Raw genomic sequence first — 55,570 nt, forward strand, 5'->3', positions numbered from 1 at the left:
GAACCGCAAGAGCGGATTGATTACGAGGTCGCGAACTGGTTCACCTCCACTTACGAATCGTCGGTGTTTCGCCATTCCTTGACGGCGCAGCGTGTGCGCCCGGACGAGCGGGTAACACTGCGTAATCGCGACCTTACGGTTATCAGTGCAAATGGTGGGGAGCTTCAGCAGGTCAACTCCGCCGCCGAGGCGCGCCGGATCATGTCGCAAAGGGTCGGACTCGATCTTCCGGCCGACATCGTTCTTCCCGAATCCATCTTCGAGTGAAACTCGCCTGCTGCTGAAGCGGCCCATGAAACATTAACCGGCGCGCACCGCGAAGCATCCCCAAGCGTGGTGCGCGCCACAAAGCATTCGTGAAGCAACTCGCGGCAGACATTCCGCCGTCCCGCCGCGCGTTTTCCGGCCGCCATTTCCCGATCGCAGCCGAGGTCCTGAAAGGAGAGCAAGCATGAAGGCAGCATTTCTGGGCTTGGGCAGCATGGGACGAGGCATGGCGCGCAACCTGCTGAAGGCCGGCCATGAAGTGGTGGTTTTCAATCGCACCCGCTCCAAGGCGGATGAACTCGGGAAAGAGGGAGCGAAGGTCGCCCCGAGTCCCGCCGCCATCGGCGCCGACATTGCCATCACGATGGTCGCCGACGATGCCGCCCTGGAGCAGATCGCCTTCGGTCCGGAAGGGCTGGTTGCCAATCTACCCAAAGGCGCAATCCATATTTCCATGAGCACGATTAGCGCGGCGCTGTCGAAGCGGCTGACGCAAATGCATCGCGAGCACGGCCAGGTCCTGGTTGCAGCGCCGGTCTTTGGGCGGCCTGAAGCCGCCGAAGCGGCCAAGCTGTTCATCGTGGCCGCCGGTCCAGCCGCGGCGGTCGAGCGCTGCCGTCCACTCTTTGACGCCATGGGTCAGAAAACTTTTACCGTCGGCGAAGAGCCGGTAATGGCGAACGTTACCAAGCTCGCCGGAAATTTCATGATTGCATCGGTGATCGAGTGCCTGGGGGAAGCGTTCTCGCTCGGGCGCAAGTACGGCCTCGCCGCTGATAGCATGCTCGACGTCTTCACCAACTCGCTGTTTGCCGCACCGGTCTACCGGACTTACGGCGGCATCATTGCGCAGCAGAAGTGGGAGCCGGCTGGATTTCGCCTGCGGCTTGGGTTGAAAGATGTCCGCCTGGCACTGGCTGCCGCCGATGCAGAAGCCGTTCCCATGCCGGTTGCCAGCTTCATTCACGACAGCTTTCTCTCCGCCGTGGCTCGCGGCATGGGCGAGCAGGACTGGGCTGCGCTGGCCAGGCTTGCTGCCGAACGAGCAGGACTGGATTGACTAGCTGGTAGCTCGTGCCGATAGCTGGTGGTTAGAAACCGCCACCCCCAGCTACCAGCTACCTTTGTGAAATTCCCCGCACCGTCATTTCCTGCGCAGGATCGCCGCCGGCGATTGTTTGCGCGATGATGAGTTGCCGTGCTTCCGCGCGCCATCCCGGCAACCGCGCTGCGAACAGCGCCGAGCCGGCAATGCAGGCAATGCCGCCGAGCGCCACCGTGATCGGCGCGCCCAGATGGTCGGCGAGGGCCCCGGCGAAGAACGACCCGAACGGCGCCATGCCCATGAACATCATCGAGTACAGCGCCATCACGCGCCCGCGCAAGTGGTCGGGCACCATGGACTGGATCAGCGTGTTCGACGATGCCATCTGCACCATCATGGTGAAACCCACCGGCAGCAACAGCAACAGGGAGAGCCACAGCGAGCGCGACAACGCGAACAGGATCAAGCTGAATCCGAATCCGACCGAACAGACTGCTACCCACTTGCCCAATCCCTTCAAGCCTTGTTTTGCGGCCAGCGTTAATGCGCCGAGCAGGGCGCCGACTCCGGTTGCGCCCATTAACAGCCCTAACCCGCGGGCGCCTACATGGAGGATGCGGTCGGCGAAAATCGGCATCAGCACGGCGTAGGGCATGCCCACCAGGCTGACCAATCCGAGCAGCAACAGCAGCGCCTTGATCGGTCCGGTCTGGCGAACGTACTGGAATCCCTCGATGATGTTCTCCAGCGTCGATGCCGTGCGCGCCGCCCGTTCATGAGCGCGGACCTTCATCAGCAATAAGCCGACGATTACCGCGATGTAGCTCACCGCGTTGGCAAAAAAGCACCATCCCTCGCCGACCGCCGCCACCAGGATGCCGGCCACCGCCGGGCCCACGATGCGTGCGCCGTTGAACATCGAGGAATTCAGCGCGATCGCGTTCATCAGGTCTTCGCGGCCCACCATGTCCACCAGGAATGCCTGCCGCCCCGGGATGTCGAACGCGTTCACCACGCCCAGCAGCGCCGCCAGCACGAAAATGTGCCATACCTGCACTCGATGGCTGAGCGTCAGCCATGCCAGGATAAAGGCCAGCAGCATCGACGCCGTTTGCGTCGCGATGATCAAGCGGTGGCGGTTGTGGCGGTCCACGATCGTGCCGCCGATAGGCGCAACCAGGAATACTGGGAGCTGTGACGCAAATCCCACCGAGCCCAGCAGCAGAGACGATCCCGTCATTCGGTAGACCAGCCAGGACTGTGCAACGGACTGCATCCAGGTCCCGATCAGGGAGATCAGTTGGCCGCTGAAGAAGAGCTGAAAATTGCGGTGCCGCAGTGATCGCAGCGCCTGCCACACTCGTCCGTGCGAGTTGGCCTGGTTCGAATCGGCGCTGGAGTTCTCCTGCGGCATGCTTCTTGGATGCTTTCGAAAACAGAATACCAGCACATCCGGTGCCGCTGGCTCCGCGCCGGGTAATACAATCGAAATCATGCCCGTCAACATTTCTCGCCTCAGGGTGTGGTTTGCCACGGCTGCGATTCTGCTCGCCGTGGTGGTGGCGGGGTTCTACTTCTACGGGCGGATGCGCGTACGGCATGCCATCCAGGACATTCCGAAAAAGCTCGGCGTTGACATCCAGCAGAGCACGCAGGGGTTTTCTCTCTCGAAATCCGAGGCTGGGCGCACCCTGTTCACCATCCATGCTTCGCGCGCCGTGCAGTTCAAGGAAACCGGAAAAGCGGAGTTGCGGGATGTCAGCATCATCGTCTATGGCCGCGAGTCCAACCGCTATGACCAGATTTATGGCTCCGACTTCGAGTACGACCCGCAATCCGGAGAGGTGACCGCCAAGGGCGACGTCCACTTCGACCTCGAGGGCAACGCCGAAGGGCCTCTCAATCCCGATCAGGCGGCCCCGGCGGAGCTGAAGAACCCCATTCACCTCAAGACCAGCGGCCTGTTGTTCAACGCGAAAACCGGTTTAGCAAGCACCAAGGAGCGGATTGAATTCCGCGTGCCGCAGGCAAACGGTTTCGCCGTAGGCGCCAGTTACGACTCCAAAGCCGCCACCTTCACGCTGGTATCGGACATCGTGGTCCATTCCTCCGAACCCGGCGCGATGCAGTTCACCGCCCGGCATGCCGTCATTACCAAGGGCCCGAACCGCGCCGTGTTTGAGGGTGTGCTGGTGGCGGGCGAAGCCGACAGCTTTGCTGCCAACCAACTTACGGTGTACCTGCGCGACGACAACACGATCGAGCATTTGCTGGCCACCGGCGACGTGCGCGCCGCCAGCCAGGGGAAGTCTTCCACTGAATTACATTCGCCGCGTGCCGATGCCTGGATCACCGCAACCAACAACCTGAAATCGGCGGTCTTTTCCGGCGGCGTGCAGTTCAGCAGTGCTGGTGACCAGCCGATGCAGGGAACCGCCGGGAAAGTCACCGTCAACTTCGTGTCGAAAAACCAGGCCGACAAACTCGTTGCAACGGACGGCGTAAAGCTGCTGCAGCAGCCCGGCAAATCCGCCACCGCGCGGCCGGTCGAAATCTCGGCCTCAGCGATCGATTTTCGGTTGAAGAACGGTCGCGAACTCGACCAGGCGGTGACCTCTGGTCCGGCGCAGGTGACCGTGTTCGCGGTCGCGGGTGCTGGGGGTCAGGACGCCGCCCAGACCGTCGCCACTGCCGGACGTTTCGAAGCCACCTTCAACCGGCAAAATCGCCTCGATCGTTTGCAAGGAACGCCGGAGGCCAAAGTGGTTTCTTCCGCGTCTGGTCAACCGGACAAAACCAGCACCAGCGATCGCCTCGATGTCGCTTTCAACCCCGCCGGCGGGATCGCGACCCTCATCCAGGAGGGCCATTTTCATTACACCGAGCCCGCCGCGCCCGGAGGCGCCGAGCGCGCCGCTTGGGCCGAGCACGCACGCTACACGCCACGAGACGAAATGTTGAGCCTTATCGGCTCGCCGCGCGTGGTTGATGGCGGCCTGACCACCACCGCCGAAAACATTAGCATCGACCGCCACTCCGGCGATGCCATCGCCACCGGCGATGTCAAAAGCACTTACAGCGAACTGAAGCCCAAGCCCGGCGGCGCTCTGCTCGCCTCCTCCGACCCCATCCATGCCACTGCGCCCACCATGCGTGCCACGCGCAACGGCGGCACTGCGGTTTATTCCGGCGGCGCCAGGTTGTGGCAGGGCTCCAGTATCGTGCAGGCGGCGGTCATCGAGTTCAACCGCGACTCCCGCCAGCTGATCGCCCGATCCTCCACCCCCGGCGCGACTGCCGGTGCCGTGTCCACCACTTTCATCCAGCAGGACAATAAAGGGAAAGTCACTCCCGTCAGCATTCGCTCGGCGCTGCTGACCTATGCCGACAACGAACGGCGCGCTCGTTTTGAAGGAGGAGTGGTGGTGCGAGGTGCGGACAGTACCATGACAGCCGATCAAGCCGAGGTTTACCTGTTGCCCCGCGACCAGGGTCCCAGCTCTGCCAACCAGCCCGGACCCAGTCAAATCGAAAAAATCGTGGCCGCTGGCCATATCAACATCCAGGAACCCAATCGCCGGGCCACCGGAACCAAACTGGTATATACCGCTGCGGACGGCAAATTTGTTCTGACTGGCGGGCCTCCCAGCATTTTTGATGCCGAACGGGGCAAAATCACCGGCGATTCGTTGACTTTCTTCAGTCGCGATGATAGGGTCGTGGTCGAGAGCGGCGGCTCCTCACCGACCGTAACTCGAACACGGATAACGAAATAGATGCAGACCCTGGCGACAGAAGAGATAGGTAAATCTTATCGTGGACGCCGGGTCGTAAACGCCGTAAGCCTCAACGTCAATCAAGCCGAAGTCGTCGGTTTGCTGGGTCCAAACGGCGCCGGCAAGACCACCACCTTTTACATGATTGTCGGCCTCATTCCGCCCGAATCGGGAAGGATTCTGATGGACGGCGAGGACATTACCGCCACCCCGATGTACTTGCGCGCGCGCAACTTCGGCATCAGCTACCTGCCCCAGGAGCCCTCGGTTTTTCGCAAGCTGACCGTAGAGGAGAACATCCTGGCGGTGTTGGAGGCCCAGCCGCTGTCCTGGCACGAGCGTCGCGAGCGCATGGAGAGGCTGATCGGCCAGCTTGGGTTAGGACATATCCGCAAAAACAGGGGGTATGCGCTCTCCGGCGGGGAACGCCGCCGGGTGGAAATCGCCCGCGCCCTTTGCATTCAGCCCAAGTTTATCTTGTTGGACGAGCCCTTTTCGGGAATCGATCCAATTGCAGTCTTGGACCTGCAGAGGATTATCTCCGATCTGAAGGCAAGCGGCATCGGGGTACTGATCACCGACCATAACGTTCGCGAAACCCTGTCTGTGACTGACCGGGCCTACATCATCACCGAAGGCCGCATTTCTTTCGTCGGCACTCCCGAGCAGCTCGGCAGCAACCCGGAAGTCAAGCGCGTCTATTTAGGGGAGAGTTTCTCGTTGGTCTAGTACTTTTTCTTACAACAGTAACTTGCCTCCGGGCAATTTCGGAGAGACACTTTGAGTGTGGCGTGCGGGTTAGCAATTCGATAGCCAAATCGGCAAGCCACTAAACGTCAAGCGAGTTAGGGACCCATGGTACTGCTTTCGCCAAAGCTCAATCTGAGGGTTTCCCAGAAGCAGATCCTGACACCAGGTTTGGTGCAGATGGTCAGCGTTCTGGCACTCAACAAGCTTGAGCTGAAGGACATGATCAACGCGGAAATGGTGGAAAACCCCGTCCTGGAGGAATTGGACGGCACCGTTCCGCTGCTCGATGAAGTGGCCGGCAAGGAGGAGGAGCGCGACCGTCTCGCCGCCGCCGAGGCCGATCCCGCCGCCGCCGTCGAGAAGAAAGATCCTTTCGACGAGATTGATTTCGGCTCTTTTTTCCAGGATTACCTCGATCCCGGCTATCGCAGCCCGGAAGGCGAAGCGGTCGAGAAACCTTCCTTTGAAAACTTCCTCTCCAAGGCGACCACGCTCACCGACCACCTGATGTGGCAGTTGGGCGCGATGAGTTTCAGCCCGGGAGTTCGCGAGGCTGCCGAGTTGATCATCGGGAACCTGAGCGAAGACGGATATCTGACCGCCAGCGAAGAAGAGTTGATGCAGGCCGCGCTGCCGCCGGTCCACGGCGTCCATCCTAATCCCATCGTTCCCGATCCGGAGCCGGAGCCCGAAGCTGCTGCTGAGTCCGACCTCATGCTCGCCGCGGTCGATGACGCTGACGCGCTCGGCGCCGATATGCAGGGAATTCCTGCCTGGCTGGGCGAAGGCGCGCAGCCGGCTCCGGAATTATCCCAAGCCGATACAGCCATCGCCGAGGCGGATGTGGACCTGGCAGAGCCCAAGGTGGCGGTAGCTGAGCCAGAAGCGGCCGCACCCATTGAGGAACCGATTTCCGCCGCAGTGGTGGCTGAGCAAGGCGAACACGCGGCCGAACCACAGACGGGTTTGCACGTCGTGCCGTCGAGCGGTGTCAAGCCGCTGTTCACCCGCGACGAGTTGAAAGAAGCGCTTTCCCTGGTCCAGCAGATGGACCCGGTCGGCGTTGCCGCGCGCGACTTGCGCGAATGCCTGCTGGCGCAACTGAATTTCCTGCAGCAGACGCACAAGCAAGTTGCCAATGGAAATGGCACCGGCGAAGCGTTGGCCGACGCGATCGTGATTGTCAGGGATCATTTGCGCGCGGTGCAGAACAAGCAGCTGAAGGAGATTGCCAAGGCGATCGGCCGGCCGCTGGAGGCCGTGCAAACCGCCCTTGACCTGGTCAAGACCCTCGATCCCCGTCCGGGTCTGCGCTACAACAAGGAATCACCGCGGCTGATCGAGCCCGATGTTGCCTTCATCAAGCATGGCGATGAGTACCTCGCCGTGCTCAACGACGACGATGTCCCGCAGCTCCGTCTCAATACGACATACAAGAAGCTGCTCAGCCGCGAAGCCGCCGAAAAAGATGTTCGCAATTACGTTAAAGAGCGGTATAAGTCCGCCATCCAGCTGATCAAGAACATTGAGCAACGGAAGCAGACTATCTTGAAAGTCTGCTACGCGATCCTGGGGCGGCAAAGAGATTTCCTGGACCACGGCATCGACCAGTTGAAGCCGATGATGATCAAGGAAGTGGCGGAAGAAATCGGCGTGCATCCCTCCACCGTAAGCCGCGCGGTCGCCAACAAGTACGCGCACACCCCGCAAGGCGTGTTTGAGCTGCGCTATTTCTTCAGCGAGAGCGTGAATGGGCCGGAGGGCGGCAATACCTCGCTGCTCATCCTCAAGCGCCGGGTCAAGAAGCTGATTGAGGAAGAAGATTCCACCAGGCCGTTGACGGACGAGCAGATCACCCGCATCCTCCAGTCGCAGGGTATCCAGGTCACTCGCCGTACGGTCGCGAAATACCGGGAGGACATGCGCATCCCGAGTACCCACCAGCGGAGAGTGAAGAACTGATTGGCGTCGTTCCCCGCGCGATGGGGGACAGCGTTTTATCCGTACAGGAAGTTGAACGCACCAGGATGGTCACCGGGACGTTCGGAACACGGACGGCGGACATCCTGGCGTAAAGGGGGCGTTCGATGAACGTGGAATATACCGGCCGGCAGTATGAAGTCACTCCCAAGGTCCGCAAGCAGGTCGAACACGGTCTCTCCAAACTCACTAAAATCCTGGGTGACAATTTTGAGTCCAAGGTAATTCTTGCCGTCGAAAAACACCGTTGCAAGGCTGAAATCACGGTCACGGTGCGCAGCAATCCTATAGTCGGCGCAGCCGAGGCGGGCGACATGGTGGCTGCCGTCGGCGAAGCCCTCGACCGCATTGAGCGCCAGGCCATCAAGCACCGCACCCGCTGGCGCTCCATCAAGCAGAAGGCGCGCAAGAAGCAGCCCGCCAGCACTGCCGAGGTCCAAGGGGAGGGATATCGGATGGCGGTCGGCGCTACCGCTTCAACTGCCGTCCCGGTGGTCGTCCACGCCTTTCCGGTCTCCACTCGCGCCCTGGAAGCCCATGTCGTGCCTTCCACCGATTCGGTTGCGATTCGTCCCATGACGGTGGAGGAAGCGGTGAAAGAAGCCCAGTTCCGCGATCGCGACGTTTTTGTATTCCGCGACCTCAAGGGCAAAGTCAAAGTCCTGCATCGCACCCGCGACGGCAAAATGGAGTTGATCGAAGCGCCCTGACCTGGGCCTTGAAATTCATATTTTCGACGAGAGGGGCACTGCACGTGCCCCTTTTTCGTCGGGCGATCAGGTGATCTGGCGACCAGGTAGGTTACAGACCGAACACTTCCCCTTGGGTGTGGCTTGCGAGCACGTCGGTGAGCCGTGTTAAGCTCAAAAGTTCCTTCACCCGCGGAGTCAGTTTGACGAGCTTGAATTCACAGCCCACGCGCTTGGAAGAAAGATACAGCCCCATAATCGTGCCCAGCGCGCTGCTGTCAAGGTAGTTCACCTCGGACATGTCGATGACTAGGAGCTTGGTAGTCGGCATCAGCTCTCGTACGGTCCTCTGAAACTGTTCGCAGGTGTCCGAGACTAACCGGCCAGAGCAGCGAAGCGTGACTTGGTTGGGGGTCTTGTCCGTTTCGAGCTTCAACACGGACTTACTGACGTTAGCACTGGTCGACATGGGCTTCTCCTTTCCAGCTTCAGCCTGAGGCATACAGCGGTCGGGATAATTGTCCACATTGACCGGTGAAGCACAAGCGCCGAATGTGCAGAGTGCAGAAGCAATTCCGAATTGGGTCAAATTTAAGAGTGATGGGATGGATGACTGGCGCCGACGAACCGTAACTGGCGATAACTCGCCTTCACGTAGCAAGCTTCAGTGCGGCATTTGCGAGGCTGCTGCGGCAACGGAGGTTTCGTTACAGGCTCTAAGACAAATAACAAGTAAGAAGTCAGAGCTAAGAGCAACTGGGAGTCTTCTACTTGTTGGTCGTTTTGACTTCTGACTTTTGACTTCTTACTTCTGACTTCGCAAGGTTCTGGTTTACGATGATTTCGTGCCCTCATCCCACTCCAGGAACGGTCGCCGCGTTACCCCCGCCCACAAAAGTACTCGCAGGCGCGGAAACGGCCGCCGTCCGGAACTGGTCATCATCAGCGGCATGAGCGGTTCCGGGAAGGCCTCGGTGCTCAAGGTCTTCGAGGACCTTGGCTACTACGCCGTTGACAATCTTCCCATGGACTTGCTGGCGCGCTTCGCCGAGCTGGCGCGCTCCTCGGATGTCGAGCGCACCGCGCTGGTAGTGGACGTGCGCGAAGGCGCCAAACTTGACCGCCTGCCCGTCATGCTCAAGCAGATTAAGCGGCAATTGCAAACCACCGTTCTTTTTCTCGAAGCGAAAGACGAAATCCTGCTGCGCCGTTTCAGCGAAACTCGGCGCCCACATCCCCTGGGCACCGCCGCGCCCGTGAAGTCATCCATCACTGCCGAGCGCCGCCGCCTCCGGCCTATCTCCGCCGTTGCCGACATCATCGTGGACACTTCCAAGTTCAATGTTCACGAGCTGCGCGACCACATCATTCGACGTTTCCAACGCGAGCGCACCGACAAGAACATCCTGGTCTCCTGTGTCAGCTTCGGGTACCGGCACGGCGTGCCCGAGGACGCCGACCTCGTCTTCGATGTCCGCTTTCTTCCCAACCCACACTTCGTGCCCGAGTTCCGGCCCTATACCGGGCGTCATCCCAAGGTCGCGAAATACATTCGCTCCTTCCCGCAGACGAAGGAGTTCATCAATCGCATCTCCGATTTGCTGGTGTACCTGCTGCCGCACTACGTCAAGGAAGGGAAGAGCTACCTGACCATTGGCTTCGGCTGCACTGGGGGCCAGCATCGCTCCGTGATGATCGCGGAAGATGTCGCCAAGCGCCTCCGCAAATCCGGCTACCAGGTCAAGGCCCTGCACCGCGACAGCCCACGCTAGAAACGGAGCTGTTGGAGCGCGCACGCCCTCGTGCGCGAACTCACCGACATCACCCTCGAACCAATGTAGAATAACGACTTGTTCCCTCCACTCCACAGCCTTGCACCGCGGGGCGTCGATGCGTAACGCCTGGCGTCTGCTGCGCTACGTCCGCCCTTACGCCCTGCAGTTGTTGGTCTCCGTCGTTCTGCTGGCGTTCGTTGGGCTTCTGGACGCCTTCCGCGTCTTGCTGGTCGGGCCCATTTTCGACCGGGTCCTGCACCCCGCCTCCAATTCCAATCAGATCCAACTGTTCACTGTCCCCTGGTCGCACCGCCACATCTACCTGCAGCAGCTTGTTCCTGAGCACTTTCACAATGCCTGGACCATCGTCGCTTTCGCGCTCGTCGCCTCCACCATTCTCAAAGGCTTGTTCGACTACGCCGGCACCTACCTGGTGAACTATGCCGGGTTCGGTCTCATTACCGACCTGCGGGACGAGCTCTATAACGCCCTGCTCCGCCGCTCGGTCGCATTCTTTCACCGTTTTACGACCGGAACGCTGCTCTCTACCCTGATTAACGACATCGAACGCGTCCAGGTTGCGATGTCGGCCATCCTGGCCGAGTTTTTGCAGCAGTTCTTCACCCTGGTCTTTACCGCCTTCGTGGTGGTGCTGCTCGGCGGAAGACTTGCCTGGGTCCTGCTGCTGTTCATTCCTTTCATCGTTCTCTCGGTCCATCGCATCGGACGCCGCGTGCGCAGCACGACCCGCCGCGGCCAGGATAAACTCGCTGAAATCCATAACATCCTGCACGAAACCATCACCGGCAACCGCATCGTGAAGGCGTTCGGCATGGAAGTGTGGGAGGCGATTCGCTTTCGTGGCGCCGCCAAGCGCCTGTTCCGCGCCAACCTGCGCTCGGTGCGCGCCGCCGCGCTCAGCTCTCCGCTGATGGACACCATCGGCGCCATCGCGATTGCCTTGCTTCTGCTCATGGGCCGCGACCGCATCAAGACCGGCGTCTTCACCGCCGGTAGTTTTCTGGCCTTCATCGTTGCCGTCTTCAAGCTCTACGATCCGGTCCGCAAGTTCGCTCTTTTCTATAACAACTTCCAGCAGGCGATCGGCGCCTCATCGGCGATCTTCACCTTCATCGACGCCGAGGACGACGTCCAGGAGCGGCCCAAGCCGGTTCTGTTGCCGAAATTCGGCGATGCCATTCGCTTCGAGCACGTCAGCTTCGCCTACCAGGACCGGGAAGGCTCGTCGCGCGAGGTGTTGCGGGACATCAATCTCGAAGTCAAAGCCGGCGAAGTGGTCGCCATCGTCGGATCCAGCGGCGCCGGCAAGACCACCATGGTCCACCTGATCCCGCGCTTCTTTGACGTCACCGGCGGACGCCTCACCATTGATGGCCGCGACGTACGCGACCTCAGCCTGCTCTCGCTGCGCTCCCAGATCGGCATCGTCACCCAGGACACCATCCTGTTCAACGATTCCGTGCGCAACAACATCGCCTATGGCCGGCCCGATGTTCCCATGGCGCTGGTGAACGCCGCCGCCGAGGCCGCTCTCGCCGATTCCTTCATTCGACGTCTGCCCGCCGGCTACGACACCACCATCGGAGAGCGTGGTATTCGTCTCTCCGGCGGTGAGCGGCAGCGCATTGCCATCGCCCGCGCCCTGCTGAAGAACGCCCCCATCCTCATCCTTGATGAGGCCACCTCCGCGCTCGATACGGAAAGCGAAGCCCTGGTCGCCTCCGCACTCCAGAACCTTATGTCCGGACGCACCACCGTCGTGATCGCGCACCGGCTCTCGACGGTGCGTCGCGCCGACCGTATCGTGGTTTTGGAAAACGGCGTCATCAGCGACATCGGTTCCCACGAACACTTGATGGCACGCCTGGGAACCTACCGCAGGTTGTATGATTTGCAGTTCGTTGACCTCGAGCCGCCGAAGGTCGCGGCGGGATCGGCGGGAGAGAAATAATTTGTAATTGGCGTTTGTAATTTGCAATTTTGTTGAGAGTGCAACCGGTCTACCGGCCAATTACCAATTACAAATTACCAATTACAAATCATGTCGATTCGCTCCATGACCGGGTACGCGCAGGTGAAAGGTCAGGTCCACGACCGCCTGGGCTTCACCTTGTCGCTGAAATCCGTGAATCACCGCTTTCTGGACCTGCACCTGCGCATGCCGGCGGAAACCGATGCGCTGGAGATGCAGCTGCGCCGCGCCCTTAAAACCAAGCTCGCGCGCGGCCACGTCGAGCTCACGCTCTCTATTGATCGCGCCGAGTCCCAGGGCATTACCGTTAATCGCGAGCTGGTCGGAGGCTACATCAGCGCTTTTCGTAAGGTCGCCGGCGAATTCGGGCTGACCGCTGAACCTGACCTCAACGGCATCTTCAAGATGCCCGGCGCGCTCGATGGCGCCGGCGGAGATTTTGACGAGGAGACCGCCCAAGCCGTTCTCGCCACGCTCGACGATGCGGTCAAGCGTCTCGACGCCATGCGCGCCGAGGAGGGCAAAGGCATCGACCGCCAGCTCCGCGAACACATGCAGCGTCTTTTGGAGGCTACGCACGAAATCGGCAAGCACCGTGCCGCCGTGTCACGCGCCTACCTGGAAAAGGTCCAACTGCGCATGCAGGAACTCATTGGCGCTCACGCCGACCGCGACCGCATCCTCCAGGAGGCTGCACTGCTGGCCGAGCGCAGCGACATCCGCGAAGAACTGGTTCGCATGGAAACGCACGTTCAGCATTTCATCGGATTGCTCGACCAGGGCGGCGAGGTCGGCAAGAAGCTTGATTTTCTCCTGCAGGAGATGGGCCGCGAGGCGAACACGCTAATGTCCAAAACCTCCGGGCTTGCCGGCGAAGCGCTGCGCATCACCGAGGTCGGCCTGGGCATGAAAGCCGAAATCGAAAAATCCCGCGAACAGGTGCAGAACGTCGAATGAGGGGTGCGAACCCATACCGGGAGGCGCAGTGAGCGGCATCCTCTTCATCATCTCGGCGCCCTCCGGATCCGGCAAAACTACGCTCACCAACGAACTGCTTCGGCTGGTCCCCGACCTGGAATTCTCCATCTCCTACACCACCCGCAAGCCGCGCGGCAGCGAGCAGCATGGCCGCGAGTACTACTTCGTCTCCACCCAGGAATTCGAGGAGATGATCAACCGCGGTGAGTTTCTCGAGTACGCCTGCGTCTTCGGCCATTACTACGGCACCGCCAAGCGCTTCCTCGAAGAGGCCAGCAAGACCAACCGCGATCTCGTGCTCGACATCGACGTTCAGGGCGCGGCGCAGGTGAAGGAGAAGTTGCCGCAGGCGGTCAGCATCTTCATTCTGCCGCCTTCCCGGCAGGTCCTGGAGTTCCGACTGCGTAACCGGAGCCATGTGGAACATATGGATTCTGAAGAGGTTATCAACCGCCGCCTGGAAGGTGCACGGAAAGAAATTGAGAATTTCAGGAACTATGATTATATTCTTGTAAACGACCGCCTGGAACAGTCCATCGCCCAGTTGAAGGCAATCGTGGCGGCTGAGCGTCTCCAACGCTCCGGAACCAAGCCTTCGGCCGAAAATGCCGGTGTGCTGGCCTTAGCTGAACAATGTCTGCAGGCCAATGTGTTTTCGCGCGCCGAGCAGATTCTGGCATCGTTCGAGACCGCTGGCATGGATATGAGGTGAAGGGAATGAAGTTGATGGAAGGCTTCGACAGCAACTACCGCTACATTCTGGTCGCCGCACGACGCGCGCGCCAGATTCAATCCGGCGCGCGTCCCATCATCAGCACACAGTCGCGCAAGCCCTGCCGCATTGCCCAGGATGAGATCCGCGCGGGCAAGGTCAAGTGGTTTATCCCCGAGGTACCCAAGTCCCCGGTCGCTGTCGCCGAAGAGTTCTTCGACAAAACTTCACCGTCGGAACCATAAGCGCCTGGTGCTGAAGTAAGAAGATGGAGCGCGCTTGCCCTCGCGCCCATCACCGCATCGACTTTGCTGTTTGGGCATCAAAACATCAGTGCTACGGTGAGTCAGCTTTGCTGACAGCCGATAGCCGAAAGCTGATTGCCTGATGAGAATCGCCCTCGGTGTTAGCGGCGGTATCGCGGCTTACAAGGCGGCGGAGATCCTTCGCCTGCTGCAGGACCGCGGCCTTCAAGTACAGGTCGTCATGACTGGCGCCGCACAGCAGTTCGTGCGCCCTCTCACCTTCGCCGCCCTGTCCGGGGAAAAAGTCATCACCGAAATGTTTGCCGGCGGTTCCGGCGAGCCCAACCTCGAGTCTGCCATCGAACATATTGCGGTCGCGGAGCGCATTGAGGCGCTGCTCGTCGCCCCCGCCACCGCTGACATTCTCGCCAAGTTCGCCAACGGTATTGCCGACGACTTTCTTTCCACCCTTTTCCTTGCCACCACCGCGCCCGTGATCGTTGCCCCGGCCATGAACGTGAACATGTGGAACAACCCGGCTACGCAGGCCAATCTCGAGAAGCTGCGCAGCCGCGGCGTGCGCGTCGTCGAACCCGGCAGCGGCTATCTTGCTTGCGGCATGGTGGGCCCGGGACGACTGGCGGAAAACGAAGCTATTGTCGCCGCCACCCTGGAGCTGCTCGGCATCTCGAATGATTTCGCCGGGCAAAACGTCCTGATTACCGCCGGTCCGACTCGCGAAGCGATTGATCCCGTGCGCTACATCAGCAACCGTTCCAGCGGCAAGATGGGTTATGCCCTGGCCGAGGCCGCCCGGCGACGTGGCGCTCGTGTCGTACTGGTTTCGGGGCCGACAGCGATCAAACTCCCCGATGGCGTCACGATTGTCCGCGTGGAGAGCGCCTCCGAAATGCACGATGCCGTCCTGGCACACGCGGATGAAGCCAACATCATCATCAAGGCGGCTGCTGTCGCCGACTACCGCCCGGCGACTCCCTCGGTGCAGAAGCTCAAGCGCCACGATTTTCTCCGCGAGGGGCTGCAGGGTTATGCGCAGATCGATCTCGAGCCCACCCCTGACATCGCCGCCGAACTTGGCGCGCGCAAGAAAGACCAGATCATTGTCGGCTTTGCCGCCGAGACCCAGAATGTGCTGGAGAACGCGCGCAAGAAGCTGGTCGCTAAAGCACTGGACGCCATCGTCGCCAACGACGTTTCCCAACCCGGCATCGGCATGGACTCCGACCGCAACGCTGTGACCATCATCACCGCCTCCGAGGTCGTGGACGTCCCCGAAGCCGACAAGAGCGAAGTGGCGCAAAAGATTCTCGACGTCATCCACCGCCTGCGGCTGGCGCAGGTGTCATCCTGAGCGAGAATGCGTCAACCCACTGCTGAAAGGCGTTTCCAACGCGAATTTTTACGGTAATCTGAAGCTTCATGCCCCCCAGCTTCTCGCCCGATCAAAAACGTGCTCTTGCCGCCCGTGTGAACTACTATCGCGATCTCGGCATCCATGATCTTTACCGCCGCCAGTCGGATGTGGCACACCCGCCCGCGCGTGTGCAGCCAATTGAAAGCGAAGCCGGCGCCATCATCACCTCGGCCGAACCCACGCTGAATTTGCCTTTAACCGACCCCGCCGCGGCGCTGCGCATGATCCGCGAGGAACTCGGCGAAGATTGCACACGCTGCAAGCTTCACAAGCTCGGCCGCAAGCAGATTGTGTTCGGTGTCGGAAACCCGCGGGCTGAATTGATGTTCATCGGCGAAGGCCCCGGCGCCGACGAGGACCAGCAGGGTGAGCCATTCGTCGGCCGCGCCGGCCAGTTGCTCAACAAGATGATCGAAGCCATGGGCCTGAAGCGCGAAGATGTTTACATCGCCAACGTCGTAAAGTGCCGTCCGCCAGGGAACCGCACCCCCGAGCGCGACGAGTGCGAAACCTGCATGCCGTTCCTCATGCGCCAGGTGGAGGCCATCAGTCCCAGGGTGATTGTCGCTCTGGGCGCGGTGGCGGCAAAGAACCTGCTGCAGATCAATGATTCAATGGCCAACATGCGCTCGCGTTCCTACGACTTCCGGGGCGCGAAATTGTTCGTGACCTATCATCCCGCCTATCTTTTACGCGATCCGCGTCAGAAGACCGAAGCCTGGAAGGACCTGCAGCGGGTGATGAAGTACATGGGCCTGAAAGTTCCGCCCAAGCCGCAGTCCCAATAAAAGCCCGAGCGCAGCGAGGCCGGCACGACTTGTCAGCCAAAGGCGCCAGCCTTGGGTTATCGTGCCGGTATTCGATCGAGCCCGACCTGAGGCGCAGCCGAAGGAGAGGCCGACACGCCGTTCGCGAGGCCGCCAGCCCGAGCAAACCGAAAACCGACAACCGAAAACCGCGCAACCTCCGCTAAACTCAATCCCACGCCATGCCTTCCTTCTGCGACGTCGCGCTGCCTGTGCCGCTGGAGGCGAACTTCACCTACCGGCTGAACGGCGCCGTGCCCGTCATCGGCGGGCGCGTCATCGTTCCTTTCCGCGAGCAGCGCCTGCCGGGCATCGTCGTCGCCCTCCATGACACGCCGCCCAAGGTCACCGCCAAGAACGTTCTCACCGTTCTTGATTCCTCACCGGTTCTCGATCAACAGCTTCTGAAACTCGGCCGATGGATCGCCGACTACTATGTCGCGCCGCTGGGCGAAGTCTTTCGTACCATGCTCCCGCTCGGCGCCGAATTCCGCCGCGCCCGCGGCTATCGCCTTGCCGAGCGAGGAATGGAGGTCTTGCACAACGCCGCCACAAAGGGAGTCCCGCAGCGACGAGAGTTCATAGCCCCGCACCTGAGTGCCGGGGAAGATGCAAATCTTCCGCCCGAGTCCCGCAGGGACGGTACCGACACGGAGATCCAAATTGCCGTCCTCAACCATCTTCTCGACCGCGACGTCGTGCGCGAGGAATCCCTCCGTTCCGCCACTCGCGCCTCGCGCGACACCCTGAACGCGCTGGTCCGCAAGAAATGGATCGAACGCGTGGACTTGTCCGCGGTTCGCGATGCGGTACGCACCGTGCGCATCGCGGTGCTGAACGAATCCCGGGAACCCCGCTGCGCCGAGGCCACTAAGGGCCGCGCCCTCAATGCCAACCAGAACGCGCTGCTCCACGCAATAGGGGCTGCCGGCGGGAAAATCGCCGTCGAACAACTCCACGAACTTCCCATTCCGCGTACCACGCTGGCGTCGTTGGTCAAGCGTGGCCTGGTCATGATCGAAAACCAGCCGGCGGAATTCCGCGTTTCGACGTTGAAGGGGCATGGCATCGACTTCATCTTCAACGCCAAGCAGAAGTCTGCGCTCGAGCACATCAACGCCGCTGCTTCCACGAAGAAGTTTTCTGTAGCCTTGCTGCATGGTGTAACCGGCTCCGGCAAAACGGCGGTCTACCTCGCTGCCATGCAGCAGGTCCTGAAATCGGGCCGCGCGGCGATCCTTTTGGTTCCCGAGATCGGCCTTACGCCCGCCGCCGCCGCGCACTTGCACCAGGTCTTCGGCGAAGAGGTCGCCATTCTGCATTCCGGGTTGAGCGACGCCGAGCGCGCCGAGCAGTGGCACCGCATTCGGCGCGGCGATGCGCGCATCGTTGTCGGCACGCGCTCCGCCGTCTTCGCGCCGGTCGGCGATCTCGCCCTCATCGTCGTGGACGAAGAGCACGACAGCTCCTACAAGCAAGAGGAAACGCCACGCTATCATGCCCGCGACGTGGCCATCATGCGCGCCAAGATGGCCGGCGCCGCCATCGTGCTCGGCTCCGCTACGCCGTCGCTGGAGTCCTACTACAACGCTCGCGAGGGCAAGTACGCGCTCGTCGAACTGCCGGACCGCGTCGAGCGCCGCCCCATGCCGGAAATCGAGATCCTCGACATGCGCGAGGAATTCCGCGAGACCGGCCGCGACCAACTCATCTCGCGCAAGCTCGCGTCCGAGATCGGCCAGCGCCTGAGTCGCAATGAACAGGTCATGCTGCTGCTCAATCGCCGCGGCTACTCGGCCTTCGTACTCTGCCGCGCCTGCGGCGATACGCTGCAGTGCAAAAACTGCGCCATCGCCATGACTCACCACAAGCGCCGCCGCGTGCTCGAGTGTCACTACTGCGGCTACACGCGCGGCGTGCCGCAGACCTGTCCCAAGTGCGGCAGCGAGTACGTGCAGTTTTTCGGTTCCGGATCGGAAAAGCTCGAAGAGCAGCTCCACGGCATGTTCCCGCAGGCGCGCATCGCACGCCTCGACCGCGACACCGTGCGCGGGCGCGACGACTTCGAGCGCGTCCTTTCCGCCCTCGATGCCGGTGAACTCGACATCGTCGTCGGCACGCAGATGATCGCCAAGGGCCACGACATTCACGGCGTCACCCTGGTCGGCGTGGTCGGCGCCGACGCCGCGCTCGCCTTTCCCGATTTCCGCGCCGCCGAGCGCACCTTCCAGTTGCTGGCGCAAGTTGCCGGACGCGCCGGCCGCGGCAGCGCTCCCGGCAAGGTCATTCTCCAAACCTACTTTCCCGATCACTACGCGGTCCAGTTCGCCGCGCAGCATGACTACCTGGCCTTTTATGACAAGGAAGTCCGCTACCGGAACTGGATGCGCTATCCGCCGTTCAGCGCGCTCGCCAACGTGCTGGTGCGCAGCAATCGCTTGGAAGACGCGCTGAAGTGGGCGGGCATGCTGGGGAACTGGCTGGAGAAGACGCCGCCCGAGGGAATTCGCGCGCTCGGTCCGGCCGCGGCGCCGCTCTCACGTTTGAAAACGGAATACCGCTATCACTTCGTGCTGAAATCCTCGAGCCGCGCCAGGATGAACGCTTTGCTGCGGTCGATGCTGGCGCACGCCGTGTCGCAAAAAATCCCGCGCACCAACGTCATCGTTGACGTTGATGCGTTGTCATTGCTTTAGCATTTGTCGGAAGGCTGATTACCGAAACGCCGCTCCCTTCAGCGGCTCCGGTACGAAGGTCAGGATCAGCATCGCCAGCGCCATCAGCGCCAGCAATTTTCGATTGGCGCGCAGTCCCGGCCAGGCCGGTACTACCGGGTGGCGAACTCCGCTGAGGGTCAGCAGCAGCGCCCACACGAACCATCCTGCCCAGAGAAAGAATCCCATGGGCAGCAGAATGCCCACCGTGAGCCGCGACACGTGTTTGTGCAGGCGGGGCGAGAGCGCGTACACCATGTGGCCGCCATCCAGTTGACCGCCGGGCAACAGGTTCAACGCGGTGGCAAACATTCCCACCCAGGCGGCGATCGCGGTGGGATGCAGGTACGCCATCGGCAGCGGAATCTTTCCCGGGCCCACGCCCAGCATTCCCAGCAGCCGGTGCGCCAGGTGGAAGACGAGCGGATAGCCGACGACGATGTCGGAGCTGGGCATACCCGGCGGCAGCGGCTTGGAAAGGCCGAGCGCCGCCACCAGGGTAATGAAAGCGACAACGAATCCGGCAATCGGTCCGGCAACGCCGATATCGAACAGCGCCTCGCGGGAACGGATAGGCGACTTGATGCGGATGAACGCGCCCAGGGTCCCGATCAACGTCGGTGCCGGAATGAAGAAGGGCAGCGTGGCGTTTACGCCGTAACGCATGCAATAGAGATAATGGCCCATCTCATGCGACAGCAGGATCAGCAGCAGCGTGCCCGCGAACGGCACACCGAGCAACAATCGTGATGGCTCGGTAACCACCCAGCGAAGCGGGAACAAGGGCAGCGTGCTGTCATCGAGGGAGAACGCCGGCAGATCGTGGAGGAAGTTGAATTCCAGCCGCGCGCCGACCACCAGCGTGGTGAAGATGGTCGCCAGCAGCAGCAGTCCGTGCAGCCAATACCGCCGCCGCGGGCGCTCCTGCACCATGAACACTTCGAGGGGCCGAAGGTCGTAGGTCGAAGAGGCTGGAGGAATCGGGTCAGACATCAGCTTCGGGTTTCTGGTTTCTAGTGTGCAATTAAATACGCAAGCGGTTCCGGCTCTCTAGAAACTAGAAACCAGAAACTAGGAACTAGTCAGTCAATCGACTGCAGTTCCTTGCCGGGCTTGAAGCGCACCGCCTTGCCGGGAGGAATGTTGACCTCGGCGCCGGTACGCGGGTTGCGGCCAATGCCGGTCTTGCGGGGACGCACGTTGAAGACGCCGAAGCCGCGCAGTTCAATGCGGTCGCCCTGCGACAACGCCTTTTTCATGCTGTCAAAGACGGTTTCCACCGCCAGTTCCGCCTTGGTCTTAGTGATACCCGTCTTGTTGACCACTTCGTTGATGATATCGAGCTTAATCACCGCGCGCTCCAGAATTGCGTTAAGCTGTTGATGCTAAAGACACAAGCGCCGAAAGTCAATGAATACTGAAGTGCCCCGACCCGGGGGGGCCCGTGGCGGGGCGGAAACCCCGGGTCCGGGTGCCGTGTCCCGGCCTCGCGAATCGATTCTCCACAGATTTCGGCGTCTTCCACAGATTCTTCACACCACAAGCCCAACCCCGACTTGTCGGCCGGGGTAATTCTTGCGAATCTTCTTGGAACCAATCGCGAATCCCAAGAGCCCCAGGCAAGCGAAACTGAATCCAATGAGGTGCTGTCCGCATGTCCTCTGCAACGTCGATCGCAACTCACGACCCGGAACTGACCATCAGGAGAAGCATGGCTGGCATCAAGAGCGATCGCTGGATCCGCCGCATGGCGCAGGAACGCGACATGATTAATCCCTTTGCCGAGAAGCAGGTCGCCAGCGGCGTTATCTCCTATGGCCTTTCCAGTTACGGCTATGACCTGCGTGTGGCCGATGAGTTCAAGATCTTCACCAACATCAACGCGGTCATGGTGGATCCCAAGAACTTCGACGAGCGCTCATTCGTGGCGGTGCAGTCGGAATGCGCCATCATTCCGCCGAACTCGTTTGCGCTGGCGCGCTCGGTGGAGTACTTCAAGATTCCCCGCGACGTGCTCACGATTTGCGTGGGAAAGAGCACGTACGCGCGCTGCGGAATCATCGTGAACGTGACTCCCTTTGAGCCCGAGTGGGAAGGCTTCGTGACGCTGGAGATCTCCAATACCACGCCGCTGCCGGCGAAAATCTACGCCAACGAAGGCCTGTGCCAGATCCTGTTTTTCCAGTCCGACGAGCCTTGCGAGACCAGCTATGCCGATCGCAAAGGCAAGTACCAGGCGCAGAAGGGCATCGTGCTTCCTACCGTGAGGAAATAGGTTACCTGGAACCGCCCAATAGCACGCAAGTCACTGCCTCATTTGATCTTGCGCCCTAAGTCGTCGTTGAGGGGGAGGGGTAAACACCGCTGCCGCAAGTTATTACTCCTGCCGATTGTGAAAGTACCGATGCTCAGGCCCCGAGCCGATTGCGGAATGGCAGTCATCCAATGCGCTTTACAAGTAGCGGAGGGACAGCCATGGACCGAGTGAACGAGGAGGTGCTGGACTTGCTGTTTCGGAAGGGGCGAACGCACACCTCCTGGCTTCCGAAACCGGTGCCGGAGAAGCTGCTGCACGAGTTGTACGACGCGGTGAAATTCGGGCCGACAAGCGCGAACAGCAGCCCGGCGCGATTTGTTTTCCTGCGGTCGCAAGCGGCGAAGGAAAGGCTGCGGCCGGCGCTGGCGGCGGGTAACGTGGAGAAGACGATGACCGCGCCGGTGACCGTGATCATCGCCTACGACTTACGGTTTTACGAGAAGCTGGGGAAACTGTTCCCGCATAGTCCGGGCATGCGCGACGTCTTCGCGAAAAACCCGCAGCTGATCGAGACCACCGCCCAGCGCAACTCATCTTTGCAGGGAGCTTACCTGATCATCGCGGCGCGCGCCCTCGGTCTCGACTGCGGTCCCATGTCGGGGTTCGATAACGCGAAGCTGGACGAAGAGTTCTTCGCCGCCGGCAAGTGCGAGGACTGCGGGCAGGAATTTTTCCCCGCCGGTCATGTGAAATCAAACTTCTTGTGCAACCTGGGTTACGGCGATCCTTCGAAGTTGTTCCCGCGCAGCCCGCGGCTGGAGTTCCAGGAAGCCTGCACCATCCTGTGAAGGCCGCAATTTCGGCGGGGTGAAGGTGCAGCGCCGGCGAGGTCGCCGGGGGCCCACGATTTATTTCTGACGATCGACGAAGGAGGCGAAAAGGACGCCTGCCGAAGTTGAACTAGCGCCGTTCCTCACTGGCCTTGAACATGTACTTGATGGCGGCTTTGTAGATCAGGACGTTGGGCTGGCCGTTGCGGACAATCTTGATGCAGCTCTTGTCGTACCACTCGATGATGCCGTGCATGGAGTCGCCGTCCTGGAGCACGATCACCATCGGCGTCTTGGACTGCATTTGCTTCTGATAATAAAAGTTTTCGGCGTGAGTCTGCTCCGCGGGGGGAATTTTCTTGCCGCCCGAAATGCGCTCAGGGCGCTCGGGACGGTCGCGACGGTCGCCGTCGGAGCGGTTTTCATTGCGGCTCAGTGTCGGCCGGATCAGCTTGCGGTTGGCGAAACCCTCAGCGGGTTCCATCGCTCTTCCGACTGCGGCGGAATCCATTTCCTTCATACGATTCGGCTCCCCGACGGCCAAAGCAGCGACTGCTGCAGGGGCCGGATTTGCCCCGGCGCGGCTCTCCCGGCAATACGCCACACAGTAAAAATCGTCGTGAGGCGGGAGTTATTGCGTAATAAACAGGGATGAACTTGGCCCCTAACCTATCACAGGCAGGCCCCAGGCTCAAGGCGCAAGGCAGAAGGCGCAACCAGGCGCAAGGTGCGAGCGCAGGGCTTAACCGCTGGTTCCTGCCTACTTTTCCAAGGAGGCGACCATGGCATCCAGGGAGAGCGAGCGGAGAAGGTTGCGGCGCATGCCGGATTCGACCTCGCCGATCCGCTGCGCGGCGGCCGCGATCCAGGGGAAATCGATGGCTGCGGCCAAGCGCTTGAGTTCGGCGGCGATATCGGTGTTGCGCACCAGCTCGGGCGTGCCGGACTTCACGAACAGCAAGTCTTCAAGCAGGGAATAAAGGGTGCGGAGAAGGTGATCGGTCTTGTCGCGGCCTTCGGCGCCGGCGCGGTAGGTTTCGGTGACGCGGAACAGAGTACTGTGGTCGTCGGCGTTAACCGCCGAGGTGAGCAGCAGCAGGGCGTCCTGGCGCGCGGCGATGTAAGCGGCGAGGTCGAAGGAGCGGGCGCGTCCGACAGCGCCTTCGGACAGCCTGGCGACCAGCGCCCGCTGCGGCGGCTTCCACTCAGGGTGGAAAGAGGCGAGGTCGCGCTCGATTTCCGCAGCGTCGAGCGGGGCGAGTTGGAAGGTGACGCAGCGCGAGCGGATGGTGGGCAAAAGCTGGCCGGGGTTTTCCGCGAGCAGGAACAGCGTGGCGAAATCGGGCGGTTCTTCCAGGACCTTGAGCAGCGAATTGGCGGCCTCTTTCATGAAGGCAGCGCGGGTGAAAATAGAAACGCGGCGGCGTCCTTCGGCCGGGCGGAAATAGATTTCGTGGATGACGTGGCGGACCTGGTCCACCTTGATCATCATCTGCGGTGGGTCCGGCGGGATGATGAGCACGTCGGGATGAGTCTGGACGAAGATGCGCGTGTCCTTCTTGTCGGTCTCGCGGAGAGTTTCGCGGGCTTCGACGGCGGCGGTACAGCGGGCTTCAAGGTCGTCGGCCTCAGCGATGCGGAGGCAGTTCTTGCAGGCGCCGCAGAAGTCCGCGAGTTCGCCGGGGGGAGGCGACAGGCAGTTCATCGCCTTGGCGAGCATCTGCGCGAGAGTGTACTTGCCGGAGCCTTCGGGCCCGGCAAGGATCACGGCATGAGGAAAGCGATCGCGGGCCAGCATGCCGCGGAGGCGGTCAAGCACGTCGCGATTGCCGTGAAAGGAGGAGAAGGGCATGCGCAAGACGATAAAGGTTTCACCTTTCAAGTTTCAAGTTTCACGTTGTGCGGTTGAACGTGAAAGGTCAATCCATTGCGAACGGCGGACCTGGAACTAGGCGCTTTTGGCGGCGCCCAGGAAGCGTTGGCGGACGGCGTCCACGATGTCGCGATGCACGAGGTCAAGCTGGCGGCGGGCATCGACCATGAACACGCGGTTCGGCTCGCGCCTGGCGATGGCGAGATAAGCGTTGTGGACGCGGGTGAAGAAGGCCTGGTTTTCCTGCTCGAAGCGGTTCTCGTCGGCATCGCCACCCTGCGTCGTGGCCACCCTGGCGAGGTTACGGCGGCGCGCGCGGGCGACGCTGGAGGCGACCTCGGAATCCATGAGCACAGTCAAGTCCGGCTGAAGATTGCCGCAGGTTACCCGGTGAAGGGTGAGGACGACTTCGCTGCCGAGTTCTCGTCCGCCGCCCTGGTAGGCTTCGGAAGAATCGGTGAAGCGGTCGCAGAGCACCCACTTTCCGGATTGAATGGCGGGAAGAATGAGTTCATACACGTGCTGCGAGCGGGAGGCGAACAACAGCGCAAGTTCGGCCCTGGGAAAAAGGCCGGAGGTGGCGGAGTCAAGCACGATGGAACGGATGCGCTCGCCGATGGTGGTGCCGCCGGGCTCGCGGGTTTCGATGACCTCGACGCCTTCGGCGCGCAGGACCTCGGCGAGACGGTGAAGCTGCGTGCTCTTACCGCAACCGTCAAGCCCTTCGAAGGTGATGAACCGGCCTCGCGCGCGGGCGCTCACGGGCGACATCATATCATCGGGGCTGCTACACTCTTGCGGCGTGGGGGTCTCGGGAATTTGTCATTTGCAATTGAAAATCGGAAATTTCCCTCACGATCTTCCGCGATTTGATCCTAATCGGGGTGACATGCGCATCGTGCGTCTTCAATTGTTTGCTCTCGTCGTTCTTGTTCTTACACTTTCCCTGGAAACAACAGCACAGAGGCGGGCGGATGCGGCGACGCCCAACCCGCCGGGCACCATCCGAGTGGCGGTGGACGCGAGCCAGGCGGCGCAAAAGCTGTTTCACTCGCGGATGACGATGGCAGTGACCCCGGGTCCGCTGACGCTGCTGTATCCGAAGTGGATTCCCGGGGAGCACATGCCGAGCGGTCCGATCCAGGACAACGTGGGCCTGAGGTTCACCGCCGGGGGGCAGACGCTGACGTGGCGACGCGACGACGTAGACATCTTCGCGTATCACCTGACGATACCGGCAGGGGTGAAACAACTGGAGATCGCCATGGACTACACCTCGCCGACGGCGGGCGAGGGCGCATTCTCGTCGGCGGCGAGCGCGACCGATAAGCTGACGGTGATCAGCTGGAACCAGCTGTTGCTGTATCCGGCGGGGTTCACCAGCGACCAACTCATGTACCAGGCGTCGTTGAAATTGCCGACGGGGTGGAAGTACGGGACGGCACTGCCACAATCCGAGACACCGCCGCGAGCGGCCGGGCCACAAGGGGAAGCGATCTCCTTTCAGCCCGTGGCGTTGACCACGCTGGTGGATTCCCCGGTGATCAGCGGGGAATACTTCCGCGCGATTCCGCTGTCACCGGCCGGAGAAGCGCGTCCGGCGGAGCTGGATGTGGCCGCCGACAGCGCCGCAGCAATCGACATCAGCGGCGACGTGCAGGCCAAGATGCGCAACCTGGTGGTGGAAGCGGGGACACTGTTCGGGGCGCGGCACTACCGGGATTATCACTTCCTGTTGTCGTTGAGCGATCACGTGGCGCACTTCGGGCTGGAACATCATGAGTCGAATGACAGCCGGACGTCGGAGCGGGCGTTGATCGACGATAACCTGCGGCGGGTGGCATTTGGCGATCTGCTGGCGCATGAGTACACGCACTCGTGGAACGGGAAGTACCGGCGGCCGGCGGGGCTGAGCACGCCTGACTACGCGCAGCCCATGAAAGACGATCTGCTGTGGGTGTACGAGGGATTGACGCAGTATTTCGGGAAGCTGCTGGCGGCGCGCAGCGGCATCTGGTCGGCGGACGATTTCCGTGACAACGTGGCAATACTGGCGGCGGAGGAGGCGCATCGTGTGGGACGTCAGTGGCGGCCGCTGTCGGACACGGCGGTGGCGGCGCAGGTGCTTTACGAGTCTCCATCGCAGTGGTCGAATTGGCGGCGCGGAGTCGATTTCTACGATGAAAGCGTGCTCATCTGGATGGAAGTAGACACGACCATCCGGCGACTGACGAACAACCAGAAATCGATCGATGATTTCGCCAAAATATTTTATGGGCCGCCGGACAATCCTCTGAACGTGGCGCCGCACGTTATGCCTTACACGCTGGACGACGTGGTATCCGCGCTCAACCAGGTCGTATCGAACGACTGGCGCAAGTTATTGCTGGAGCGAGTGGACTACGTGGGGCCGAACTTGTCGATGGCCGGCCTGGAGGCGAGCGGGTGGCGATTGGTGTATACCGACACGCCCAACGACCTGCAGCGCACGCAGGAGTCGATCGGGCACGGCGCCGACTTCCGCTATTCGTTGGGAATCATGCTGAACCGAAACGGGCGCGTGGGCGATTCGGTCTTCCTCAGCCCGGCTTACCAGGCAGGCATCATGCCGGGAATGACGGTGGTGGCGGTGAATGGACGCAAGTATTCCGACGAGGTGCTGCATGACGCGATCAAGGCGGCGAAGAATGGTTCAGCGCCGATTAACCTGCTGGTGGAGAACTCGGAATACTACAAGACGTGTGCGGTGAATTATCACGACGGCGACCGCTACCCGCACCTGGTGCGGGACACGTCGAAAACGGATTTGCTGGGAGACATGATCAAGCCGCGGGGGAACAAGTAGCTAGGAGCTAGTAGTTAGCGGTTAGGAGTCGTTGGTGGATCGCTACTAATCCTCTTCGACGCCTTCGAACAAATCCGTTTCGGGGGAGATAACGCTGGGGGTGGAGCGGGCGGCGAGGTGAAAGTGCTCCTCATGGGCGCGCCTGGCGACGTTGCTTTCGAAGAGGGAAAACAGCGGGGCCTGACTGCTGTGGGCCTTGAAAGCAGAGATTTTCCTGGCCAGGCGATCGGGCCCAATCGTGATGGTGGTGGTAACGGGAGCAGGGGCGATCGGCTGGCGACCGGGTAGCGTGAACAGCGCAGTACCGTAATAAAGCTTCTGTGCCTGATGCAGTGTAATGCCGTTGGTGAGTTGTTCCTCGAAACGGTTGCTCCGGCCTGCCCATTCAAAAGCCATGGTCGTAAATATGCCGGCCATCGAATGATCAGGGTGGGCGGTCACCGCACCTTCGGGACCGTAGGTCAGGATTACCTGTGGCCGCATGGTCCGTATGCGAAGCACCAGGTCTTCCACGACGCGGTAGAAGTCGGTGCGGTCAAGGGCGCCATCCGGGTAGTCGAGGACCTCACAACCAGTCACGTTGAGAATGCGGCAGGAGGCAGCGAACTCAAGTCGGCGCTGGGCGGCGAGGTCCGCGTCGGAGCGGGTATTGCCACGGTGGGTGGCGGCCTGGCCCGGGGTCAGGCAAATGACGTGGGTTTCGACGCCGCGCTCGCGGTAGAGCAGCAGGGAGCCACCGAAGCTTCCAGCCTCATCATCAGGATGAGCAGTGACACACAATAATCGGCGCATGGAACCGGCACGCAGGGGCGTTTTTTCGCATCACAGAAAAGCAGCCGCTCCGCTCGGCACCTTAGATGTGGCGTGCCGTTGGCAGTTGCACAGAAAGCGGCTTACCTGGAAAAAGTCGTGCTGCGCAGCCCTGAATTACGCTTCAGCGCGCTGGCCGGGATGGTGTTGTGCCTGGCCGTGGCCGGCGGCGCCTCCGGACCAAGCACACCCGCAAGCCCCGTTGTCTTCGTATATCGCGCGCGGATTCCGTTGGGCAGCGAGACATTCGCGGTGCAGCCGTGGAGGTCGGTGCTGACGGTGATGGCTTCGGCCGAGAACCCGCATTTCGAAGGCTGGCGTCGCGAGACCCACGCCGACAAGGAACTGCTGCTGGACGCGAGCGGGCGGCCGGTCCGGTTTTTCCCCAGGCACATCGATTTCCGCATCAGCGTGGGCACAAGGACGCACGTATCGGACATTGAACCGTTCCCGATACAAGCCGGCCTGGCGCTGAACGATTACCTGCTCGGCCTGCGCTTCCGGTTGAAGATCTTCCACGGGCTGCAGCAGACGGTGGTCGAGCCCGACGAAGTGGCGCTGATCGGTGTTCCCTCCGACGTTCCCTATGACGAGCGCATCTACCGCGCCTCATTCCAGCTGCCCCGGGTGCCGATAGAAGACCGCATCGTGCTGGAAGTGCTGACGCCGCAAGGAGAACGGCTGTGCAAGTTCCACCTTGATCTAGGCTAGCTGACAACGTCCGATTACCCTGAAGCAGATCAGATTGGTTCCCGGTACTGGCGCAAGCGGGCCGCTGCGGCGAGGAATGCTACAGCGATTGCCAGACCGATCCATAGACCCGGGCTGATCAGGAACTGACCGGGAGTGAAGTGCATCAGCGGATCCATTGAAAGGATGCCGGTCAAGATATTATCGCCTCCCCCACCCCCACCGAGCATGCGTTCCTGAAGCAGTGTGAAGAAATGCGAAGTATTGAAGGCAATCCTCTCGACGGCTCCAATCGCGACCAGCGGCAACGCGGCCCATAAGAATGGGGCGCGCCGTGCCCACGCTGACACCAGCAGCAGCCAGGCGTAGAGTGGCGCGTACCAGAGTCCATGAGCCGTCAGGAAGTGGTAGAACAGCATCGGCCACGTCTGGAACAGCGAGGCATGGCTCCACAGAACCGAGACACTCAGACCGCTCCCCGCCAAAACTGCCGTGCTCACGAGCAGCATGATCCACTGCATGACAACCGTGGTCGCGAAGGAGACCAGCGGGAGGATCACGACTGGGGTGATCGCCTTCGAGATCACTGCCGTGAGATCGGAAACCGGCATCGACTTCCAAAACAGGATGCTGCGATCGCGCCGTTCTCCGTAAAGCGCGTCGAGGGAGTAGAACACCCCGACGACAAGCGTGGTCAGCATTAACAGGCCGGCGGCGATCAGGTACGGCTGCGCGATCAACTTGTGCTGCTCCATGGGGCCGAGGGCTGCCGCGGCGCGCATCCTGGACGGCAGAAAAAACATGCTGATCAGGAAGCCGAGCAGAAAAACCGCGGCGACGGCCGGCGGCGCGACGTAGATCGAACGGTTTTCCCACAATTCGCGTCGCACCGACCAGTACAAGGGCCGGGTGGCGGAGATGACCACGGGCGCGACTTGCTGCGAGTCGAAGGACTCGGGCACGGCACTGGATTCGGTATTCATACATGCGCTCCTTGTGTTGCTGCTGCCTGATTGCCCATCACGGCAACGAACAAGTCGGCGATGCTGGGCGTCCGCACATCGCCCAGCGCGGCGAGTTGCTGGTGATCGACAGCGTCGAACAGCAGGATGTTGCGCCCGAGGCTCTGCCGCTCGTGCATGGGTTTGAGCGCCCGCGCCGCGCCCAGCTTTTCGGGATGCACCAGCACTTCCCGGTACCGCGCATCCACCTCGTCCATGCTGCGCGTCAAGACGATGCGCCCGCGATGGATGAACATGACATCGGTAAGGACATGCTGGATCTCTTCCACCTGGTGGGTAGCCACAACGATAGTGCGGGTGCGATCGAAGTAATCGTGCAGCAGGGAATCGTAAAACTGCTTGCGAAACAGGATGTCCAAGCCGAGGGTGGGCTCGTCCAGCACCAGCAACCTGGCGTCGATGGCCATGACGAGAGCGAGGTGCAGCTGGGTCACCATGCCCTTGGACAATTCTCTGACCCTGCTGCCACGCCGAATGTCGGTTCGGTCCAGAAAGGCTGCCGCCTTGCCGCGATCGAACCGCGGATGCACGGAGGCGACGTAATCGAGGGCCTGCGAAACGCTGATCCAGCGCGGCAGCACGGCGACGTCGGAAATGAAGCAGACATCGCGCATGAGCTGATCGCGCGCCGTCCAGGGATTGCGCCCGAGAACCTTCAGTTCTCCCTGGTACGGGATGAGGCCGAGAATCGCGTTGAGCGCGGTGGTCTTGCCGGCGCCGTTGGGACCGATGAGTCCGAGAATGCGGCCCTCTTCCACTCGCAAATCGATGCCGTCCAGTGCGAGGGTCGTGCCGAAAGTCTTGCGCAGGCCGCGCGCTTCGATGCATACCATAGCTTCAGCGCTCCTTCGCCGGCGGATTCGGTTTGAGCGGGCCGGATGCGTCGGTCTGCGAAGCCGACGCATCCGATGACGGCTCAGGGTTTGCGCCGTCGAGCAGTTGTTCCGCTTTCAGGCCGAGCCGCTGAATGGTGGCGAAGATCCTTGGCCATTCTTCGCCAAGAAACCTCTGCCGCTCGCCCGCCAGCAACAGATTGCGCGCGCCGGCATTGATGAACATGCCGCGTCCGCGCCTGGTTTCCACCAACCCCTCGTCCACCAACTGCTGATAGCCTTTCAGGACGGTGAGGGGGTTGACCCGGTATTCGGCAGCGACAGTGCGCACGGAAGGCAGCGGATCGCCTTCCATGAGCACTCCGTCCAGGATCATGGCGACGACACGGTCGCGGAGCTGGCGGTAGATCGGCTGACTGTCGTTCCACTCGCGGTCCATCAGCTCTTCCAGGTCATCTCAGTTGCCAGAGGTACTGCTCCCAAAATTTGTCCGCTGCAGGTCGAAACGCGCGCGGGTCGGTTTTTCGCCGGGTCCCATCCAGGTCCATTCCTCGATGTGGTGGTTGGCGTCAATGAAGGTGAACACGGCATGATGCATATGTCCGTACTGATTGGGGCCGGCGAGATCCAGAAAATCAAATTCCAGCGTCTTGCCGTCCGGCGAAACCTTGCCGACCATGCGCGGGCGGTTGCCGGCGTCACAGTAATGAGTCAGGAGAAGGCGGTCCCCGTCCAGATAAAACATGGTGAGAGGATGGTCGGGTCTTCCGGAGACCGATATCTCGTGCACGAGCGCATTGCCCATGGAAGTCACGCGCAGCGAAAACTGCGCGAACTTGCCTTCTACAGTGGGTTCCTGCGGGAAAGTTGTCAATTGGCCCACCCACGAACCCGCCACTGTTTTCAGCTTGTCGAAAGACTTTTGCGCGTCGGACGGAGCGGGTTTGGCGACGGAGGTGTGCGCGTCAGACTGAGCGAAAGTCATGGTGCAAAGCGACAACAGGATAAGAGACAGCAAGAAGCGAAGGGAATTCATGTTTCTTCTCCCAGCAGGGCTCGCATAATCGGTAAGTCGCTGAAGAAGCGGAGCCAATCTGCTATACTGTTATAGTTAACTATAACACTAGGATGATGTCAAGCACAATCTCCGGGAGTCGGCAATAGCAGTCCACTCAGCATGATTTCTCCTGGTTAGTTGTCTTGTTTCTCGATCGAGCCGGCTTGTTCCGACAGCATGAATTCCAACACTTCCTGCGGATGCTGGGACATCCAAACCGGCGCGAAGGACTGCCGGTGCAGTGGAGACGGTCCGAACTTGCGCAGGCTGGCTACGTGCTTTGGGCTGCGGTAACCCTTGTTGGAGGCGAGATCGTAGGCGGGAAAGACGGGCGCCCAGCGGGAGACGAGCTCGTCGCGATGGACCTTGGCAATGATGGAAGCGGCGGCGATGGAGGCGGAGAGCGCGTCGCCGTGGATGATCTTGGTCTGCGGGCAGTCGTATTGCACGCGGACGGCGTCGAGCAGCAGGTGGTCGGGACGAGGATCCAGTTGCGAAATGGCTTCTACCATGGCCAGCAGCGAAGCGTGGTAGATGTTGATCTGGTCGATGCGGGCGGCATCCACGGCAGCGACCGACCAGGCGATGCTGTGCTCCTTGATGCGCTGGGCGAGCACTTCGCGGCGAGGGGCGGGCAAGAGCTTGGAGTCACGCAGGCCGCGGATGCGGTAGCCGGGATCGAGGATGACCGCGCCGGCGACCACCGGGCCGAAGAAGGCGCCGCGGCCGACCTCGTCCACGCCGGCGACAAGCCTGGCGCCAACGGTCCATGCCTGCTTTTCAAATTTCAGGGTGCACTTCAGGCGTTTGAGCAGGCGCATCTTTGCCGTAGAGGCGGAGATCTGGTCGGCGGGTTTCAGCAGGCGGGGCACAGAAACGAAACTAAACCACGGATCATCACGGATGTCTACGGATCAGAAGCTTGGGTTCTTCCTGATCCGCGTGAATGCGCAGCGATCGGTGGCGGAAAATTATTCGGCTTCGCGCAGGCGGGCAGCTTTGCCGCGACGGGCGCGCAGGAAATACAGCTTGGAGCGGCGCACGCGCGACGAGCGCAGCACCTCAATCTTATCGATGACCTTGGAGTTGAGCGGGAAAATGCGCTCGACGCCGTGACCGAAGCTGATCTTGCGGACAGTGAAGCTGGGATGGGCGCCGCGGCTACGCGAAATGACCACGCCTTCAAAGGCCTGCAAACGCTCTTTGTCGCCTTCCTTGATTTTAACGTGAACGCGGATGGTGTCGCCGGGAGCGAAGGCCGGCAGGTCGGTGCGCTGCGCCTTGGCAATCAGCTTCTGCAATACAGGTGAGGTGGACATGACACTTTTCCTTCGTAGAATCGAATTTTAAATATAGCAGGCACAAGGGAATGAGGCTAGTACGGGCGCCCTTGAGCGGGGGATTAGTCATTCAGGAATCGGGTAATTTGGTAATTTGCAAGCCCATCACGCCGAGTCTAGCTCCTTGAACCTTGCGCCTTCAGCCCTTCGAGAATCTTGCGGTCTTCCTTGCTGAGTTCGGCCTGGTCGAGCAATTCGGGGCGGTTGCGCAAGGTTTTCTCCAGGGCCTTGGTTCGCCGCCAGCGGCGGATGGCTTCGTGGTCGCCGGAGGCCAGCGGCTCGGGAACCGCCATGCCGCGAAAATCGGCAGGGCGAGTGTAGTGCGGGTAGTCGAGCAGGCCGCCGGCGCTGATGGTGGAATCGGGAATGCGCTTGCCCTCGGCATCGAGGGGCAGGCGAAAGCTGACTTGTTCCGTGCCGAACGATTCAGTCCGCGCGGAGGCTTCGTTGCCCAGGGCGCCCGGAATGAGGCGAGTGATGGCGTCAACGATGAGCGCGGCCGGAAGCTCTCCACCGCTGAGGATGAAATCGCCTACGGAAATTTCGCGGTCGGCGAGGAATTCGCTGACACGCTCGTCAACGCCTTCGTAGCGACCGCAGATGAGGAAGAGGCGGTCGAGTTGCGACATCTCGGCGGCGATGCGCTGGTTGAAGAGCTCGCCCTGAGCGGAGAGCAGCACGACGGACTCGCGCGGGACGGGGACACTGGTCGAAGAGCCGTGCCACACACGTTCCGCCCGCGGTGAGACGCGCAGGAAATCGAGGCAGTCGAAGATCGGTTCCGGCTTGAGGACCATGCCCTCACCGCCGCCGAAGGGCCGGTCGTCCACGCTGCGGTGCTTGTCCTTGGTGAAGGTGCGCAAGTCGTGGATGTTGATCTCCACCAGGCCGGACTCGCGCGCCCGCCGCACGATGCCATAGTCGAGCGGGCCGCGGAAGAAGTCCGGGAAGATGGTGATGAGGTCGAAAATCATAAGCAACTTTTGGCCATTAGCGATTAGAAATTATCTTTCCCTCAGGGGCTGAAGCCCTCACTAATGCGACGGCTCCGGGCGGCACGGCTGAAGCCGTGCCCTACCCATTTGTTTTTTTCTGCGCGTTTTTTTCTTCCTGCGATAGCGGAGCGTCCAGGTCGAGCATGCCCTCGGGCAGCTCCATCTCGATTCGCCGGGCCTCCGGCGCAAGCTTACGGAGATATTCCTGCGCCAGGGGGATCAAGAACTCGCGCTGGTCCTGACGAACGACGAGAAGCGGCGCTTCACCGGCCCCGAACTGAACGTCAGCAACGGCGCCGATAAGACGCGCTTGCCCGCCCACTGCGGCGCCGCTGACGAAGACTTCGCAGCCAACGAGGTCGCCGACATAGGCCGAGCCCGCTTCGAGCGCCGTGCGCTCGGCACGGGGAACCTGAATTTCGCAGCCGACCAGCGCCTCGGCATCGTCGATGGAATCGACACCCTTGAACTTGAGCACCAGCCGCTGCTTGTGCGGCCAGAAGGCCTCGACCTGCAGTTCCCGCCGCGCGCCGCTGTCGTCGAGAGCAAAGACGTGCGTGCGCTCGGCGAAGCGTTCAGGAAAATCGGTGAGAATATCGGCGGCGACTTCGCCAAGCCGGCCTTGCGGCTTGATGAGGCGGGCGATGGTGATGAACTCGTCCGCTATTCCAGGATCTCCAGCTCGAAACGGCGGTCCAGTTTGCTGCCGGCGGCGCCCAGGATGTTGCGAAAAGCGCGCGCCGTGCGGCCCTGTTTGCCGATCACTTTGCCGAGGTCGCCGGGGGCGACGCGCAGCTCAAGCACGGTGGCGCCGTCTTCATCGAAGGATTCGACGGAGACCTCGCCGGGAGTATCCACGAGCGACTTGGCGATTTCCTCGATCAGCGCACGCAGATCGGGTGCGGGCTGCTCAGTGCCGGCGGTGGATGGATCGCTCGCCATAATCACTAACTCAGTAGCTCAGTACATCGATCACGCTGCCGGGGAAGTCGCGGCGGCGGGGTACTTGGCGACCAAACGGGCGACCGTCTCCGACATCTTGGCGCCCTTGCTGACCCAGTGGTCAATGCGTTCACGCTTAAGATTGACGCTGGCCGGAGCGGTCCGCGGGTTGTAAGTGCCGACCACTTCCACCGAGCGCCCATTGCGCGCCCGCTCTTTCTCGATCACCACCACGCGATAGTAAGGTTGCTTACGCGCGCCCACGCGCGCCAGTCGGATCATTAACACAGAGAAACATCCTTTCCTGCTGGTTGGGTTCCTGCGGATTACCGAAGGAGCAAGACAAACCCTTATTATTGCGGAAGGTGTGAGGATTGGCAACGATAAACAGAAACCGGGCTCAAGGCGCGCGGCGCAAGGCGGACAAAACATCTGCCGGTTCGATTCGGATCGTATAGTCCGGATCCGCGGCGGCAAAAACTACTTCATGATCCCGCAAAACGAAGGTGGCGGGCAGGGGCAATTCCCAGCTTGGCTCACCGTTGATGAACGGCAGGTTGACGAAGGTCTTGCTGTACATCTCCTGCTGGTAATCGGGAACTCGATACGCCAGTCCGAATTGCCGGGCGACCGCGTTGCCGGCATCGCTGAGCAGGGGAAAGGCAAGCTTGTGCTGGTCGCGCATGAGGTAGGACTGGTGCACGGTTTGCGGCGAGATGGCGACCACGGCCGCTCCGGCGGCGAGCACCTGGGGCAGGGCTTCATTCCAGGCTTCCGCAGTGGCAACACAGAACGGGCACCAACGCCCGCGCAGAAAGACGATGACCAGGGGACCGGAGCCGGAGGCGAAGAGTTTGCCGTCGTGGTCCGGCAGTTCGAAGCCGGGAGCTGCGGACCCGACCGGCAGGATGCGGTCCGCGATTCCGGAGGCGCGCAGTTCGTCCACGGAGCGGCGATTGACGGCGAGCGAAGCGGCAGGAACGTATTTCTCCATCAGTTCGCGGCGCTCGTCGAGCGCTGCTTTCAGGGTCGCGTGACCGAGTCCGGATTGGGCTTCTTCAAGGCTGCGCCACTTCATGGCTTGTTGGCGTCGCGGTCTTCGAGTTTTTTCATCAGTTCCCGGTAGGTCGGAGGCATGTGCACGGTTTCGCGCATGGCGACGGTGATGGGGAAACGGATGCCGCCCTTGTGCGTGCCTTCCAGGCCTTCCATGATCTCTTCCGACCAGGCGAAAGGAAAGGCGAACACCATCTCGGTGTCCTGGGCCATGCCGAAGACGCGGTCCCCGGTGCAGGGGAGGATGACCTTGGGCTCGTTGGTGGTCATGGTCTGGATGACGATTTCGGCGCAATCGAGGCGGCCCCCCGAAGTGCTTGCGACGCGACCGCCGCGCTTGTACAGGGTGGCGTGAACCAGGCGCAGCACCTGCGCGCTGTTGGCGTAGATGGCGATGACATGGGGCTCGAATTTCGCCCGGTTCAGGGGCGCGACGCAGAGGTGCTCGTAGTCGCCGGGCTGGAATTTCCACGCGCTCGCTTCGAGGTTGGTGGCCGCCTGTTCGTCCTTGCAATACATCCCAACCGCCGCGAAGCCTTTCAGGTACTCGTCATTGGGTTTGCGAAACCCGAAGGCGATAGCAGCGAGCGGGCAGATGACGTCTTTCTTGCCGACGGCGATGCCCCAGCCATAGCGGCGCGCGACGCCAATGGACTGGCAGACGATCCATTGCTCACCGAGGTCGCGGCTGGGGACCTTGATGTCCGGCGGAAGTTCTTCGCCGGGCTTGATCATGCGAATGGCGAGCGGAAAGGTGTCGGGACGGACGTAGCGGGAGATGGCATCGTCCAGTTTCTTCAGGGTTGCAGCGGGAGCGGCGGTATTAGTAGGCATGACGGCACCGTTGTCGATGAAATGAGCGGGCCAGTATGAATCAGCGGCGGGGCAGGCGCAAGGCAACAGCAGATTTCTCGCGGGCCAAGGCTTGCTCGGAATGACAATATTAAGAGGGCTTGTACGGCACGGCTAAAGCCGTGCCCCTTCCCAAGTATCGCCGCCAGAGCGCTCCAACCTCGATTCACATTCCCGGGAACTTCATGCCGGCCAGCTTGCGGCCAAAGCTGGCCTTGCCCATGTCCTTAAACATTTTTCGCATCTGGGCATACTGGCGCAAAAGCTGGTTTACTTCCTGCACCGAGGTGCCGCTGCCGCGTGCGATGCGCTTGCGGCGGCTGCCGTTGATGACGTCGTGGTGCTCGCGCTCGTGCGGGGTCATGGAGTTGATGATGGCTTCGACGCGCGTGATCTGGCCCTCGTCAACATTGTCCACGGCCTTCTGCATGTTGGCGAAGGGACCGACCGAGGGCAGCATCTTCATGATGCTGGAGATGGAACCCATCTTCTTGACCTGGCGAAGCTGGTCGCGGAAATCTTCCAGGGAGAAGCCATCGCCGCCGAGAGCTTTCTTGGTGAAGTCCTCGGCCTTCTTGCGGTCCAGGGTCTGCTCGGCTTTTTCGATGAGCGAGAGGATATCGCCCATGCCGAGAATGCGGCCGACGATGCGGTCGGGATGAAAGGGCTCGAGGGCATCGAATTTTTCGCCCACGCCGATGAACTTGATCGGTTGCCCGGTGACCTTGCGGATAGAAAGCGCAGCGCCGCCGCGGGCGTCGCCATCCATCTTGGTAAGCACAACGCCGGTGAGGGTGAGCTTCTTGTGGAATTCGTCGGCGGACTTGACCGCGTCCTGGCCGGTCATGGCGTCGGCAACGAACAGGATCTCCTGCGGGTTGAGCAGCTTCTTTAGCGACTGCATTTCTTCCATGAGCTGCTCGTCGATGTGCAGGCGGCCGGCGGTGTCGACGATGAGTATGTCGCTGCCGGTCACGACGGCTTCCTTGCGCGCTTCCTTGGCCAGGCGCTCCACGGTGGCGGTGTTGGCTTCCTCGACCTGGCCTTCGTAGAGGTTGGCGCCCACTTGCTTGGCCACGACCTTCAACTGCTCGCGGGCGGCGGGACGATAGACGTCAACCGAGACCAGCAGCGGACGATGGCCGCCCTTCTTGAGCCAGTGCGCCAGCTTGCCCGAGGTGGTGGTCTTGCCGGAACCTTGCAGGCCGGCCATCAGGATGACGCTGGGCGGTTGCGAGGCGAACTTCACTTTGGCGGTATCGTGGCCGAGGAGCTCGACGAGTTCGTCTCGAACGATCTTGATGACCTGCTCGGCGGGAGAAAGCGCGGTCATGACCTCCTGGCCGACCGCCTTGGCCTGGATGTGGTCGATCAATTCCTTGACGACTTTGAAGTTGACGTCAGCTTCCAGCAGGGCCAAGCGGATTTCTCGCAGCGCCTCCTGGATGTTCTCTTCGGTGAGCTTGCCTTGGCCGCGCAGGTTTTTGAAGGCGCGCTGCAGCTTGTCGGTAAGGTTCTCAAACATATCTGAGCTTTGATTCTATCAAGGAGTGGAAAGTAGCTTCTCCAGAACAGGCTACACGAGTCATAGACCCAACACGTGGGGTAACATGACCGAGCGCCCCATGCTGATTTCGAGACAGCCCGGCCTCTACCGGTTCGGCATCTTCGAAGCCGACTGCGCGACCGGCGAACTGCGCAAGGCCGGCGCCCGCGTACGCCTCCAAGACCAGCCCTTTGCCGTACTCATGGTCCTGCTGGAACGGCCCGGCGAACTGGTGACACGCGAAGATCTGCGCCAGAAATTGTGGAGCGGCGACACCTTCGTGGATTTCGATCACAGTCTCAACACCGCCATCACCAAGTTGCGCGAGGCGCTGGGCGATGCGGCGACCAATCCTCGATTTATCGAGACCCTGGCGCGCCGCGGCTATCGTTTCATCGCCCCTGTCCAGCGGTTCGACAACAAACTTGCCAGTGTCCCTGCAAGCCCGACGGAACCCGCCGCGGCATCCAGCGAAGGTGGGTCGGGCTTTGCGATTCTTACTCGTCCTGCCGACGTTCCTCCCGTTCCGCGGGGATATGTGAGAGCGCTGTTCGCGCTCATCCAGATCATGTACCTGGTGTTTTATGTCGTCGCGCTTACGCGCTTGCACGCCGTGGATCGAGCCCTCGACCAGGCATTCGGACAATCCCCCTGGCTCCTCGTCGTGGTGGTGGTTACGGCGGTGATTGGCGTGCCCATTCGCCTGTTCCTGTTGAGCGCGGCGGCATTCAATGTCTGGCAGGTCAGCCGGAAGTTTACGCGCCTTTTTCCCGTGGTCATTGTGCTGGATGGGATATGGGCGCTCGCGCCGTTCTTGCTGGTGTCCAAGATTGGCTGGGGCGGCGCACTAGCAGCAACCGCGGCGCTGCTCTACGTGCCTTTTTCCCAACGGACCTTGCTGCTGATGGGCGAGCGCGCGTCGACATCCGGGAATTGAGCTTTCGGGACCAGGAACACCCAGCGGTCGCTGACCAGGAAATTCGCCGCATAACAAGCGGATATGCTGATCAGGTTGGCGGGCAGGACGGGAAGCCCCGCTTGCCCGACCAGCCACCACATCAGCAGCAGGTTTCCGACAATCGAAATGGCGGCATTGGCCAGGCAAAATCGCAGCAGCCGAACCAGTATCTCTGCCGGCCCCGTGCCTTGCGCGCGATCGGCCCAAGTGAAGCGCTCATGCCAGATGAAATTGTGAAGCACGGCGCATGCCACCGCCAGGGCGGTCGCCGGCAGGTACGGGAGACGCAGTCGGATAAAGAGGGACAGCGCGCCCAGTTGCACCCCAATCCCAATGGCTCCGACAAAAGAAAACTTCAGCCAGCGTACGTGCTGTGGTGTCGAAGCGTTCAAGGCATTCGCTCCTCGCGATAAAGGCGCAGAGAGTGTGTGATGCTCGACACCACTAGCATGACCGTCATCGCGGCGATGGCCACCGTACCGCCCACGTCGAAAAGCCGGAACTGAATGCCGTGCAGCTTCACCACCGGCCGGTACAGCAGCGCAATGTTTCCGATCACCAGCAGAATCCGGATTTCAGTCGGTCCCAGCTTGCCGTAGGAGAGGCGAAAAGTTCCCAACGTGTAGGAGGCAAGGTAGACCTCAATGGACAGCATCAGAAACGCGACCAGCATGCCGGCGGCGATGGCGGGGTGAACGTAGCCGGAAAGTGCCATGCCGCCCATGAGGAAAAAGGCGGCGAAGGTGTCGATGATGTGGTCCACGTAGAAGCCGTAGCGTGGCCGCTGCCGGCCGCGAACACGCGCGAGAGTGCCGTCCATGCTATCGCCGAGCCAGTTCACCGCCAGGCAGAGGATCACAACCAGCAGCGCTCGGCGGTCCCAGCGCGCGGCGGCGTAGAAAACTCCTGCCAGCGCCTGACCGGCAAAGCCGAGCGCAGTGAGGTGATCGGAATTGATCCACTGCGGAGTGCGCTCCGCCATCCAGATCAGGGCACGCTTTTCCAGGGAGGCGGACACGCTGTCCTGAATTCGCGTGGCAGGGACAAATGGTAAGCAATCGTTTCGCGTGACCATGGCTGGCCTCCTATGGTGAGAAAGATGCCAGACCGCCGGCCCCAAATCCAATGCACCGGAGGTAAAACGTCACGCAACCGGAGGTCACTGTCCAAGTATCAGAGAAGGCGATATTTACGCAAGAAAGACACCACAGAACTCTTAGAGTTCGCTGTGCAGCACACGCGAGGGCACAGCGTGCCCTTTCAAATCGATGCTCGGACCCAGCCATACTGGGTATTGCTGGGCTCTGCCATGCCGGAGGCTTTGTACATTTTGCGCAGACGCTGCAGGTAATCGGCCGGCAGCGGGTTGATTTTTTCGTTGGGATCGATGCCGTAGACGCGCGCCGCGTTCAGGCCGAAGATGGCGCGTTTCACCTCCGGAGTAAGCGGCTGGTAGCCGAAGCGCTTTTGCAGATCCGGGGGCATTTCCAGGCGGCGGAAGGCTTCGATCTGCCACTGTGGCGAGCCCCACCAGATGGAATCAGTTCCCCAGAGCACGTGGTCGGAGCCGAAGGCGTCGATAATCATGCCCATCACATAGGAGGCGAGCAGCGGACTGGTGGAGACCATGAGGGCGAAGGTGCTGCCCATTTCCATGTAGATATTCTTGATCTCGGGGTTCTTCTTCTTCCAGGCGCAGATATCGGAGGTCCAAGGAATGTAGGTCTCGGTGCGGAACTCGCCTTTGGCGGCGGCAAGCGCGTCCTGCGGTCCCCGGAAGCCGGAGTGGTAGACCAGGAAATTCAGGTTGGGAAAATCCTTGGCGGCCTTGGGCACGTCCATCGGGCTCCACCATTCGGGATCGCCGGGGAAGGGCAGCCCCTTGTGGATGCAGATGTTCTTCACGCGCTGCTTCACGGCTTTTTCCAAGGCGGGGTAAGCGGTCTTCTCGTCATCCAGGCGCCAGCCTGCCTTCCCCTTGGCGCGAGCAACGCCGGTGTAGCCCTTCCAGGCGTTAATCTTCAGCTTCGATAACTGCGCGTCCATGAGGTCGAGATTCTCGTTGCCGAGGTCGGGCGAAAAATATCCGTGGCTGATGACGCGCGGCGAACTGGTCAGTTGGTTAATCCAGGTCTTGCTCTTGAAGATGACTTCCGGCGTGAGGACGTCGGTCTCTTCCGACGATCCCGGCAGAGCGCTGAGCGCGACCACGTCGGTGTCGCTGTCGAGAAACACCTCCTTGATGTAACTCTCGATGTAGGCATCTTCGATATGCGCAGTTCGATCTTTTAATGCGGGATTGATTTTGCGCGCCATGTTGCGCATGCCGACCACCGCGTTCAGGAATTCCTGATCGGCGTGGGGCGCCTGCTCGGGCATGGCGACGTGGTGAGTCTGGATGTCAAAGATGAAAGTCTTGAGCTTGTTTGCGTCGACTGCGGCGGACTCGAACAATTCTTCGGCTTCGACGGTGAACATGCGTCCGAAAACGGTGTTCATGGCCGCGAAGGCCAACGCCATGCCGCACGAGGATTTCAGGAAACTTCTGCGGTCCGTGCCGAGCCGCCGCGCCTGGCGTTCGGCCCCGGCGATGATTTCCCGCTCCAGCCGCTTCTGCTCGGGAGTCTGCGGAATGGGCGTGTACTCTTCGTTGGAGATCACCTGCGTCGGCACCGGCAGGCAGCGGTCGAGCCAGGCGTCGAGTTCCGACTTGCGAACCCAACCGTTGTGAATAGCAGGTTTGGGAGGCTTCAGCGCTGTTTTCGGATTGGGCATTTCCTCACCCCAGTGAAGAAACGCAGAATACGCCTGTGGGATGGGAAGGACAAACGTTCGAATGACAGCCGCAGCATCGGCCGCAATCGGGTCGCGTTCCCAAACCCGGATTTTCCCTTCCCAAAGCCGAAATTTTCCTTGCCGCCGAATCACCCTAGAGACTGTGACGGGCATTGGCTTGCGATGCCAGGCGAGTTACTGTGTCGACGTGCTGCCTTATCCCAATGCGCTGACCAACCAGGTCAAAGCGGCGTTCTGCCAGCACGAGCGAACCATGGTTCGCAAGAAACCGGCGTGCTGGACTTGCTCCTGGTGCGAGAAGGGGACCGACGTGATGGTCACCAGCTGCACGGAAGCGCGGCGCTGCCTGTTGACGCAACTGCACAGCAACGGGAACGGCCAAGGCAAGAAGCCGGAGACGTTCGGGACGATGTCCCACGCCGCCTGACTCAACTGCCGAATACTTCCTTGGCCGCCGCCACCGTATTGCTGTGGATGGTGATGGTGTCGTTCAGGTCCAGCGCGTAGCCCCCGGCGAGAGTGACCATTACCGGGATGCCGCGCGTTTTGGCCATGCGGAAGACGAACTGGTCGCGCTTTTTCAGACCCCCAACGCTAAGTTGCAATCCGCCGAGCTGATCGTACTGGTAAGGGTCAGCGCCGGCGACGTAGCTGATCAATTGCGGCTCGAAGCGGCGCAGCGCGGAGCTGACGGCGTTATCGAGCCAGCCCAGATAAGGCTCGTCCCCGATGCCGTCGGGCAAGTTCACGTCAATCGATGAAGGCGGCTTCCACGTGGGGTAATTGTTCTCCTGGTGGAGCGAGATGGTGAAGACGTCGGCGCCGTCGGCGGGGAGTTCGCGAATGGAACCGTGCTCGGTAGTGCGCAAAGTTGGAGCGCCGGCCGACGGCAGCGGCTGCGCCGCCAGCTCCAGCGCCCGCTTCCTCCCGAAGATAACGGCCGTGCCGTTGCCTTGGTGGACATCGCAATCGATGACCAGGGCGCGCTCGATTTTTTTGTCTTTTTGAAGGCGGCGAATGGCGACGGCAATGTCGTTGATCATGCAGAAGCCCTCACCATGATCGGGAAAGGCGTGGTGAAAGCCGCCACCAAGGTTGATGCCGATGCCGTCCTGGAGCGCACATCGACCCGCCAGAATGGATCCCCCGGCGGCGAGCCAGAAGGCGTCAACCAGTTCTTCGGAAAAAGGGATTTCCATCTGCAATTCTTCGCGGGCGGTGAGCGTGCCGGTCTGCAGCTTGTAAACGTAATCGGCGCCGTGAACGAGGAGAATGTCGCGGTCCTCGGCTGGGTGAGGCGCGATGAAGTCGGCGGGTTCGGCAAGTCCGCTCTCGAGCAGGCGCTGATGCACGAGGCGGTACTTGCCTGCGGGAAATACGTGTTCCCCAATGGGCAAGTAATAGGCATCGCTATAAACGATCTTGAAGGGCAGCATCGGGAACAGTGCAGCTTAGTCCCCTGCGCGATTCCCACTCAAGCCAAAAGACGGACTGCAGTGGGGTACCCACTTCCGTACAGCCGCGAGCAGCAGGGAATAGCCAGAGTTGCTGCCGGACGGAGTTGCCGGCCAGCAGTTTCCCATAGAGGTTGCCTGGCATCCAACTCAACGCTGCGAAATACCAAAGGGGAACCAATATGGGCCTTATCGACAAGCTCCGGAAAGCCGAGGAGCACGGTCGGGGGGCGGCCCACCGGGGTCTCGAAAAAGCGCGGGAAACTTGGGATGACGCCGAAGCGCGGCTTCGCCGCAAGATGCGGCTTCATCCGAGGGGAAGTGCAGAGAACGCGCCGGTCCCGAAGCCGGACTCTGCTGTGCCACCGGCCGCTACTTCCGAACCAGTGGCGAGTGCAACCTCATCCAACCGCGCGTCCGAACAAGACGCCGCCTAGCTTAAAGGGTCAGCGGTTAATTGTTGGTGGTCTGCACATTAGTATATTTTTTGCCGACTACCATCGACTCGACCGTTGGCCCTTTTGCCCTGCGTTCCAATCTTGCGCAGGGCAACAATAGCGTTCAGAATCGCCGAGGCCCAAAATTATTCCCTTCCGCCTCTACCTTTGCCAATCTTCCGAGCGCAAGAGCGATGGTCGAACCTTACAGAGACGATGCCCCGGCTGCGATATAGTCGAACCAGTTGAACGTGGTCCCGAGATTCCAAATCCGGCGCGTGGCGAGCGTTCTCGGCGCCATCCTGCTCATGGCCTTATTGTCTCTGCCGGCATGCAAGCGAGGCGGAGGCAAGCAGGCGGAGATCGCTTACGTGTCGGTACCGCAGGCGAACCTGCGCGACCGCATCGCAGCCGTGTACAGCAAGGCCGGGGTGGTACACAACGCGGAGCGGGTCGAGGTGCTGGAGAAGAGCCGCCGGTTTCTCAAAGTGAAGACCGAGCGCGGCGAGATTGGCTGGATCGAAGAGCGCTACGTGGTAGACGCCAGCGTCTATGACGGGTTTCAGAAGCTCGCCCGGGAAAATGCGAAGTACCCGGTGCAGGCACATGGGACCACGCGCGTGACCCTCAACATGCACCTCACCGCTGGACGCGACTCCGAGCACTTGTTCCAGATGCCGGACGGAGCCAAGGTTGAAGTGCTGAAGCGCGAAACGGCGGAAAAGCCGCAAACCAGGGTCAATCCTTCCCAGCCCAAGATAGAAAAGCCGGGAGCCAAGAAGGCGGCGGCGAAGTCGGAGGAGACACCGGTATCTCGTGAAGACTGGCTGCTGGTGCGCGACCCGGCCGGGCATACGGGTTGGGTACTGTCGCGCATGGTGGATCTGGACGTGCCGCTAGAGATCGCACAGTATTCCGAAGGGCAGAGAATAGTCGCCTACTTTGTGCTCAACCAGGTTGCGGACGGGGAGAAGAAGGTTTCCCAGTACCTGGTGCTGCTGACGGAAAACAAGGACGGCCTGGCGTGGGACTTCGACCAGGCGCGGATTTTCACCTGGAACGTGAAACGCCACCGCTATGAAACCGCGTATCGCGAGCGCAAACTGGTGGGCGTCTTTCCGGTAACCGTGGGCACCGCGGACTTCGGAAAAGAGGGCGTGCTGCCTGCCTTTACGTTGCGAGTGAAAGACGACGACGGCAAAACCACGGAGCGGAAGTACAAGCTGAACGGCCCGATTGTTCGCCGAGTGCTCTCACCGGAGGAAGAACAGGCGAAGGCGCAAGCCAAGCCGGCGCGCCGGCGCAAATAAGCAAGTCCTCCCACCAACCCATGCGGCGGGTGGTCCCCAAGGCCTTTGCGGCATTGACCCGTGTCGGGGAGTTTTTCAGAGCGGGCATCGGCTGGTTCCGGTGAGGAATCCAACTTCCGGGAGTTCGTAATATGGCCGAAAAAGTCAAAAAGTTGAACCTGCCGCGGGATTACAAGAAATATCTCTATTTCATCGACGGCAACGGCAACATCTGCCAGAAACCAAAATCGGGAGAAGGCGACTCCCAGGTGCTGGTGGAAAACGCGGTGGAACGCGACAACCGCTTCCTCTATTTCATCGACAAAGATGGGGACGTAGCCCGCTCGGAGCGCGGCGCCAAGGGCAGCAAGAGCAAGAAAGTCGCCTGATGGCCTCAAGAAATTCGTGCAACATGTGGGTGTTCCGCGAAGGGCGGAGCACCGCCAGCGGGAAAACTTCGCTTGCGGAATTGCAGGCCTCGCTTCCCGCCCATGCTTCACCCTCTCATGACCGGCTGGTGGACGCGCTGCTGCGCGCAGGAGAATTGGAATGCGCGCTGGCCGACGCCGACGCTGCCGATGCGCCGCTGGCCGCCAGCATTAACAGCAGCGTCGCGGCTGCGCTGGTGGGATTGCCCGGCAGCCTTGCAGGGCTGCGCGCCGCGAGGAAGACACTCGAACGAATTTCGGTTCCTGATGTCATTACAGTCTCGCCGCCGGAAGGCTTCGCCTATTACGCGGTCCATCCGCTCGATTTTGCCGATCTTGCCGACAGCGCTCCGCTCCCGGAGAGTCAAGCGGCGCTGATTGGAATCCGCAGCATCGGAACCACGTTGAGCGCCGTGGTGGCGGCGGCGCTGCAGCGGCGAGGTGCGCGGGCGGAAAGGATCACGGTTCGTCCGGTGGGGCATCCGTATGATCGGCGAACCACGTTTTCACCGGACCAACTGCGCTGGATCGGGGCGCGTCGCGCCGCCGCGGCGGAATTTCTGGTTGTGGATGAAGGGCCGGGAATCAGCGGGTCGTCGTTCTTGTCGGTGGGCGACGCGCTGCTGGCGGCAGGCATAGCGCGCGAACGAATCACTTTCCTGTGCAGCCGCTACGCCGACCCTGAGTCACTGGCCGCCCGTGATGGCGCGTCACGCTGGCGGTCATTTCATTCGAAGGTGGTTGAATCCACCCGGCGCACGCCCGCCGACCGCGGACCGTACATGGGCGGCGGGGAGTGGCGGCAGCGGTTTTATGGCGAGGAGTCGCACTGGCCGTCGTCATGGACCCAGATGGAGCGGCTGAAGTTCCTCTCTCGCGATGAACGGCGGATGTTCAAGTTCCACGGCATTGGCCGCTTCGGCAGCACTGTTGCAGATCGGGCGCGACGACTCGGCGAAGCCGGGTTTGGTCCGCGGCTGGTGGCCCATAGTTGCGGGTTCAGCGAATTGGAGATGGTGGAGGGCCGCCCGATGAATGCGGCGCGGGTTTCGGCCGCCGTGCTGGAGCGCGTGGCAGATTATTGCGCGCTGCGCGCGGTCGAGTTCGAAAGTGCCCGGACGCAGCCATCGCAGCTCGACGCCATGGTTCGCTTCAATGTTGGTGAGGAATTCGGCAGCCGCATGGCGAGCGGAGTGCCGCCGCTCCCTACCGAGCGGCTGGTGATTGCCGACGGCCGCATGCTGCCGCACGAGTGGATCAGCACGCCCGCTGGGGCGTTAATCAAGACCGATGGCGCAACTCACGGTGATGATCATTTTTTCCCTGGGCCGGTGGACATCGCTTGGGATCTTGCCGGCGCGATCGTGGAGTGGGGAATGACGTCGGCGGCGGCCCACTTCATGCTGGCGCACTACCGGAAACGCAGCGGCGACGATGTTAGCTCACGGGTGGAAGCGTACCTGCTCGCCTACAGTGTTTTTCGCATGGCGTATTGCGCGATGGCGGCGTTTTCGATGCGCGGTTCGCAGGAGGAAACCAGGTTGCGGTACGCGACGGCGCATTATCGCAACCTGGTGGAAGCGGAGCTCAAGGCGCCAGGCTTGAGGCCACAGGCTTCAGGAGAGCGGAATCCGCAGTGGAGGCAGAGGACCGGCAAGGTCGAGAGCGCCCTGGCACTGGGCGATGGTGGAGCGAATCCCCGCTAGATCCACGCCCGCGTAGGATTCCGGATAATCGGAGAGATTGCGCAGCGCGCGGGCGAGCAGCGAGCGCGCACCGCGGAGATTTCCGCGGCCGTGGTGATGCAGCGCGACCGCCACCTGGATCATCCCCTGCAGGAATTTTTTCTCATCCGCGGGCGCAGCGCGCCACACGTCTTCCCAGACTTCGTGCGCGTCGAAATACTCGCGCGAGTTGAACAACTCCAGACCGCGCTGGAATTCCTGCAGGTTCATTTGCCAAACATGGGGTAATGGCTGGCTGCGCCCATGAAGAACAGCATGAAGAACGACACCACGAAGTTCAAGCGCGAGGCGAGAAATGCCAGGCGCGCCTGTTTTGCCAAGGCAGGGGGCATGGCGCCGCCGGGATTCTCGGAAGTCCAGCGGATGATCTTCTTCTGCATGCGCCAGACCACGCCCCAGACGTTCAACATCATGAACCATCCGATGCCGCCGCCAATGCCGATAGAGAGCAGACGATTGCTCTCCCAGCCATCGTTGTTGATCGCCAGGTAGAGGTAAGCCGCGGCGAAGACGGCGACACCGCAGATGAGGCCGAATACGGCGCCTTTGCGCAAGACTTCGGCTGGCGACATCAGCGCGCCCATTTCGATGGCGAAAGCCACCGTCCAGATCAGGAAGAAACTCCAAATGGCGGTGCCGGGCGAAGCATTGCCGTTGCGCGCATCGGTGGTGACGATGTTCATCCAGTAGGAAATTCCTGCCAGCACGGTGACCACCGAGGCCCAGCGGAACCACCACAGCGCGCGCGTCATCAGCGGGGGAACCACGCGGGAGCGGGTTGGACCGTCCAATTCCTTGAGCAAGGGAACACTCACCAGGTTGAAAAAATAGAGGAGCCCGATCCAGGTGATGCCGGCCAGGAAATGGATCCAGCGAACCAGCATCAGGACGTTGGCGGCACTCCCTTCGGGCAGTGAAACGTGGACCTGGAAGACGGCGATGGCAGGCGCGATGGGCACGAATCCTCCTGCGAGTAGCGGGCGCGGAGCGCCGGGGCACGAACTCGGATCTTCTGCCCGCGACGGGAGCACGGGAATTCTAGCAGAGCAAAAATAATGTTCCGGAGGTTGAAAAGCGACGCAGGCCGCCGTATCGTAGGGGCGCTGTTTGGGTCTGGTGGGAGCCTCGGCCCCGTGTTGGGGGCGTGTCGGTTCTTTGACAAAAGGAGATCGGCAGATGGACAAGCCGGCGCAGAACATCCAGGATTCCTTTCTCAACACCGCCCGCAAAGACAAAGCGACGATCACCATCTATTTGCTCAGCGGGGTGAAGCTGACGGGACGCATCCGGTCGTTTGACAAGTATTCGGTCGTGCTCGAAACCAACAACCAGGAGCAGCTCATCTTCAAGCATGCGATTTCGACGGTGGTGATGGGCAAGAGCGCGCACCCAATCGAGCGGCATGAATTGCGGCCAATGCCGGGTGAAACCAAGCCGGCCCCAGCACATCCCGGCGAGCAGGTCACCACGCCGTCCGGCACGGAAGGGTAACTGCTTCCTTGCGCGGCCCCGATAACAAACGCAGTCTGGAACGGCTTCGGGGCCGCCGTGCGCCTCACGAAACTCGCAGTCGCGATGCAGCGGAGCGCGTCTTCCTGGTGGGGCTCGATTACCGGGTAAAAGCACATATAAGCTCGAAGCGCGAGGACGGAGCCGTTCCTCCATCGGCGCGAGCGGCGCGGGACGCGTCCCTGGTTCCGGCGGAAGCGAAATCGGCGCGCCCGCCGCAGTTCAGCGCGGAAGAATCGCTGGCGGAACTGAAGGAGCTGGCGACCAGCGCAGGCGCCGAGGTGGTCGGGGAATTTCTGCAGCACAAAGACAAGCCTGACCCGGCGACGCTGATCGGGCGCGGCAAGCTGGAAGAGATTGCCGGTGCGGCGGCCATGTCGGGCGCCGACCTGATCATCTTCGACCACGACCTCTCCCCGTCGCAGCAGCGCAACATCGAAAACGAAGTGAAGCCGCGAGTCATTGACCGCACCCAGCTCATCCTCGACATCTTCGCCCGGCATGCACGCACGCGAGAAGGGCAGCAGCAGGTGGAGCTGGCGCAGCTCCAGTACTTGCTGCCGCGGCTGGGCGGGCGCGGTGTCGAGATGTCGCAGTTGGGCGGCGGCATCGGCACGCGCGGTCCCGGTGAAACGCAGCTGGAAACCGACCGGCGCAAGATCTTCCGCCGCATCCGGCACATCCAGCAGCAGCTGGACAACGTGCGCAGGATTCGCGCGCAACAGCGTCAGAGGCGGGAATCGGTTCCGGTCGCGACGGTGGCGCTGGTCGGCTACACCAATGCCGGCAAGTCAACGCTGTTTAACGCGCTGACGCAGGCGGGGGTGTTGGAGTCGTCCAAGATGTTCGCCACCCTGGATCCGACCATCCGCGGGGTGACGCTGCCCTCGAAGCGCAAGGTGCTGCTGTCGGACACGGTGGGATTCATCCGCAACCTGCCGCACACGCTGGTGTCCGCTTTTCGCGCCACGCTGGAAGAAGTGCAGCGCGCATCGCTGGTGCTGCAGGTGTCGGATGCCAGCAGCCCGCTTGGGCAGGAGCAGGCGGCGCAGGTGGAGAAGGTGCTGCGCGAATTGGTGGCGGACAAGAAGCCGCGGCTGCAGGTGGTCAACAAGATCGACGTGCTGCCGGAGGGGGAACGCGAGCGCCTGCGCGGCGACGCGCACACCGTTTACGTCTCGGCGCTGCGCAGGCACGGCTTGGATGGGCTGCTGGAGCGCATCGACCAGCTGCTGGAGGAAGACCCCGTCCAACAGGTACGTTTGCGGGTGCCACAATCGGAGGGCAAGGCGCTGGCCATGCTGGAAGCGCGCGCGCGCATCTGTTCCCGGCGCTATCGGGACGGCATGGTGGACATGGAGGCGCAGGCGCCGGAGAGTGTGGTCAGGAAGGTGGGGAGATTTGTGGTAAATCGGTGATTGGCGTCGGTGATCGGCGATCGGTAGTGGGTGATCGGTACTCGGGGGTTAGCCTATGACGCGATCCGGAGCTCATTCAACGGGGTTGGAACCGAACGAATCACCGACCACGAGAAGTAAAATGGGCCCGTTGCCAAGGAGCGGTGACGTGTCCTTACCAACAGGCCCATTCGATCCTGAATCGGATCGGAGGTGATACTTATATGTTAACCCTCTGGGTGCCGAAGTCAAGGTAAACCGCAAGATTTTGCACCTAGTCCGGCCCGCTGCCCGGTCCCGGTGCAGCACGGGAAACGCCACCCAGAGAACGCGTTGAAGTCCGTTCAAAATCAATCGAATGCGCGTTGACAGCGACTCTGACCGAGTGTTAGTTTTGTCAGTTCACGAAGCCATCATTCGCTAGCCCAGTTTACCCATCGAAATGGATGAGACGCTCCGACAATTAGGCGGATTACTGCTCGGATCGATTCCGACCATTCTGCTGTTTTTGGTCACCTTCTTTTCCTACCGCCTGATCGTTCACGGCAGGCTGGAGCAGGTATTGCACGAGCGCTACCAACGCACGGAAGGCGCGATTGAGAAGGCGCGTGCCGACGTTGCTTCCGCCGAAGCCAAGACCAGCGAGTACGAGCAGCGGCTCCGGGAAGCACGCATGGCGATTTTCAGAGCGCAGGAAGCGCGGCGGCAAAAGGCGCTGGCGGCGCGAGCAACCGCCATGGCCGAAGCGCGCGAACGCGCCCGCCAACAGGTGGCACAGGCGCGGAGTCACGTCAGTCAAGAACTGGAAGCGGCCAAGCGGCAACTGCTCCCAGAAAGCGACCGGCTGGCGGGCGAGGTAATCCGTGCCATCCTGAAGCCTGTGGCGGTGGCGCAATCTCCGGCCGGCGGTGGGCAATGAAGGCCGCCAGAGTGCCGCGTTTCATCCCGCTTGCGCTGTTCGGTGTTCTGCTGCTCACAGGCGCCGCGGTGGCTCAGGAAAAATCTCCGGGGCCGAAAGTGCCGCCGCCGAAATCGGCCGAGCCGGTCAAGCCTGCCGGCGAGCAACATCGCAGGGCCGAACCCCAGGCCGAGACTCCCGGCCAGGAGTTGGCGGAGGCCTCCGAGGCGGCCGCAGGCGAAGAGAATGCAGAGTTCAAGCAGTCGGCGTCGGTGAAGTTGCTTGCCAGAATTACCGGGCTCAGCCTTCACGCTGCTTATTGGCTTGCCATTGCACTGAACTTCGCGGTCATTGCGGGCGCGGTCCTGTGGTTCGTGAGGTCCAAGCTTCCGGGGTTGTTCCGCTCGCGCACCGAAGCCATCCGAAAAACGATGGAGGAGGCGCAGCGCGCCAGCGCCGACGCCGCCCGGCGTTTGGGCGAGATCGAAAGCCGCCTGGCCAAGCTGGACAACGAAGTTGCCGAGATGCGAGCGCAGGCCGACGCTGAAGCGGTGGCGGAAGAGCAGCGCATCAAGGCGGCCGCCGAGGAAGACGCCCGCAAAGTCGTGGAATCAGCTGCGCAAGAGGTTGGGGCCGCCTTCCGCGTGGCACAGCGCGAGTTGAAGGCCTATGCCGCGGAACTGGCGATTTCGCTTGCCGAAAAGCGCATCCAGGTTGACGCCGCCACCGACCGCGCCCTGGTCGAAAGCTTTGTCGGGCAGCTGGGGAAAAACGGCGCTGGCAAGGAGGGCAAGTAGATGGCGGTGATCACCAGCCGCTACGCGCGTGCTTTTGCCGACGCGGTGGACAACATGCACGCCACGGCGGCAACCATGATCGCGGAATTGTACGGGCTGGTTGCGATCGTCAAGAGCAATCCGACCTTGCAGCGCATCTGGCGGACCCCGTCCATTCCCGCCCAGCAGAAGCGCAGATTGCTGGACGCCATCGTGGCGCGGGAACAGGTGTCGAAGCCGGTGAGGAATTTTGTCGCGGTGCTGATTGACCATGGCCGGATCGAACAGTTGGCGGAGATCGCGCGCGAGGTGGAGAGCGAGTTAGATGCGCGATTGGGTTTTGCGGAGGCGGAAGTCACCAGCGCGCGCGAGCTGGCGGAGCAGGAAAAACGCGCGCTCGAGGGCCGCGTCGCCGAGATGACGGGCAAGAAAGTCCGCGCCCATTACGCGATTGACCGCCATATTCTTGGCGGCGCCATTGTCCGGCTCGGCAGCACGATCTATGACGGTTCGATAAAAGGCCAGTTGCAGAGAATGAAGGGGCAGTTGACGGAAGGCTCTTAGCTATCAGCTCTGAGCGGACGCAGTCCAGGGATCGCAGTCACGTTGTTGGCAGGAATGATTGTTCACAGCAGGAAAAATCAAGCTCACGCTGAAAACAAGCTGGAGCCAACAGCTAAGAGCTAAAAGCTGGTTTTATGGCACAAATCAAAGCAGACGAAATCACGAAACTCATACGCGAACAGATTGAGAACTACGAATCGCACATCGCCGTGGATGAGGTCGGCACGGTCATCTCGCTGGGCGATGGCATCGCGCGGGTTTACGGCCTGGAAAAGGCCATGGCCGGCGAACTGCTCTCATTCCCGCACGGCGTGGCCGGCATCGCCATGAACCTGGAAGAAGCGCAGGTCGGCGTGGTGCTGCTCGGCGAGTACACGGAAATCAAGGAAGGCGACGAGGTCAAGCGCACCGGCCGCATTGCCAGCGTGCCCGTGGGCGAGAACCTCATCGGGCGAGTAGTCAACGCGCTCGGCGTTCCCATCGACGATAAAGGGCCGATCGCCAGCACGGAATATCTTCCGGTGGAGCGGATCGCGCCCGGCGTCATCGACCGGCAGCCGGTTCGCCAGCCCATGGCGACGGGGTTGAAGGCGATCGACGCCATGATTCCCATCGGCCGCGGCCAGCGCGAATTGATCATCGGCGACCGGCAGACCGGCAAAACCGCGATCGCGCTCGATACCATCATCAACAACAAGGGCCGCGACCTGATTTGCATTTATTGCGCCATTGGGCAGAAGCGCTCCTCGATCGCGCAGGTGGTCAAAATCCTCGAAGACTACGGCGCCATGGAGTACACGATCGTGGTGGCGGCATCGGCATCGGAGCCCGCTCCCATGCAGTACATCGCGCCCTACGCTGCCTGTGCCATGGGCGAGTATTTCCGCGACAACAAGAAGCACGCGCTGACCATCTACGACGATCTCTCCAAGCACGCGGCTTCGTACCGCGAAATTTCTCTGCTGCTGCGGCGTCCGCCCGGCCGCGAGGCCTATCCCGGAGACGTGTTCTACCTCCACTCGCGGCTGCTGGAGCGCGCCGCCAAGTTGAGCGACAAGAATGGCGGCGGATCGCTCACCTCGCTGCCGATCATCGAGACCCAGGCGGGCGACGTTTCCGCCTACATTCCGACCAACGTCATTTCCATCACCGACGGCCAGATTTACCTGGAAACCGACCTGTTCAACTCCGGCATTCGCCCGGCGGTGAACGTCGGCCTGTCGGTGAGCCGCGTCGGCGGCAGCGCGCAGATCAAGGCCATGCGGCAGGTCGCGGGCACTCTGAAACTGGAGCTGGCGCAATACCGCGAACTGGCGGCATTCGCGCAGTTCGGCAGCGATCTCGACAAGGCCACGCAATCGCAACTGAACCGCGGCCAGCGGTTGGTCGAAATCCTGAAGCAGGACCAGTACAAACCGCTGCCCTTTGCCAAGCAGATTTTGATCATCTTCGCCGGAACCGGCGGTCATCTCGACGACGTTCCGGTGGAGCAGTGCCGCGAGTTCGAGAAGGCGCTGTACTCCTACGTGGACGCCATGCATGCCGGCCTGCTGAAGCAGATCGAGGACAAGAAAGTGCTCGATGACGAGCTGAAAGCCGCCATGACCAAGGTCATCAAGGAGGCGAAAGAGCGCTTCGCCAGCGAGCGGCAGGTGGCCGTGGCGGGCAAAGGTTGATTGTGTAATCGAGTCATTGACGAATTGCACAAGTTGACCTTGGAGGTCCGGATGGACTTGCAGGAGATCGAGACTTTAATCGAGGACACCAAGCGTCTGGCCCGCGCCGGCGACAAGGTGGCGCAGGCGACCGCTCTGGGAGTGCTGGAAATAGCGCGCCAGCTGGCGATCCTGAACGCAACGCTGGCGCAGCAGCCCGCGCCGGCAAAGGCAAAAGCACGGAAGTAGCCGGAAACGGCAGCAAGTCATGGCCAACATACTCGACATTCGGCGGCGAATACGCAGCGTGCGCAACACGCGCCAGATCACCAAGGCGATGAAGATGATCTCGGCGGCGCGGCTGCGGCGGGCCCAGGACCGCGCCCTATCGGCACGTCCCTACGCACAGATGCTGACCAATGTCCTGAAATCGCTGGTGTCGCGCGCGGAAATCTACGATCCGGAAAGCGGCCAGCCGCGCCATCCGCTGCTCGCCGAGCGTCCGGAAAAGAACAGCCTGGTGATCGTGGTGACCGCCGATCGCGGACTGGCGGGCGCGTTCAACGCCAACATCATCAAAGCCGCGATGCGCTTCCTGGCAGCCGGCGGAGAGAAAAATGTCGACATCGAAGCCGTCGGCCGCAAGGGGCGCGACTTCCTGCGCCGCCGCTACCCAACCGCCACTGCGGAACAGGCAGAGCGCGCCGGCAGAGTGCAAATTGTCGCGGAGCACATCGGCGTGCTCGGGAAGCTGAGTTTCGAGTACGTACGCGATCTTGCCGAGAGCGTGATTGACCGCTACACGAAACAGGAAATTGACGCAGTTTACGTGATCTACAACGAGTTCAAGTCGGTAATCGCGCAGCGGCTGGTGGTCGAGAAGGTGCTGCCGATCGGCGAGATCGGGCAGCAGGCGGTTGCGCAAGCGGAAGAGGCAAGCAAGGAAGAGCGCGAGGCGCGCGCCGAGGCAGCCCGCTCGGCCGGGGTTTCGATCGGCGAGGCGGACACCAGCGAGATGGACCGTCGCGCCGCCGCCTTCGCCACCGCACAGGTGGATTACATCTACGAGCAGCCGCCGGAAGAACTGTTTCGCGACCTGTTGCCGAAGTATGTGGCGGTACAGATCTGGCGGGCCATGCTGGAGTCCACCGCGGCGGAGCACGCCGCCCGCATGACCGCGATGGACTCGGCCTCCAGCAATGCCGACGAAATGATCGACAAGCTGACGCTGGCGATGAACCGCGCGCGCCAAGCCAAGATCACGAAGGAAATTATCGAGATCGTTAGCGGCGCAGCGGCGCAATAGCGCCGTCATTGGCCATTGGCACTTGGCCAGCGGCCAGTACAGGATTTGAGCAGATTCAGGCCAAAGGCGAAAGGCCAGAGCTTCTTATGGCAGAAAATATCGGAAAAGTCATTCAAGTTGCCGGACCGGCGGTGGACGTGCAGTTCAGCGAATCCGCCTTGCCACCGATCTACGAATCGTTGCGCGTGGTCAGCGAAGGGTTCAACGTCCCCTCTCCCATTGACGTCATCCTCGAGGTGGAGCAG

Annotated in this window: 58 protein-coding genes; 31 read left to right on the plus strand and 27 right to left on the minus strand. The window is 61.4% G+C overall.

The window, feature by feature from the left end:
* Together VFI82_07820 and VFI82_07825 are read left to right on the plus strand one after the other, a co-directional pair.
* Window positions 1–267, plus strand: a 267-nt coding sequence (locus VFI82_07820; protein ID HET7184578.1) for an arylamine N-acetyltransferase, incomplete at its 5' end; no start/stop codon positions are given.
* Between the two features lie 184 nt (window positions 268–451).
* Window positions 452–1,327: an NAD(P)-dependent oxidoreductase gene (locus VFI82_07825; GenBank protein HET7184579.1), complete on the plus strand. Its 876-nt coding sequence runs from the start codon at window positions 452–454 to the stop codon at window positions 1,325–1,327.
* Window positions 1,328–1,385: 58 nt separating this feature from the next.
* Here the strand turns inward: VFI82_07825 and VFI82_07830 are convergent, their stop codons facing one another.
* Window positions 1,386–2,726 (minus strand): MFS transporter, encoded by a 1,341-nt coding sequence (locus tag VFI82_07830; protein HET7184580.1) that lies wholly within the window; start codon window positions 2,724–2,726, stop codon window positions 1,386–1,388.
* Window positions 2,727–2,805: 79 nt separating this feature from the next.
* Between VFI82_07830 and VFI82_07835 the strand changes: the two genes are divergently transcribed.
* The 4 genes from VFI82_07835 (at window position 2,806) to raiA (ending at window position 8,528) form a co-directional block, all read left to right on the plus strand.
* Window positions 2,806–5,088: an LptA/OstA family protein gene (locus VFI82_07835; protein ID HET7184581.1), complete on the plus strand. Its 2,283-nt coding sequence runs from the start codon at window positions 2,806–2,808 to the stop codon at window positions 5,086–5,088.
* Window positions 5,089–5,817 (plus strand): LPS export ABC transporter ATP-binding protein, encoded by a 729-nt coding sequence (gene lptB, locus VFI82_07840; GenBank protein HET7184582.1) that lies wholly within the window; start codon window positions 5,089–5,091, stop codon window positions 5,815–5,817.
* Between the two features lie 126 nt (window positions 5,818–5,943).
* A complete protein-coding gene (gene rpoN, locus VFI82_07845; GenBank protein HET7184583.1) occupies window positions 5,944–7,800 on the plus strand; it encodes an RNA polymerase factor sigma-54 in 1,857 nt (618 codons plus the stop codon).
* Window positions 7,801–7,925: 125 nt separating this feature from the next.
* A complete protein-coding gene (gene raiA, locus VFI82_07850; protein HET7184584.1) occupies window positions 7,926–8,528 on the plus strand; it encodes a ribosome-associated translation inhibitor RaiA in 603 nt (200 codons plus the stop codon).
* 91 nt (window positions 8,529–8,619) lie between these two features.
* Here the strand turns inward: raiA and VFI82_07855 are convergent, their stop codons facing one another.
* Complete coding sequence (locus tag VFI82_07855) at window positions 8,620–8,976, minus strand: STAS domain-containing protein (GenBank protein HET7184585.1); 357 nt, start codon at window positions 8,974–8,976, stop codon at window positions 8,620–8,622.
* Window positions 8,977–9,352: 376 nt separating this feature from the next.
* On the opposite strand from VFI82_07855, the gene rapZ reads away from it, so the two are divergent.
* The 8 genes from rapZ (at window position 9,353) to priA (ending at window position 19,147) form a co-directional block, all read left to right on the plus strand.
* Entirely contained in the window at window positions 9,353–10,279 is a 927-nt protein-coding gene (gene rapZ / locus VFI82_07860) for an RNase adapter RapZ (protein ID HET7184586.1), read from the plus strand.
* A 118-nt stretch (window positions 10,280–10,397) separates the two neighbouring features.
* Entirely contained in the window at window positions 10,398–12,254 is a 1,857-nt protein-coding gene (locus VFI82_07865) for an ABC transporter ATP-binding protein (protein ID HET7184587.1), read from the plus strand.
* Between the two features lie 90 nt (window positions 12,255–12,344).
* Window positions 12,345–13,232 (plus strand): YicC/YloC family endoribonuclease, encoded by an 888-nt coding sequence (locus VFI82_07870; GenBank protein ID HET7184588.1) that lies wholly within the window; start codon window positions 12,345–12,347, stop codon window positions 13,230–13,232.
* A 28-nt stretch (window positions 13,233–13,260) separates the two neighbouring features.
* Complete coding sequence (gene gmk / locus VFI82_07875) at window positions 13,261–13,965, plus strand: guanylate kinase (GenBank protein HET7184589.1); 705 nt, start codon at window positions 13,261–13,263, stop codon at window positions 13,963–13,965.
* 5 nt (window positions 13,966–13,970) lie between these two features.
* A complete protein-coding gene (gene rpoZ, locus VFI82_07880) occupies window positions 13,971–14,210 on the plus strand; it encodes a DNA-directed RNA polymerase subunit omega (protein ID HET7184590.1) in 240 nt (79 codons plus the stop codon).
* Window positions 14,211–14,352: 142 nt separating this feature from the next.
* The gene (gene coaBC, locus VFI82_07885; protein HET7184591.1) at window positions 14,353–15,582 is read left to right on the plus strand and encodes a bifunctional phosphopantothenoylcysteine decarboxylase/phosphopantothenate--cysteine ligase CoaBC; all 1,230 of its coding nucleotides are present in this window, start codon (window positions 14,353–14,355) and stop codon (window positions 15,580–15,582) included.
* Between the two features lie 68 nt (window positions 15,583–15,650).
* On the plus strand, window positions 15,651–16,433 hold the full coding sequence (locus VFI82_07890; GenBank protein ID HET7184592.1) for a uracil-DNA glycosylase: 783 nt from the start codon (window positions 15,651–15,653) through the stop codon (window positions 16,431–16,433).
* A 200-nt stretch (window positions 16,434–16,633) separates the two neighbouring features.
* Window positions 16,634–19,147 carry a primosomal protein N' gene (gene priA / locus VFI82_07895; protein ID HET7184593.1) on the plus strand — a complete coding sequence of 838 codons (2,514 nt, stop codon included), beginning with the start codon at window positions 16,634–16,636 and terminating at the stop codon, window positions 19,145–19,147.
* Window positions 19,148–19,165: 18 nt separating this feature from the next.
* Here the strand turns inward: priA and VFI82_07900 are convergent, their stop codons facing one another.
* Both VFI82_07900 and VFI82_07905 read right to left on the minus strand, forming a co-directional pair.
* Window positions 19,166–20,158 carry a site-2 protease family protein gene (locus VFI82_07900; protein ID HET7184594.1) on the minus strand — a complete coding sequence of 331 codons (993 nt, stop codon included), beginning with the start codon at window positions 20,156–20,158 and terminating at the stop codon, window positions 19,166–19,168.
* Window positions 20,159–20,247: 89 nt separating this feature from the next.
* Complete coding sequence (locus tag VFI82_07905) at window positions 20,248–20,517, minus strand: HU family DNA-binding protein (protein ID HET7184595.1); 270 nt, start codon at window positions 20,515–20,517, stop codon at window positions 20,248–20,250.
* Window positions 20,518–20,876: 359 nt separating this feature from the next.
* On the opposite strand from VFI82_07905, the gene dcd reads away from it, so the two are divergent.
* Together dcd and VFI82_07915 are read left to right on the plus strand one after the other, a co-directional pair.
* Window positions 20,877–21,440, plus strand: a complete 564-nt coding sequence (dcd, locus tag VFI82_07910; GenBank protein ID HET7184596.1) for a dCTP deaminase — start codon at window positions 20,877–20,879, stop codon at window positions 21,438–21,440.
* Between the two features lie 200 nt (window positions 21,441–21,640).
* On the plus strand, window positions 21,641–22,270 hold the full coding sequence (locus VFI82_07915; GenBank protein HET7184597.1) for a malonic semialdehyde reductase: 630 nt from the start codon (window positions 21,641–21,643) through the stop codon (window positions 22,268–22,270).
* A gap of 112 nt (window positions 22,271–22,382) precedes the next feature.
* On the opposite strand, the gene VFI82_07920 is transcribed toward VFI82_07915, so the two are convergent.
* The 3 genes from VFI82_07920 to tmk form a co-directional block, all read right to left on the minus strand.
* Complete coding sequence (locus VFI82_07920; protein HET7184598.1) at window positions 22,383–22,736, minus strand: RNA chaperone Hfq; 354 nt, start codon at window positions 22,734–22,736, stop codon at window positions 22,383–22,385.
* Window positions 22,737–23,012: 276 nt separating this feature from the next.
* A complete protein-coding gene (locus tag VFI82_07925; protein HET7184599.1) occupies window positions 23,013–24,134 on the minus strand; it encodes a DNA polymerase III subunit in 1,122 nt (373 codons plus the stop codon).
* Between the two features lie 66 nt (window positions 24,135–24,200).
* Complete coding sequence (tmk, locus tag VFI82_07930; GenBank protein HET7184600.1) at window positions 24,201–24,887, minus strand: dTMP kinase; 687 nt, start codon at window positions 24,885–24,887, stop codon at window positions 24,201–24,203.
* A 127-nt stretch (window positions 24,888–25,014) separates the two neighbouring features.
* Between tmk and VFI82_07935 the strand changes: the two genes are divergently transcribed.
* Complete coding sequence (locus VFI82_07935; GenBank protein ID HET7184601.1) at window positions 25,015–26,970, plus strand: M61 family peptidase; 1,956 nt, start codon at window positions 25,015–25,017, stop codon at window positions 26,968–26,970.
* Between the two features lie 45 nt (window positions 26,971–27,015).
* Here VFI82_07935 and VFI82_07940 read toward each other — a convergent pair whose 3' ends face one another.
* Window positions 27,016–27,762, minus strand: a complete 747-nt coding sequence (locus tag VFI82_07940; GenBank protein HET7184602.1) for a PIG-L family deacetylase — start codon at window positions 27,760–27,762, stop codon at window positions 27,016–27,018.
* Window positions 27,763–27,834: 72 nt separating this feature from the next.
* On the opposite strand from VFI82_07940, the gene VFI82_07945 reads away from it, so the two are divergent.
* Window positions 27,835–28,491: a hypothetical protein gene (locus tag VFI82_07945; GenBank protein ID HET7184603.1), complete on the plus strand. Its 657-nt coding sequence runs from the start codon at window positions 27,835–27,837 to the stop codon at window positions 28,489–28,491.
* A gap of 29 nt (window positions 28,492–28,520) precedes the next feature.
* Here the strand turns inward: VFI82_07945 and VFI82_07950 are convergent, their stop codons facing one another.
* The 13 genes from VFI82_07950 to ffh all read right to left on the minus strand — a co-directional run bounded on the left by VFI82_07950 (window position 28,521) and on the right by ffh (window position 38,092).
* Window positions 28,521–29,453, minus strand: a complete 933-nt coding sequence (locus VFI82_07950) for an ABC transporter permease (GenBank protein ID HET7184604.1) — start codon at window positions 29,451–29,453, stop codon at window positions 28,521–28,523.
* Window positions 29,450–30,325, minus strand: coding sequence for an ABC transporter ATP-binding protein (locus VFI82_07955; protein HET7184605.1), 876 nt, complete (start codon window positions 30,323–30,325; stop codon window positions 29,450–29,452). The genes VFI82_07950 and VFI82_07955 overlap by 4 nt, the downstream gene beginning before the upstream one ends.
* Window positions 30,326–30,329: 4 nt before the next feature.
* Window positions 30,330–30,764 carry a GntR family transcriptional regulator gene (locus VFI82_07960; protein HET7184606.1) on the minus strand — a complete coding sequence of 145 codons (435 nt, stop codon included), beginning with the start codon at window positions 30,762–30,764 and terminating at the stop codon, window positions 30,330–30,332.
* Between the two features lie 18 nt (window positions 30,765–30,782).
* Window positions 30,783–31,361 carry a hypothetical protein gene (locus tag VFI82_07965; GenBank protein HET7184607.1) on the minus strand — a complete coding sequence of 193 codons (579 nt, stop codon included), beginning with the start codon at window positions 31,359–31,361 and terminating at the stop codon, window positions 30,783–30,785.
* Window positions 31,362–31,516: 155 nt separating this feature from the next.
* Complete coding sequence (locus VFI82_07970) at window positions 31,517–32,254, minus strand: ribonuclease HII (protein HET7184608.1); 738 nt, start codon at window positions 32,252–32,254, stop codon at window positions 31,517–31,519.
* 99 nt (window positions 32,255–32,353) lie between these two features.
* Window positions 32,354–32,701, minus strand: a complete 348-nt coding sequence (gene rplS, locus VFI82_07975) for a 50S ribosomal protein L19 (GenBank protein ID HET7184609.1) — start codon at window positions 32,699–32,701, stop codon at window positions 32,354–32,356.
* Between the two features lie 137 nt (window positions 32,702–32,838).
* Complete coding sequence (trmD, locus tag VFI82_07980; GenBank protein HET7184610.1) at window positions 32,839–33,696, minus strand: tRNA (guanosine(37)-N1)-methyltransferase TrmD; 858 nt, start codon at window positions 33,694–33,696, stop codon at window positions 32,839–32,841.
* A 100-nt stretch (window positions 33,697–33,796) separates the two neighbouring features.
* Complete coding sequence (rimM, locus tag VFI82_07985) at window positions 33,797–34,384, minus strand: ribosome maturation factor RimM (GenBank protein ID HET7184611.1); 588 nt, start codon at window positions 34,382–34,384, stop codon at window positions 33,797–33,799.
* A complete protein-coding gene (locus VFI82_07990) occupies window positions 34,381–34,659 on the minus strand; it encodes a KH domain-containing protein (protein ID HET7184612.1) in 279 nt (92 codons plus the stop codon). Before VFI82_07990 ends, rimM begins: the two co-directional genes overlap by 4 nt.
* Window positions 34,660–34,689: 30 nt before the next feature.
* A complete protein-coding gene (rpsP, locus tag VFI82_07995; GenBank protein HET7184613.1) occupies window positions 34,690–34,941 on the minus strand; it encodes a 30S ribosomal protein S16 in 252 nt (83 codons plus the stop codon).
* 118 nt (window positions 34,942–35,059) lie between these two features.
* Window positions 35,060–35,737 (minus strand): peroxiredoxin-like family protein, encoded by a 678-nt coding sequence (locus VFI82_08000; GenBank protein HET7184614.1) that lies wholly within the window; start codon window positions 35,735–35,737, stop codon window positions 35,060–35,062.
* On the minus strand, window positions 35,734–36,549 hold the full coding sequence (locus VFI82_08005; GenBank protein ID HET7184615.1) for a DUF169 domain-containing protein: 816 nt from the start codon (window positions 36,547–36,549) through the stop codon (window positions 35,734–35,736). Before VFI82_08005 ends, VFI82_08000 begins: the two co-directional genes overlap by 4 nt.
* A gap of 184 nt (window positions 36,550–36,733) precedes the next feature.
* A complete protein-coding gene (ffh, locus tag VFI82_08010; protein HET7184616.1) occupies window positions 36,734–38,092 on the minus strand; it encodes a signal recognition particle protein in 1,359 nt (452 codons plus the stop codon).
* A 100-nt stretch (window positions 38,093–38,192) separates the two neighbouring features.
* On the opposite strand from ffh, the gene VFI82_08015 reads away from it, so the two are divergent.
* Window positions 38,193–39,050: a winged helix-turn-helix domain-containing protein gene (locus tag VFI82_08015; protein HET7184617.1), complete on the plus strand. Its 858-nt coding sequence runs from the start codon at window positions 38,193–38,195 to the stop codon at window positions 39,048–39,050.
* On the opposite strand, the gene VFI82_08020 is transcribed toward VFI82_08015, so the two are convergent.
* The 3 genes from VFI82_08020 to VFI82_08030 form a co-directional block, all read right to left on the minus strand.
* Window positions 38,984–39,463, minus strand: coding sequence for a GtrA family protein (locus tag VFI82_08020; protein ID HET7184618.1), 480 nt, complete (start codon window positions 39,461–39,463; stop codon window positions 38,984–38,986). The genes VFI82_08015 and VFI82_08020 overlap by 67 nt on opposite strands.
* Window positions 39,460–40,089: a CDP-alcohol phosphatidyltransferase family protein gene (locus VFI82_08025; protein HET7184619.1), complete on the minus strand. Its 630-nt coding sequence runs from the start codon at window positions 40,087–40,089 to the stop codon at window positions 39,460–39,462. The genes VFI82_08020 and VFI82_08025 overlap by 4 nt, the downstream gene beginning before the upstream one ends.
* A gap of 242 nt (window positions 40,090–40,331) precedes the next feature.
* Window positions 40,332–41,846 carry an amidohydrolase family protein gene (locus VFI82_08030; protein HET7184620.1) on the minus strand — a complete coding sequence of 505 codons (1,515 nt, stop codon included), beginning with the start codon at window positions 41,844–41,846 and terminating at the stop codon, window positions 40,332–40,334.
* 163 nt (window positions 41,847–42,009) lie between these two features.
* Between VFI82_08030 and VFI82_08035 the strand changes: the two genes are divergently transcribed.
* Window positions 42,010–42,294, plus strand: coding sequence for a hypothetical protein (locus tag VFI82_08035; GenBank protein HET7184621.1), 285 nt, complete (start codon window positions 42,010–42,012; stop codon window positions 42,292–42,294).
* Window position 42,295: 1 nt separating this feature from the next.
* On the opposite strand, the gene VFI82_08040 is transcribed toward VFI82_08035, so the two are convergent.
* The gene (locus tag VFI82_08040) at window positions 42,296–43,303 is read right to left on the minus strand and encodes a histone deacetylase (protein HET7184622.1); all 1,008 of its coding nucleotides are present in this window, start codon (window positions 43,301–43,303) and stop codon (window positions 42,296–42,298) included.
* 733 nt (window positions 43,304–44,036) lie between these two features.
* Here VFI82_08040 and VFI82_08045 point away from each other — a divergent pair.
* The 3 genes from VFI82_08045 (at window position 44,037) to VFI82_08055 (ending at window position 47,181) form a co-directional block, all read left to right on the plus strand.
* Complete coding sequence (locus tag VFI82_08045; protein ID HET7184623.1) at window positions 44,037–45,068, plus strand: SH3 domain-containing protein; 1,032 nt, start codon at window positions 44,037–44,039, stop codon at window positions 45,066–45,068.
* A gap of 131 nt (window positions 45,069–45,199) precedes the next feature.
* Complete coding sequence (locus VFI82_08050; protein ID HET7184624.1) at window positions 45,200–45,436, plus strand: hypothetical protein; 237 nt, start codon at window positions 45,200–45,202, stop codon at window positions 45,434–45,436.
* Window positions 45,436–47,181: a hypothetical protein gene (locus VFI82_08055; GenBank protein HET7184625.1), complete on the plus strand. Its 1,746-nt coding sequence runs from the start codon at window positions 45,436–45,438 to the stop codon at window positions 47,179–47,181. The genes VFI82_08050 and VFI82_08055 overlap by 1 nt, the downstream gene beginning before the upstream one ends.
* Here the strand turns inward: VFI82_08055 and VFI82_08060 are convergent.
* Complete coding sequence (locus VFI82_08060) at window positions 47,092–47,430, minus strand: DUF309 domain-containing protein (GenBank protein HET7184626.1); 339 nt, start codon at window positions 47,428–47,430, stop codon at window positions 47,092–47,094. The genes VFI82_08055 and VFI82_08060 overlap by 90 nt on opposite strands.
* Entirely contained in the window at window positions 47,427–48,179 is a 753-nt protein-coding gene (locus VFI82_08065; GenBank protein ID HET7184627.1) for a hypothetical protein, read from the minus strand. The genes VFI82_08060 and VFI82_08065 overlap by 4 nt, the downstream gene beginning before the upstream one ends.
* A 217-nt stretch (window positions 48,180–48,396) precedes the next feature.
* Here VFI82_08065 and hfq point away from each other — a divergent pair, with 217 nt between their 5' ends.
* The 8 genes from hfq (at window position 48,397) to atpG (ending at window position 55,325) form a co-directional block, all read left to right on the plus strand.
* Window positions 48,397–48,711 (plus strand): RNA chaperone Hfq, encoded by a 315-nt coding sequence (gene hfq, locus VFI82_08070; protein ID HET7184628.1) that lies wholly within the window; start codon window positions 48,397–48,399, stop codon window positions 48,709–48,711.
* Window positions 48,712–48,719: 8 nt separating this feature from the next.
* Window positions 48,720–50,147 carry a GTPase HflX gene (gene hflX / locus VFI82_08075; protein ID HET7184629.1) on the plus strand — a complete coding sequence of 476 codons (1,428 nt, stop codon included), beginning with the start codon at window positions 48,720–48,722 and terminating at the stop codon, window positions 50,145–50,147.
* A gap of 421 nt (window positions 50,148–50,568) precedes the next feature.
* Window positions 50,569–51,045, plus strand: coding sequence for a hypothetical protein (locus VFI82_08080; GenBank protein ID HET7184630.1), 477 nt, complete (start codon window positions 50,569–50,571; stop codon window positions 51,043–51,045).
* Entirely contained in the window at window positions 51,042–51,821 is a 780-nt protein-coding gene (locus VFI82_08085) for an ATP synthase F0 subunit B (GenBank protein ID HET7184631.1), read from the plus strand. Before VFI82_08080 ends, VFI82_08085 begins: the two co-directional genes overlap by 4 nt.
* Window positions 51,822–52,364 carry an ATP synthase F1 subunit delta gene (gene atpH, locus VFI82_08090; protein ID HET7184632.1) on the plus strand — a complete coding sequence of 181 codons (543 nt, stop codon included), beginning with the start codon at window positions 51,822–51,824 and terminating at the stop codon, window positions 52,362–52,364.
* Between the two features lie 134 nt (window positions 52,365–52,498).
* On the plus strand, window positions 52,499–54,040 hold the full coding sequence (gene atpA / locus VFI82_08095) for a F0F1 ATP synthase subunit alpha (GenBank protein HET7184633.1): 1,542 nt from the start codon (window positions 52,499–52,501) through the stop codon (window positions 54,038–54,040).
* Window positions 54,041–54,091: 51 nt separating this feature from the next.
* Window positions 54,092–54,268 carry a hypothetical protein gene (locus VFI82_08100; protein ID HET7184634.1) on the plus strand — a complete coding sequence of 59 codons (177 nt, stop codon included), beginning with the start codon at window positions 54,092–54,094 and terminating at the stop codon, window positions 54,266–54,268.
* A 19-nt stretch (window positions 54,269–54,287) separates the two neighbouring features.
* Complete coding sequence (gene atpG / locus VFI82_08105) at window positions 54,288–55,325, plus strand: ATP synthase F1 subunit gamma (GenBank protein ID HET7184635.1); 1,038 nt, start codon at window positions 54,288–54,290, stop codon at window positions 55,323–55,325.
* The last annotated feature ends 245 nt before the right edge of the window (window positions 55,326–55,570 follow it).

It is taken from the genome of Terriglobales bacterium, from assembly GCA_035691485.1.
GTDB lineage: Bacteria > Acidobacteriota > Terriglobia > Terriglobales > Acidobacteriaceae > JAIQGF01.

Excerpts from the sequence above, each read along its gene's own strand:
- VFI82_07825 (HET7184579.1), top strand. The coding sequence starts at position 452 with ATGAAGGCAGCATTTCTGGGCTTGGGCAGCATGGGACGAGGCATGGCG.
- VFI82_07830 (HET7184580.1), bottom strand. The coding sequence starts at position 2,726 with ATGCCGCAGGAGAACTCCAGCGCCGATTCGAACCAGGCCAACTCGCAC.
- VFI82_07835 (HET7184581.1), top strand. The coding sequence starts at position 2,806 with ATGCCCGTCAACATTTCTCGCCTCAGGGTGTGGTTTGCCACGGCTGCG.
- lptB (HET7184582.1), top strand. The coding sequence starts at position 5,089 with ATGCAGACCCTGGCGACAGAAGAGATAGGTAAATCTTATCGTGGACGC.
- rpoN (HET7184583.1), top strand. The coding sequence starts at position 5,944 with ATGGTACTGCTTTCGCCAAAGCTCAATCTGAGGGTTTCCCAGAAGCAG.
- raiA (HET7184584.1), top strand. The coding sequence starts at position 7,926 with ATGAACGTGGAATATACCGGCCGGCAGTATGAAGTCACTCCCAAGGTC.
- VFI82_07855 (HET7184585.1), bottom strand. The coding sequence starts at position 8,976 with ATGTCGACCAGTGCTAACGTCAGTAAGTCCGTGTTGAAGCTCGAAACG.
- VFI82_07865 (HET7184587.1), top strand. The coding sequence starts at position 10,398 with ATGCGTAACGCCTGGCGTCTGCTGCGCTACGTCCGCCCTTACGCCCTG.
- VFI82_07870 (HET7184588.1), top strand. The coding sequence starts at position 12,345 with ATGTCGATTCGCTCCATGACCGGGTACGCGCAGGTGAAAGGTCAGGTC.
- rpoZ (HET7184590.1), top strand. The coding sequence starts at position 13,971 with ATGAAGTTGATGGAAGGCTTCGACAGCAACTACCGCTACATTCTGGTC.
- coaBC (HET7184591.1), top strand. The coding sequence starts at position 14,353 with ATGAGAATCGCCCTCGGTGTTAGCGGCGGTATCGCGGCTTACAAGGCG.
- VFI82_07890 (HET7184592.1), top strand. The coding sequence starts at position 15,651 with ATGCCCCCCAGCTTCTCGCCCGATCAAAAACGTGCTCTTGCCGCCCGT.
- priA (HET7184593.1), top strand. The coding sequence starts at position 16,634 with ATGCCTTCCTTCTGCGACGTCGCGCTGCCTGTGCCGCTGGAGGCGAAC.
- VFI82_07900 (HET7184594.1), bottom strand. The coding sequence starts at position 20,158 with ATGTCTGACCCGATTCCTCCAGCCTCTTCGACCTACGACCTTCGGCCC.
- dcd (HET7184596.1), top strand. The coding sequence starts at position 20,877 with ATGGCTGGCATCAAGAGCGATCGCTGGATCCGCCGCATGGCGCAGGAA.
- VFI82_07915 (HET7184597.1), top strand. The coding sequence starts at position 21,641 with ATGGACCGAGTGAACGAGGAGGTGCTGGACTTGCTGTTTCGGAAGGGG.
- VFI82_07920 (HET7184598.1), bottom strand. The coding sequence starts at position 22,736 with ATGGAACCCGCTGAGGGTTTCGCCAACCGCAAGCTGATCCGGCCGACA.
- VFI82_07935 (HET7184601.1), top strand. The coding sequence starts at position 25,015 with ATGCGCATCGTGCGTCTTCAATTGTTTGCTCTCGTCGTTCTTGTTCTT.
- VFI82_07940 (HET7184602.1), bottom strand. The coding sequence starts at position 27,762 with ATGCGCCGATTATTGTGTGTCACTGCTCATCCTGATGATGAGGCTGGA.
- VFI82_07950 (HET7184604.1), bottom strand. The coding sequence starts at position 29,453 with ATGAATACCGAATCCAGTGCCGTGCCCGAGTCCTTCGACTCGCAGCAA.
- VFI82_07955 (HET7184605.1), bottom strand. The coding sequence starts at position 30,325 with ATGGTATGCATCGAAGCGCGCGGCCTGCGCAAGACTTTCGGCACGACC.
- VFI82_07960 (HET7184606.1), bottom strand. The coding sequence starts at position 30,764 with ATGGACCGCGAGTGGAACGACAGTCAGCCGATCTACCGCCAGCTCCGC.
- VFI82_07965 (HET7184607.1), bottom strand. The coding sequence starts at position 31,361 with ATGAATTCCCTTCGCTTCTTGCTGTCTCTTATCCTGTTGTCGCTTTGC.
- rplS (HET7184609.1), bottom strand. The coding sequence starts at position 32,701 with ATGTCCACCTCACCTGTATTGCAGAAGCTGATTGCCAAGGCGCAGCGC.
- trmD (HET7184610.1), bottom strand. The coding sequence starts at position 33,696 with ATGATTTTCGACCTCATCACCATCTTCCCGGACTTCTTCCGCGGCCCG.
- VFI82_07990 (HET7184612.1), bottom strand. The coding sequence starts at position 34,659 with ATGGCGAGCGATCCATCCACCGCCGGCACTGAGCAGCCCGCACCCGAT.
- rpsP (HET7184613.1), bottom strand. The coding sequence starts at position 34,941 with ATGATCCGACTGGCGCGCGTGGGCGCGCGTAAGCAACCTTACTATCGC.
- VFI82_08000 (HET7184614.1), bottom strand. The coding sequence starts at position 35,737 with ATGAAGTGGCGCAGCCTTGAAGAAGCCCAATCCGGACTCGGTCACGCG.
- VFI82_08005 (HET7184615.1), bottom strand. The coding sequence starts at position 36,549 with ATGCCTACTAATACCGCCGCTCCCGCTGCAACCCTGAAGAAACTGGAC.
- ffh (HET7184616.1), bottom strand. The coding sequence starts at position 38,092 with ATGTTTGAGAACCTTACCGACAAGCTGCAGCGCGCCTTCAAAAACCTG.
- VFI82_08015 (HET7184617.1), top strand. The coding sequence starts at position 38,193 with ATGCTGATTTCGAGACAGCCCGGCCTCTACCGGTTCGGCATCTTCGAA.
- VFI82_08030 (HET7184620.1), bottom strand. The coding sequence starts at position 41,846 with ATGCCCAATCCGAAAACAGCGCTGAAGCCTCCCAAACCTGCTATTCAC.
- VFI82_08040 (HET7184622.1), bottom strand. The coding sequence starts at position 43,303 with ATGCTGCCCTTCAAGATCGTTTATAGCGATGCCTATTACTTGCCCATT.
- VFI82_08050 (HET7184624.1), top strand. The coding sequence starts at position 45,200 with ATGGCCGAAAAAGTCAAAAAGTTGAACCTGCCGCGGGATTACAAGAAA.
- VFI82_08055 (HET7184625.1), top strand. The coding sequence starts at position 45,436 with ATGGCCTCAAGAAATTCGTGCAACATGTGGGTGTTCCGCGAAGGGCGG.
- VFI82_08060 (HET7184626.1), bottom strand. The coding sequence starts at position 47,430 with ATGAACCTGCAGGAATTCCAGCGCGGTCTGGAGTTGTTCAACTCGCGC.
- hfq (HET7184628.1), top strand. The coding sequence starts at position 48,397 with ATGGACAAGCCGGCGCAGAACATCCAGGATTCCTTTCTCAACACCGCC.
- VFI82_08080 (HET7184630.1), top strand. The coding sequence starts at position 50,569 with ATGGATGAGACGCTCCGACAATTAGGCGGATTACTGCTCGGATCGATT.
- VFI82_08085 (HET7184631.1), top strand. The coding sequence starts at position 51,042 with ATGAAGGCCGCCAGAGTGCCGCGTTTCATCCCGCTTGCGCTGTTCGGT.
- atpH (HET7184632.1), top strand. The coding sequence starts at position 51,822 with ATGGCGGTGATCACCAGCCGCTACGCGCGTGCTTTTGCCGACGCGGTG.
- atpA (HET7184633.1), top strand. The coding sequence starts at position 52,499 with ATGGCACAAATCAAAGCAGACGAAATCACGAAACTCATACGCGAACAG.
- VFI82_08100 (HET7184634.1), top strand. The coding sequence starts at position 54,092 with ATGGACTTGCAGGAGATCGAGACTTTAATCGAGGACACCAAGCGTCTG.
- atpG (HET7184635.1), top strand. The coding sequence starts at position 54,288 with ATGGCCAACATACTCGACATTCGGCGGCGAATACGCAGCGTGCGCAAC.